Annotated in this window: 58 protein-coding genes and 1 other RNA gene (1 of these 59 running past the window's edge); 21 read left to right on the forward strand and 38 right to left on the reverse strand. The window is 38.0% G+C overall.

The annotated features are described in order from the left end of the window. Positions 1–243 precede the first annotated feature (243 nt). The 9 genes from IW492_RS02345 to IW492_RS02385 all read right to left on the reverse strand — a co-directional run bounded on the left by IW492_RS02345 (position 244) and on the right by IW492_RS02385 (position 13,118). Positions 244–1,728 carry a response regulator transcription factor gene (locus IW492_RS02345; protein ID WP_236671758.1) on the reverse strand — a complete coding sequence of 495 codons (1,485 nt, stop codon included), beginning with the start codon at positions 1,726–1,728 and terminating at the stop codon, positions 244–246. After that, on the reverse strand, positions 1,728–3,464 hold the full coding sequence (locus IW492_RS02350) for a sensor histidine kinase (RefSeq protein WP_202064746.1): 1,737 nt from the start codon (positions 3,462–3,464) through the stop codon (positions 1,728–1,730). Before IW492_RS02350 ends, IW492_RS02345 begins: the two co-directional genes overlap by 1 nt. Then, complete coding sequence (locus tag IW492_RS02355) at positions 3,454–4,068, reverse strand: YesL family protein (RefSeq protein WP_202064748.1); 615 nt, start codon at positions 4,066–4,068, stop codon at positions 3,454–3,456. Before IW492_RS02355 ends, IW492_RS02350 begins: the two co-directional genes overlap by 11 nt. A 152-nt stretch (positions 4,069–4,220) precedes the next feature. Then, positions 4,221–5,681, reverse strand: coding sequence for an ABC transporter substrate-binding protein (locus IW492_RS02360; RefSeq protein WP_202064752.1), 1,461 nt, complete (start codon positions 5,679–5,681; stop codon positions 4,221–4,223). 21 nt (positions 5,682–5,702) lie between these two features. Then, on the reverse strand, positions 5,703–6,626 hold the full coding sequence (locus IW492_RS02365) for a carbohydrate ABC transporter permease (RefSeq protein WP_202064753.1): 924 nt from the start codon (positions 6,624–6,626) through the stop codon (positions 5,703–5,705). Between the two features lie 13 nt (positions 6,627–6,639). Continuing rightward, a complete protein-coding gene (locus tag IW492_RS02370) occupies positions 6,640–7,599 on the reverse strand; it encodes an ABC transporter permease (RefSeq protein WP_202065048.1) in 960 nt (319 codons plus the stop codon). 662 nt (positions 7,600–8,261) lie between these two features. Beyond that, positions 8,262–9,119 carry an ROK family protein gene (locus IW492_RS02375; RefSeq protein ID WP_202064754.1) on the reverse strand — a complete coding sequence of 286 codons (858 nt, stop codon included), beginning with the start codon at positions 9,117–9,119 and terminating at the stop codon, positions 8,262–8,264. After that, on the reverse strand, positions 9,119–11,800 hold the full coding sequence (locus tag IW492_RS02380) for an alpha-mannosidase (protein WP_202064755.1): 2,682 nt from the start codon (positions 11,798–11,800) through the stop codon (positions 9,119–9,121). Before IW492_RS02380 ends, IW492_RS02375 begins: the two co-directional genes overlap by 1 nt. 28 nt (positions 11,801–11,828) lie before the next feature. Then, positions 11,829–13,118, reverse strand: coding sequence for a glycoside hydrolase family 125 protein (locus IW492_RS02385; RefSeq protein ID WP_202064757.1), 1,290 nt, complete (start codon positions 13,116–13,118; stop codon positions 11,829–11,831). Positions 13,119–13,280: 162 nt separating this feature from the next. Between IW492_RS02385 and IW492_RS02390 the strand changes: the two genes are divergently transcribed. The 4 genes from IW492_RS02390 to IW492_RS02405 all read left to right on the forward strand — a co-directional run bounded on the left by IW492_RS02390 (position 13,281) and on the right by IW492_RS02405 (position 17,474). Next, on the forward strand, positions 13,281–14,309 hold the full coding sequence (locus IW492_RS02390; protein WP_202064766.1) for a LacI family DNA-binding transcriptional regulator: 1,029 nt from the start codon (positions 13,281–13,283) through the stop codon (positions 14,307–14,309). Between the two features lie 15 nt (positions 14,310–14,324). After that, the gene (locus tag IW492_RS02395) at positions 14,325–16,463 is read left to right on the forward strand and encodes a GH92 family glycosyl hydrolase (protein WP_202064776.1); all 2,139 of its coding nucleotides are present in this window, start codon (positions 14,325–14,327) and stop codon (positions 16,461–16,463) included. A gap of 378 nt (positions 16,464–16,841) precedes the next feature. Continuing rightward, positions 16,842–17,015 carry a type II toxin-antitoxin system HicA family toxin gene (locus IW492_RS02400; RefSeq protein ID WP_202064777.1) on the forward strand — a complete coding sequence of 58 codons (174 nt, stop codon included), beginning with the start codon at positions 16,842–16,844 and terminating at the stop codon, positions 17,013–17,015. 57 nt (positions 17,016–17,072) lie between these two features. After that, positions 17,073–17,474, forward strand: a complete 402-nt coding sequence (locus tag IW492_RS02405; protein WP_202064778.1) for a type II toxin-antitoxin system HicB family antitoxin — start codon at positions 17,073–17,075, stop codon at positions 17,472–17,474. A gap of 471 nt (positions 17,475–17,945) precedes the next feature. Here IW492_RS02405 and IW492_RS02410 read toward each other — a convergent pair whose 3' ends face one another. The 3 genes from IW492_RS02410 to groES form a co-directional block, all read right to left on the reverse strand. Then, positions 17,946–18,806, reverse strand: coding sequence for a hypothetical protein (locus tag IW492_RS02410; protein ID WP_202064779.1), 861 nt, complete (start codon positions 18,804–18,806; stop codon positions 17,946–17,948). Between the two features lie 382 nt (positions 18,807–19,188). Further along, positions 19,189–20,817, reverse strand: a complete 1,629-nt coding sequence (groL, locus tag IW492_RS02415) for a chaperonin GroEL (RefSeq protein ID WP_202064780.1) — start codon at positions 20,815–20,817, stop codon at positions 19,189–19,191. A gap of 50 nt (positions 20,818–20,867) precedes the next feature. Then, on the reverse strand, positions 20,868–21,152 hold the full coding sequence (groES, locus tag IW492_RS02420) for a co-chaperone GroES (protein WP_202064781.1): 285 nt from the start codon (positions 21,150–21,152) through the stop codon (positions 20,868–20,870). Positions 21,153–21,392: 240 nt separating this feature from the next. On the opposite strand from groES, the gene IW492_RS02425 reads away from it, so the two are divergent. Together IW492_RS02425 and IW492_RS02430 are read left to right on the forward strand one after the other, a co-directional pair. Continuing rightward, positions 21,393–21,569, forward strand: a complete 177-nt coding sequence (locus IW492_RS02425; protein ID WP_202064783.1) for a hypothetical protein — start codon at positions 21,393–21,395, stop codon at positions 21,567–21,569. Positions 21,570–21,640: 71 nt separating this feature from the next. After that, positions 21,641–22,306 carry a CPBP family intramembrane glutamic endopeptidase gene (locus IW492_RS02430; RefSeq protein ID WP_202064785.1) on the forward strand — a complete coding sequence of 222 codons (666 nt, stop codon included), beginning with the start codon at positions 21,641–21,643 and terminating at the stop codon, positions 22,304–22,306. Positions 22,307–22,432: 126 nt separating this feature from the next. Here IW492_RS02430 and IW492_RS02435 read toward each other — a convergent pair whose 3' ends face one another. Next, on the reverse strand, positions 22,433–23,089 hold the full coding sequence (locus tag IW492_RS02435; RefSeq protein ID WP_202064787.1) for a redox-sensing transcriptional repressor Rex: 657 nt from the start codon (positions 23,087–23,089) through the stop codon (positions 22,433–22,435). A 199-nt stretch (positions 23,090–23,288) separates the two neighbouring features. Between IW492_RS02435 and IW492_RS02440 the strand changes: the two genes are divergently transcribed. Then, positions 23,289–25,223 (forward strand): ABC-F family ATP-binding cassette domain-containing protein, encoded by a 1,935-nt coding sequence (locus tag IW492_RS02440; RefSeq protein WP_202064789.1) that lies wholly within the window; start codon positions 23,289–23,291, stop codon positions 25,221–25,223. Positions 25,224–25,329: 106 nt separating this feature from the next. Here IW492_RS02440 and IW492_RS02445 read toward each other — a convergent pair whose 3' ends face one another. The 8 genes from IW492_RS02445 to IW492_RS02480 form a co-directional block, all read right to left on the reverse strand. Continuing rightward, positions 25,330–27,129: a choline/carnitine O-acyltransferase gene (locus IW492_RS02445; RefSeq protein ID WP_202064791.1), complete on the reverse strand. Its 1,800-nt coding sequence runs from the start codon at positions 27,127–27,129 to the stop codon at positions 25,330–25,332. A gap of 415 nt (positions 27,130–27,544) precedes the next feature. Beyond that, a complete protein-coding gene (gene dtd, locus IW492_RS02450; protein ID WP_202064793.1) occupies positions 27,545–27,991 on the reverse strand; it encodes a D-aminoacyl-tRNA deacylase in 447 nt (148 codons plus the stop codon). Between the two features lie 11 nt (positions 27,992–28,002). After that, positions 28,003–30,216 (reverse strand): RelA/SpoT family protein, encoded by a 2,214-nt coding sequence (locus IW492_RS02455; RefSeq protein ID WP_202064795.1) that lies wholly within the window; start codon positions 30,214–30,216, stop codon positions 28,003–28,005. Between the two features lie 488 nt (positions 30,217–30,704). Then, the gene (locus IW492_RS02460) at positions 30,705–31,346 is read right to left on the reverse strand and encodes a deoxyribose-phosphate aldolase (RefSeq protein WP_202064796.1); all 642 of its coding nucleotides are present in this window, start codon (positions 31,344–31,346) and stop codon (positions 30,705–30,707) included. Positions 31,347–31,356: 10 nt separating this feature from the next. Beyond that, the gene (locus IW492_RS02465; protein WP_202064797.1) at positions 31,357–32,109 is read right to left on the reverse strand and encodes a 16S rRNA (uracil(1498)-N(3))-methyltransferase; all 753 of its coding nucleotides are present in this window, start codon (positions 32,107–32,109) and stop codon (positions 31,357–31,359) included. 1 nt (position 32,110) lies between these two features. Continuing rightward, positions 32,111–33,058 (reverse strand): 50S ribosomal protein L11 methyltransferase, encoded by a 948-nt coding sequence (gene prmA / locus IW492_RS02470; RefSeq protein WP_202064798.1) that lies wholly within the window; start codon positions 33,056–33,058, stop codon positions 32,111–32,113. Between the two features lie 12 nt (positions 33,059–33,070). Continuing rightward, on the reverse strand, positions 33,071–33,559 hold the full coding sequence (locus IW492_RS02475) for a DUF3013 family protein (protein WP_202064799.1): 489 nt from the start codon (positions 33,557–33,559) through the stop codon (positions 33,071–33,073). Between the two features lie 4 nt (positions 33,560–33,563). After that, positions 33,564–34,196 carry a DNA-3-methyladenine glycosylase gene (locus IW492_RS02480; protein WP_420705923.1) on the reverse strand — a complete coding sequence of 211 codons (633 nt, stop codon included), beginning with the start codon at positions 34,194–34,196 and terminating at the stop codon, positions 33,564–33,566. A 607-nt stretch (positions 34,197–34,803) separates the two neighbouring features. On the opposite strand from IW492_RS02480, the gene IW492_RS02485 reads away from it, so the two are divergent. The 4 genes from IW492_RS02485 (at position 34,804) to IW492_RS02500 (ending at position 37,243) form a co-directional block, all read left to right on the forward strand. Then, positions 34,804–36,081, forward strand: coding sequence for a replication-associated recombination protein A (locus tag IW492_RS02485; protein WP_202064801.1), 1,278 nt, complete (start codon positions 34,804–34,806; stop codon positions 36,079–36,081). A gap of 54 nt (positions 36,082–36,135) precedes the next feature. After that, a non-coding RNA gene (gene ssrS / locus IW492_RS02490) (6S RNA) lies at positions 36,136–36,328 on the forward strand. Positions 36,329–36,401: 73 nt separating this feature from the next. Then, positions 36,402–36,671 carry a hypothetical protein gene (locus tag IW492_RS02495; RefSeq protein WP_202064802.1) on the forward strand — a complete coding sequence of 90 codons (270 nt, stop codon included), beginning with the start codon at positions 36,402–36,404 and terminating at the stop codon, positions 36,669–36,671. A gap of 95 nt (positions 36,672–36,766) precedes the next feature. Next, positions 36,767–37,243, forward strand: coding sequence for a universal stress protein (locus IW492_RS02500; protein ID WP_202064803.1), 477 nt, complete (start codon positions 36,767–36,769; stop codon positions 37,241–37,243). 124 nt (positions 37,244–37,367) lie between these two features. Here the strand turns inward: IW492_RS02500 and IW492_RS02505 are convergent, their stop codons facing one another. The 7 genes from IW492_RS02505 to comGC all read right to left on the reverse strand — a co-directional run bounded on the left by IW492_RS02505 (position 37,368) and on the right by comGC (position 41,534). Beyond that, the gene (locus tag IW492_RS02505) at positions 37,368–38,555 is read right to left on the reverse strand and encodes an acetate/propionate family kinase (protein ID WP_202064805.1); all 1,188 of its coding nucleotides are present in this window, start codon (positions 38,553–38,555) and stop codon (positions 37,368–37,370) included. Positions 38,556–38,588: 33 nt separating this feature from the next. Continuing rightward, positions 38,589–39,599, reverse strand: coding sequence for a class I SAM-dependent methyltransferase (locus IW492_RS02510; RefSeq protein ID WP_202064806.1), 1,011 nt, complete (start codon positions 39,597–39,599; stop codon positions 38,589–38,591). A gap of 209 nt (positions 39,600–39,808) precedes the next feature. Next, positions 39,809–40,150, reverse strand: coding sequence for a competence type IV pilus minor pilin ComGG (gene comGG / locus IW492_RS02515; RefSeq protein WP_202064807.1), 342 nt, complete (start codon positions 40,148–40,150; stop codon positions 39,809–39,811). Positions 40,151–40,160: 10 nt separating this feature from the next. Beyond that, positions 40,161–40,592 carry a competence type IV pilus minor pilin ComGF gene (comGF, locus tag IW492_RS02520; protein WP_202064808.1) on the reverse strand — a complete coding sequence of 144 codons (432 nt, stop codon included), beginning with the start codon at positions 40,590–40,592 and terminating at the stop codon, positions 40,161–40,163. Beyond that, positions 40,579–40,902, reverse strand: a complete 324-nt coding sequence (locus tag IW492_RS02525) for a hypothetical protein (protein ID WP_202064809.1) — start codon at positions 40,900–40,902, stop codon at positions 40,579–40,581. Before IW492_RS02525 ends, comGF begins: the two co-directional genes overlap by 14 nt. Next, the gene (gene comGD / locus IW492_RS02530) at positions 40,877–41,329 is read right to left on the reverse strand and encodes a competence type IV pilus minor pilin ComGD (RefSeq protein WP_202064810.1); all 453 of its coding nucleotides are present in this window, start codon (positions 41,327–41,329) and stop codon (positions 40,877–40,879) included. The genes IW492_RS02525 and comGD overlap by 26 nt, the downstream gene beginning before the upstream one ends. Beyond that, positions 41,304–41,534 carry a competence type IV pilus major pilin ComGC gene (gene comGC, locus IW492_RS02535; RefSeq protein WP_202064811.1) on the reverse strand — a complete coding sequence of 77 codons (231 nt, stop codon included), beginning with the start codon at positions 41,532–41,534 and terminating at the stop codon, positions 41,304–41,306. The genes comGD and comGC overlap by 26 nt, the downstream gene beginning before the upstream one ends. 138 nt (positions 41,535–41,672) lie before the next feature. Between comGC and IW492_RS02540 the strand changes: the two genes are divergently transcribed. Next, a complete protein-coding gene (locus IW492_RS02540; RefSeq protein WP_202064813.1) occupies positions 41,673–41,957 on the forward strand; it encodes a hypothetical protein in 285 nt (94 codons plus the stop codon). A gap of 34 nt (positions 41,958–41,991) precedes the next feature. Here IW492_RS02540 and IW492_RS02545 read toward each other — a convergent pair whose 3' ends face one another. From IW492_RS02545 to IW492_RS02555, 3 genes are all read right to left on the reverse strand, one after another. Continuing rightward, complete coding sequence (locus IW492_RS02545) at positions 41,992–42,378, reverse strand: hypothetical protein (RefSeq protein WP_202064815.1); 387 nt, start codon at positions 42,376–42,378, stop codon at positions 41,992–41,994. Further along, positions 42,378–42,929: a hypothetical protein gene (locus IW492_RS02550; protein ID WP_202064816.1), complete on the reverse strand. Its 552-nt coding sequence runs from the start codon at positions 42,927–42,929 to the stop codon at positions 42,378–42,380. The genes IW492_RS02545 and IW492_RS02550 overlap by 1 nt, the downstream gene beginning before the upstream one ends. A 197-nt stretch (positions 42,930–43,126) precedes the next feature. Further along, the gene (locus IW492_RS02555) at positions 43,127–43,312 is read right to left on the reverse strand and encodes a hypothetical protein (protein WP_236671747.1); all 186 of its coding nucleotides are present in this window, start codon (positions 43,310–43,312) and stop codon (positions 43,127–43,129) included. Between the two features lie 402 nt (positions 43,313–43,714). On the opposite strand from IW492_RS02555, the gene IW492_RS02560 reads away from it, so the two are divergent. The 9 genes from IW492_RS02560 (at position 43,715) to IW492_RS02600 (ending at position 49,515) form a co-directional block, all read left to right on the forward strand. Further along, positions 43,715–44,245, forward strand: a complete 531-nt coding sequence (locus IW492_RS02560) for a hypothetical protein (RefSeq protein WP_202064817.1) — start codon at positions 43,715–43,717, stop codon at positions 44,243–44,245. Positions 44,246–44,284: 39 nt separating this feature from the next. After that, positions 44,285–44,593, forward strand: a complete 309-nt coding sequence (locus IW492_RS02565) for a hypothetical protein (RefSeq protein WP_202064818.1) — start codon at positions 44,285–44,287, stop codon at positions 44,591–44,593. A 64-nt stretch (positions 44,594–44,657) separates the two neighbouring features. Further along, on the forward strand, positions 44,658–44,804 hold the full coding sequence (locus IW492_RS02570) for a hypothetical protein (protein WP_202064819.1): 147 nt from the start codon (positions 44,658–44,660) through the stop codon (positions 44,802–44,804). Between the two features lie 18 nt (positions 44,805–44,822). Further along, the gene (locus tag IW492_RS02575) at positions 44,823–46,136 is read left to right on the forward strand and encodes a DUF3440 domain-containing protein (RefSeq protein ID WP_236671748.1); all 1,314 of its coding nucleotides are present in this window, start codon (positions 44,823–44,825) and stop codon (positions 46,134–46,136) included. Further along, complete coding sequence (locus IW492_RS02580) at positions 46,120–46,530, forward strand: hypothetical protein (protein ID WP_202064820.1); 411 nt, start codon at positions 46,120–46,122, stop codon at positions 46,528–46,530. The genes IW492_RS02575 and IW492_RS02580 overlap by 17 nt, the downstream gene beginning before the upstream one ends. Beyond that, positions 46,523–47,056, forward strand: coding sequence for an IbrB-like domain-containing protein (locus IW492_RS02585; RefSeq protein ID WP_202064822.1), 534 nt, complete (start codon positions 46,523–46,525; stop codon positions 47,054–47,056). Before IW492_RS02580 ends, IW492_RS02585 begins: the two co-directional genes overlap by 8 nt. Next, entirely contained in the window at positions 47,053–47,559 is a 507-nt protein-coding gene (locus IW492_RS02590; protein WP_202064824.1) for a hypothetical protein, read from the forward strand. Before IW492_RS02585 ends, IW492_RS02590 begins: the two co-directional genes overlap by 4 nt. Then, positions 47,546–48,952 carry a DEAD/DEAH box helicase gene (locus IW492_RS18495; protein WP_330927512.1) on the forward strand — a complete coding sequence of 469 codons (1,407 nt, stop codon included), beginning with the start codon at positions 47,546–47,548 and terminating at the stop codon, positions 48,950–48,952. The genes IW492_RS02590 and IW492_RS18495 overlap by 14 nt, the downstream gene beginning before the upstream one ends. 20 nt (positions 48,953–48,972) lie before the next feature. Then, complete coding sequence (locus IW492_RS02600) at positions 48,973–49,515, forward strand: hypothetical protein (RefSeq protein WP_202064827.1); 543 nt, start codon at positions 48,973–48,975, stop codon at positions 49,513–49,515. A 40-nt stretch (positions 49,516–49,555) separates the two neighbouring features. Here the strand turns inward: IW492_RS02600 and IW492_RS02605 are convergent, their stop codons facing one another. The 7 genes in view from IW492_RS02605 to IW492_RS17935 are tightly spaced (at most 24 nt apart) and all read right to left on the reverse strand, a layout consistent with a single transcriptional unit that may run on beyond the window. Beyond that, positions 49,556–50,380, reverse strand: coding sequence for a peptidoglycan amidohydrolase family protein (locus IW492_RS02605; RefSeq protein ID WP_202064829.1), 825 nt, complete (start codon positions 50,378–50,380; stop codon positions 49,556–49,558). Further along, positions 50,367–50,615, reverse strand: a complete 249-nt coding sequence (locus IW492_RS02610) for a phage holin (RefSeq protein WP_202064830.1) — start codon at positions 50,613–50,615, stop codon at positions 50,367–50,369. The genes IW492_RS02605 and IW492_RS02610 overlap by 14 nt, the downstream gene beginning before the upstream one ends. Beyond that, a complete protein-coding gene (locus tag IW492_RS02615; RefSeq protein ID WP_202064832.1) occupies positions 50,612–50,908 on the reverse strand; it encodes a hypothetical protein in 297 nt (98 codons plus the stop codon). Before IW492_RS02615 ends, IW492_RS02610 begins: the two co-directional genes overlap by 4 nt. 24 nt (positions 50,909–50,932) lie before the next feature. Then, a complete protein-coding gene (locus tag IW492_RS02620; protein WP_202064834.1) occupies positions 50,933–52,345 on the reverse strand; it encodes a hypothetical protein in 1,413 nt (470 codons plus the stop codon). Then, positions 52,342–54,156 (reverse strand): hypothetical protein, encoded by a 1,815-nt coding sequence (locus tag IW492_RS02625; RefSeq protein ID WP_202064836.1) that lies wholly within the window; start codon positions 54,154–54,156, stop codon positions 52,342–52,344. The genes IW492_RS02620 and IW492_RS02625 overlap by 4 nt, the downstream gene beginning before the upstream one ends. A gap of 12 nt (positions 54,157–54,168) precedes the next feature. Further along, positions 54,169–54,522, reverse strand: coding sequence for a DUF6711 family protein (locus tag IW492_RS02630; protein WP_202064838.1), 354 nt, complete (start codon positions 54,520–54,522; stop codon positions 54,169–54,171). A gap of 18 nt (positions 54,523–54,540) precedes the next feature. Beyond that, positions 54,541–57,671: the 3' portion of a phage tail protein gene (locus IW492_RS17935; RefSeq protein WP_236671749.1), read on the reverse strand. 556 nt of this gene lie beyond the right edge of the window; 3,131 of the gene's 3,687 nt are visible here — the last part of the coding sequence; its start codon lies off the right edge, out of view; its stop codon occupies positions 54,541–54,543.

Raw genomic sequence — 57,671 nt, forward strand, 5'->3', positions numbered from 1 at the left:
TTATGCGACGAGTAATCGCAGGAGCAAGCTTTTTATGCGACGAGTAATCGCAGGAGCAAGCTTTTTATGCGACGAGTAATCGCAGGAGCAAGCTTTTTATGCGACGAGTAATCGCAGGAGCAAATAAGTAGCACGATCTAGTTTTGTCCCTCAAGGTTAACTTTGAGAAGAACCTCAATAAGCGATCGACCTACAAGCTCTTCTGTCCTCTTTAATTTGACAAATCAGATAATCAAAATAAACTTATAAAGAATCATACTCTTCTCTGTACTTATCCCGAAATTCTTTGGGCGTAAGTCCATTCAGTTTTTTGAACAATTTTGAAAAATAATTCGTATTATTGTAGCCGATGGATTCAGAAATTTCATTAATCGTCTGCTGCGTGTGGAGCAACAAGTGTTGAGCTCTTTTAATACGAACCAAATTCAAATACTGGTTAAAGCTCAGCTCCGTTTCCTTTTTGAACAGCTGACCTAAATAAACTACACTTAGATGGAGGGTCTCTGCAGCAGATTTCAATGAGAGCTCCTTTGTATACAACTCATTAATGATCTCAATCGCGTGTTGAACTGTTTCTGAGTAGCGTTTACGGCTTTTTTGATCTCTTGTTTTAATTAAAATCGTATCAAAAAGCTGGCGCAGATCCATTATCGTATTACCTGTTCTAATTTCAGCAATTACCTGTTCGTAGTCATCGGATGAGAGAGCCGGCGATTGTCGATAAATATCTGTAAACAGCAGAAAAGAAATGTACTTTACCTGCTCCGGATCTGCTTGAGCCGACAACAGCTGCTCAAAAATCTTATCCAGCTCCTGGTGTATCGTTTTACGATCTCCAATCGTCAATGCTTCATTAAATGAAAGAAAAGGCAGCTCTGCTTCTTTATTTAATGTATCCGCTTTTAAAACTTTTTTATGTGGAAGAAGGTCAGGATAAAATGCCTGCAGAGATTGAATCTGTTTAATTTTTTCAAAGCTTTTATACAGGTTTTCCCAAGCTTCGATTGTTTCACTGATAATCATCTGCCAATTTGCTCCAGTAAATTGCTGTTCAATCATTCGAACACTCAACAGCAGCTTTTGACGACTTCCATTGTAGATTACAATTAGCTGATCCTCGTTAAATCTGCCATAAATGGTCATTGGCTGCCCAATATCCATAAAGTAGTCAGCCACTGCTTTGAGTACATCTGCCGGACCATTAAACAAGAGTATTGTATAAGGCGGTTCAACAGTACTTGGGAACTGCCTAAGCAATCCTTGAAATTCCCCCTCATTTAATTCATCATTCAGCCAAAGAATTAACCCTGTTTCCCGGTACAGCTCCTTTTGTTCCTTCTGCAGTTGTCGGTTCTCCAATTCTGAACGAATCTCAAGAACACTCTTCTTCAACTCTTCTTTATTTACAGGTTTCACCAGATAATTCTTTACCCCAAGCTGCATCCCTTTTTTAACAAAATCAAATTCCTCATATCCGGATAAAATAATTGTAAAAAAATCCTTTGTTTTTAACTGTGTTTGTTTGACAAGTTCAATGCCGCTCATATCCGGCATATTGATATCTGTAATCAGCAGATCAATTTCGTGATCTTTTAAATAATTCAATGCTTCATCAGAGCTTTTAGCGGTCTTAACTACTTCAAATCCAAGTTCCGACCAATTGAGAATCATCTTTAGCCCTTCAAGAATCATATATTCATCATCCACAAACATCAGCTTATACTTCATCACGTTTCCAATACCTCCCTATCTAACACAATACTTATTTTAACCCCTTCCCAAGGTACGGAATCAATCTGTATCTGATACTTTTCACCATAGAAACCTCTCAATCGCTCATGAACATTCTTCAACCCAATAGAATTTTGAAGATCTACTTCCTGATCTGTCATTCTTTCTAAAATCATGCTCAATTCTTCATTGTCAATTCCTTTTCCATTATCAGCTATCTGTATATAAATTTTCCCCTTCATAGAAAATGCTTTAATACTGATTGCATTATCATTTCTGCTGTAATCGATGCCATGGACAAAATAATTTTCAACAAGCGGCTGAATAACAAACTTAGGAATTTTCAAAGTCTTAAGATTTTCTTCGATCGTCACAACATAAGCAATTTTATCTGGATAACGCATCTGATACAAATAAACATATTTTTCACAGAAGTCCAATTCATTCTGCAATGTTGTCGTTTTTTCTTGTGTCGTGTTGTTCCGCAGCAAGGCTGAAAACGCATAAACAACATCAGCCAGCTCCTCTTGTTGGCGACTAAGAGCATACATCCGAATATATTCCAGCGTATTATACAGAAAATGAGGATTAATTTGAGACTGTAACGCACGCATATGTGCATCCCGCTGTTTAATTTCCAATGTGTAGATATCTTCAATGTAGTCATTAATACTCACAGTCATCTGATTGATTGCTTCCGCAATTTCTTTAAGTTCCTGTTGGACTTCTGTTGTGTCAATTTGTTCTTTAAAATTCCCCTGACTGACTTTTTTCGTAGCTTCCACAATATTTCGTACTTGAGAGGAATAACGTTTAAATGTGCGGTTTAACACTAAAAGCAATAAGGCAATAATCAGAATACCAAAAAAGAAAATCATTCCAGCAAAAGCGAAAATCTCCTTCCATATTCTTTGTTTGCTTAAAAGTATTAAAATCGTCCGGTCCTCCCTGCTGCTGACTGCCTTCACATAGTAATTCTTTTTCAAAAAATTCAGCGGTACTCTCCTGCCCTGCTGCATCTGCTCGTCGAGTGCAGTCAGCTGCTGTTCATTCATTTGTGTATTATTCTCGTATAGACGCTGCCCGCTGCTTGAATAGATGAAGCTGCTGATTCCTCTCTGTCGATTCTCCTCACTCTGACTGCCCAGAACCATCGAATCATCGAATGCAATAAACAGCTGACCAACAACCTGAGTCAGATTGCCGGGATTATAAATGGATCGAATCAGATACAGACTTTCATCCATAATTATTTGATTCCCCTGAAATTCTGTTCCCTGAGGCCGTTCCCTGTCAGCTTTTAGATAATATTCACTTTCTTCAAGCCGAATGGCAAGCTCGCTGATTTCCCCATAAGTATTAAATATTCTGGAAAGGGTATTGGGAATATAAATATTTTCTCCTGTTGTCCGATAGATTTCATTTGTATAGTCAAAATATTCAGCTGGGGTTAAATTCAAATAGTTTCTCACTGATTCAAACTGCCGATCTGAATTCGTAAATTCACCAAGTACTTCTGTCATCAACCGACTTTTTTCCTGCGTATAGCTATCCAGCTGCAGTCCCGTATTCTCAACTGACTGCCAGCTACTGTGGAATTGTTCAATTCCAGTATACAAGCTGAGTGTCAGCATAATAAAGATAGAAACAAGAATCAGCAAAATACTATAGAGCTGCATCAACTGATTAATCAGGAAATCCTTTTTAAAAAAATCAGCAATTTTAGTTTTCATATGTTAACTTTCCATCGATCCATTCACGATTTTTTTTACTGGCAAATGACATCCATAGAATAATAAGACTAAAACTCCCAAATAATATAAGTCCTTTCATACTCAATGTAAACAGAATAATCCCTGTAAGCCCGACAATAATTTTTAAAAAGACAGTGAAATTTAAAAAAATACTGATAAAAGACAGCTTGAAAAGATTGATAAAACTCAGCTCATAGGTTGACTCATTCATTAATACATATAGATAACCTACAGTCAGCAAAAGAACTGCAAACAGCAAAATAAAGTCAATTATCATCCAAATCAGTCCTTGCAGGCTGCTGGAGAGATAAAGGTTATAAAAAATAACTATCTGTATACTGAAAAACAAGTAAAAATATAGATTACCTTTGATAAAATTCACTTTCCAGCGCTCAAATGCAAGTTTCCAGGTTGTCTCCCTATAGCCCAGTTCATTTATCTGAACCAAATCACTGATTGTTTGAAAAGCAGGACCAATACCTAAAAAAAGCCCGCCAAGAAGTGTAAATGTAATAAAAATAAAATTAAGTTTCACAATAGCCCAAATCATTGAAAAGCCTTTTTCCAGTCCTGAACTGACCATGTAATTCCGCCCTTTCCTCGTTTCCCTTTGTTATTATAACGATACTGAAGCAAGGAACATTGCTCCTGTTTATGTAAGTGAACACAGGATAAATCACTCATACCTCATAGATTTATCCTGCGTTCGATATTCATTTAAAAAAATAGATGGAGCTATTTATTTGTTTTACGAAATTCATCAAATTGCTGCTGCATTTCTTCACAAACTTTGTCCCAGCCAGCTGTTTTCAAGTCCTCTAAAAGCTTTGGTATATTCACTTCCGGATCAATTGTACCAGTCGCCAAGCTGGATTTGTAGCGATTCATTACATTGGCAATATTTGTAATTTCTGTTTTCACAGCATCTGTCTTGAAATTGAAGCCCAGAATTGGTGAAGATTCTGAATCAGCTATATTTTCATCGCGCTCTTTGATCATTTCATCTGTAATAGTATCCTGTGTATAAAGAATCAGGTTATTTCCAGTGTTCCAGGCTGCCATATGGTTATTGGGCTGATAGCCGTCCAGCAGTTTGATTTTGTTGTCTTCTCCTTCAATTTTCTCCCAAGCTTCTCCCTCAACTCCGTAAACCAGTCCATTTAAAAGTTCTGGATCGCTATTTAACAGCCCAAGAAATTCCATTGCTTTTTCTTTATTTTTAGAGACATTGGAAATGACAAAATTCGCCATTTGAGCCTGTGCTGTTGATTTTAACGAAATTGTAATTGGTCGTGAAACCAACTCCTGTCCTGCTGCATTCGTTAATATTGTATCACCGTAATCCATCGGTCCTTGTGTTTCCTCACGCATAAACCATGTATTTCCTTCCAAAGGAAAGCCGGTTGTATTAGTCGCCGCATCTGCAGGGATCAACCCATCTGTGTACCATTGATGCATCAATTTAAAGTTTTCCATCTGTTCCTTATCTGCGTACTGATTAACAATTTTCGTTGTATCGCCATCAAGTTTTACTGCAAATGGATATTCTTTTCCAATAATATAATCGAAGTTTCCAGATAGTTCAAATGTTTGACCAATCGCAAAGGCAGGAATTCCCGGTTCATTTTTATGGAAGATTTTCAATACTTCCTCAGCATCTGCATACGAATGAACGGAGCTGATATCAATGTCGTATTTATCCAAATATTGTTTGTTAAATGTCAGCATTTGCTGTGCATAGATGTTCCCGTTAACTGGAAAAGCATACAATTTTCCATCTATTGAATTTCCTTTAATATAGGCTTCATCCAATTGTTCATAAGCTTCTTTTGCATATTCAGGCGCCAATTCTGTTAAATCAGTATACGCACCTTTTTGAGCGTTAGCTACATAATCAGAGGCAAAAGAAAGATCATAATTTTCACCTGAAGCGATAATTGTACTCATTTTCTGATTCCAATCTCCCCAGCTGATATATTGCAAATCAATCTTCGCACTAATTTTCTCCTCGATACGCTTATTTGCAATCTCCATCAGCTGATCATAGTTATCGGGTTTATCCCCCACCTGATACATCAGCAAAGTTGTCACACCATCTGCTTCTCCTGAAGCGTTATCATTTGAACCACAAGCTGCCAGCCCTACTGTTAAAGCTGTTGCTCCTGCAATTACAGCTGCTTTTTTCCACTTATTCATTTCTATTCCTCCTATATATTTTTATTCCTTCACACCGCCGATTGTTAAGCCGCCGACAAAATATCGCTGAAAGAACGGATAGGTAACTGCAATCGGTAATGTTGAAACAACAACAATGGCCATCCTGGCCGATTCACTTGGCAGAGCTGCCAGCCCTCCCTGAACCTGAGCAGCCATTCCTGTGCTTTTTGCCAGATAATCAAGATTATTTTGAATGCGCATTAACAACGCCTGTAAAGGAATCAGAGAATCCTTTTGAACATACAGCAAAGCATTAAACCAATCATTCCAATAGCCCAAGGCAGCAAACAAACTAATCGTTGCAATACCAGGTACAGCTAGCGGCAAAACAATAGAAACAAAAATTTTTATTTCACTTGCGCCATCAATCCTTGCCGATTCAATAATACTGTCCGGTACTGTTTTTTTAAAGAAGGTCCTCATTACAAGAATATTAAAAGGACCTAAAGCCAGCGGCAGAATCAGTGCCCATATCGTATCCTTCAATTGCAGAAGATTTGTCATAACCAAATAATTCGCTACCATTCCCGGTGAAAACAACATCGTAATTAATGCAACCAATGTGAAAAAACGTCGAAATGGAAAATTTGACCTTGAAATGGCATAGGCATACAACGAAGTCATTGTTGCATTAACGAATGTTCCAAAAACTGTTACGAAAACGGTTACACCGAAAGCCTGAAAGATCTTACTGCTCATCTGCCCACTGAACAGGTAAGTATAGGCTGCTGTAGAAAATTCTCCTGGCCAGAAGCGGTATCCATTTTCTGCCAATGAAGTTTCACTTGTCAACGAAATAACAATAACAAAGAAAAACGGCAGAATACAGGAAATTGCAAAAAGCGCAATGACTATGCTGAAAATCAAGTTGACCGTTGAATTAAAGGAACGAACTTCAACTTGTTGTACTTTTTTTTTCTTCATATTAAAGTCCCCCTTAAAATAAGGCTGAATCCGGTTCAAGTTTTCGAACAACAAAATTCGCTGCCAGCAACAGACAGGCACCTACCACAGATTGATATAAACCAGCAGCAGCAGTCATCCCAAGGTCCCCTGTAGCAGTCAGTCCGTTAAAGATGTACGTATCCAAAACAGCAGTCACCTGATACAAAGCACCGGAGTTTTTCGGTACTTGAAAGAACAGACCAAAATCTGCTCGAAAGATTCCTCCAATATTCATAATCAGCAGAACAGATATCATTGGAATTAGTTGAGGAATCGTCACATTTTTAATTTGCTGCCATTTGCTGGCACCGTCCACCATTGCTGCTTCATAATAGGTCGGATCAATTCCCATGACAGAAGCGTAGTAAATAATACTGTTATAGCCAAGACTTTTCCAGACATTCAGTACGACGAAAATCAGCGGCCACCACTTTGGATCAGCATACCAGTTAATTCCGTCTCCACCTGCATTTGTAATCCATTGATTTAAAATTCCTTTATCAGGACTCAAAAATGCATAGACAAAGTATGAAATGACAACCCAAGAGAGAAAGTACGGCAATAAAGACATAGTATGATAGACTTTCACTGCTTTCTTATTTCGGAGTTCACTCATAATAATCGCAAATGCAATCGCAAAAAACAGATTGAATGCCAAAAACACAATATTGTAAAGCAGTGTATTCCTTGTAATCAGCCAGGCATCACTGGATGCAAATAAGAATTTGAAATTTTCAAATCCAACCCACGGACTATTTCTCAAACTTGCAAGAAAACCATCCGGCGAAATATGGAAATCTTTAAATGCTACAATATTTGCGAGCACTGGTATGTAGAAAAAGAATATAAACCAGATGAAACCCGGCAAAGCCATTAAAATAAGTGCTTTAAATTGCCAGATTTGCTGCCAGATGCTCTTTTTTCTTTTATTCATTTCTTTCGCTCCTTTCATTAGTAAGGATAACGCTTTCAACAAAAGAACTTAAGAAACAAACTATAGGTCTTTCGAAACAAATTAAAGATGTTGTTCAAACTTATCTGCCGAACTATTTAGTAGTATAAGTCATCTAGTAAGAGAGTACGTGAAGCTCTGATGGGATAAATTGTCAGAATTTATTCCATATACAAGGAGACAACTGAATGTAAAACAACTGAGAATAGGACAGAAATAAAGTTCTGAACTCTCCTCGTATCTCCCCCCAATAAACGGCGGGACAAAAGGAGCTCCTTCGGAATTAAGCCAAACAATCAGAGCTCCAGATCCTTCACCGAGTAGGTGACAGGACTTCATCTACTCTGCTAAAACAATCCTAGTGAAGCCTGTCAACTCTCGTATGTTTCATACGTAGAAGTTGATGTGATCGCAGCGAAGTGTATCCATTCACAGCTATTCATTCTATGAATAGTGTTCCTTAACAATTTTCGGATATTCCTTCTTAATTCTCGGAGCTGATCGCTTTTGTCACAACCTCAACTAAATACAGAGGCATACAAAGTCTGGACCATCGTTTATTCAGTTTTAAGGAATAAGACTTACTAATATCACACTCCCAGCCATCTTCTAAAAATACAAGTAAAAAAGCTTTATATATATTTCTGCTGCCTGCCTATTTTCTAAACTGCTTCCTTTGCCAGAAGCAGACAGCCGATAATCCCACTCTCGTTAGCAAGCTGCCAGCGAACAATATATTCATTTACTTCAGGAGTATCCATATATCCTGCCATCTGTTCAATGAACTGTCTACGTATCTTGTGAAGCAAATGCCCCTGATTCATGACGCCTCCGCCTAAAATGATTTTCTCTGGCGCCAGTGTTAACGTGTAATTCATCAATGCCTGTGCAATATAGTAGGCCTGAAGTTCCCATGCCGGATGTGCTTCCGGCAGATTTTCGCCTTTCGTCCCTGTTCTGGTTTCAAGAGAAGGACCTGCCGCCAATCCCTCCAAACAATCCCGATGGTACGGACAAGTGCCTTCATAACGGTCTGAGTCAGCACGCCTGATTCTGATATGCCCCATTTCCGGATGTCCAAGCCCTTGAAAGATCGTTTCGTCAATCACAACACCGGCTCCAATACCTGTTCCTACAGTCAGATAGATACAGCTCTTTTTACCTTTGGCTGCTCCTCTTTTCATTTCCCCGTAAGCAGCAGCATTCACATCTGTTGTCCAGGCAAAAGGAATGGAATAGCGACTCTTTAAATTCCCTAAAAGATCAAAGGCTGTCCAACCTTTTTTTGGAGTTGCCAGAATATAACCATAATTATCTTTATCCGGATTAATACCGATTGGACCAAATGAGCCTACTCCCATAGAGCACAAAGAATACTGATCAAAAAAGGCATAAATCCGTTCCAACGTTTCTTCCGGAAGGGTCGTAGGAATCTCCAAGCGGTCAATAATCGTCAATGCTTCATCTCCAACGGCACAAACCATTTTAGTTCCTCCGGCTTCAATTGCTCCATAATACATTAGTCAGCCTCCCCAAAGCCAATCGTACGAATTTCACAGGGCTTCAATTGATTAGAATATTTCTGTTTCTGGTCTTCTTCCAGCAGATTCAACAGAAAAAGCTGTTCTTTATCTTTTTTGATTGTCAAATCAGCATGTTTATCAGATAGATTATACCCTCGAAGAACTAGCCGATTCTTTTCTTTACTGCGTTTTAAAGCTGTTACTGCAAACGTATCTCCTTCAACTATCAGATATTGATTGCAGCCAGGCAAGCTTCCTATTTGTCTGGGAAGCTGTTTTGTACTGAAAGGAATCTGCAGACTGTGAGCATGTCGATAGGTCTGGTAACGCTGATCAGGTCTTCCATGAAATTCAATTGCATAAGTAAATGTATGCTGCCCTATACATTGTGCTTCCGGAGTTGGAAACCAGCCCCAGTCGCCCAGCTCTCCTGTACATCGAAGCAGTGTCAGCGCAATAGTATCTTCAATAATTTCATATTCATTCAAACCGATATTGGATACGGTTACACCAAAATATGAATCGTGAAGGTTTACAAATGCATGCTGATGCTGAGGGTTCGCAGGGTTTTCCCAATGGCTGGATACCTTGTTGGGTCGTACAACTGCTTCATAAATACTGTCAGCTTCATGTGTTTCAGCTTTTATCCCTGTCGGAAAAAGAACACGCAGACGATGATCTTTCGCTTGATTGTCAATCGTTGTTTCGAATCCTACATGTTTATTTACACGATCAATTGTAATCAGCGTCTCAATAGTAAATGGCACCATCTCCTTTGAACGTTGTGCCTTTCGGTATCGAAAATCAACAACAGCTTTCTGTTCCTCTTCCAATAATTCATCTGCTGATTTGGGAATTCTCAATGTTTGAGTCAGACAAATTTTTCCGCAGATATCAGAATTTTCCATTATTTTAATGTTATGAGTAAAATTTGTTGAAAGAATTGCCTGATCTCCTTCAGGCTGCTTAAAAATATACTCATTGGCAATATCTCCCACATCTTCAAAGACCAGCAGGTTTTCCACTGTTTTTCCTGTTCCTTTATCAGTGATTGCTATACTGCCGTCTGCAGCAACTTCAACCTTTACCTGTTCGTTTTCCAATATCCTGCCATTTGCATGAACCAGTTTTACTTTTTCATTTTCTTTTTTTCCTTCTACAAGTGCCAATGTTTCCCATGAAAATTCTGCCATCTCAGAGGTCTCGACACTCACTGTCACAAAACGTTTCATAAAAGGGATACGAAACGCATCTTTTGGAAGTTCATAATCAAATAGAACTTCTTCAGTGGTAATGGAGGCATTCACTGTGTCGCCAAATTGATTTATCACATAGTAGTCTCTGGAAGGCTGATTTTTTAACATGCTGTATAACTGTACCGGCAAACCTTCTTTAAATGTTTTTCGCTCCAGCTCAATTTCCACCACCGCAATCCCTGCTCTTTTCTGACCAGATGTATTGAAAATAACAAAGGGTCTGCTGTTTTCCGGAAATCCAGAGGTATCCATTGCTTCTACCAAACTGGCTGCTGCTTCCTCTGCGAGATACTTTCCAACCTCATTCGCTTTTTGAAATCTCATCATCATTTCACGGTGCACCTCATCAAGAGAACAGCCGCAGATACTATCATGAGGATGATTCTGCATTAGTGTCTTCCATGCATAATCCAAAGTATCATGATCGTATTTCCCGGTCAGCTCATATGCCATAGCAGCTAAAGGCTCACTAATATTTTCGAGTTGTCTTGATACTTGTGTATTCCATTGCTTGAGATAAACTCTGGAAGAAGCTGTATTCGCCAACGTAAACCAGCCATCTGTCTCCTGACTTGTCAATTCCCCAGTGACAGTTCCCAAGTCTTCTGGCAACTCTTTTTGTACTTCTTTCAAATATTCTGTAAAACCAGCATGAATAAATTCATAATCCGGAAAAAGTCTGTTCGCTGTGTGAATTGCTTTTGTAATATCCTTTTGAACAGGCTGATGATCAACTCCATTCATCATAAGATAATGTCTGGTTGAGCCGAATCTTTCAACTTCTGCCAGCTTTTGCTCCCAAAAAATTTTTGCTTCTTCTTCATTCACTGGTATTTCATTACCGTTTGAATACCAGTTGGCAAATAATAAACCAAAGATTCTGCTTCCATCCGGTCCTTCCCAAAACATTTCAGAGTACTGAGATGTAAAATGATCATCTGACAAAACCTCATTATCAAACCCGATTGGCTTTACGCCTCGACCAAAAGCCGCACTTTTCAGCCCAGCCTGAAGCATCATCTGCGGCGTCTGTCCCATATTTCCAAAAGTGTCTGGAAAATAGCCCAAAGCAACTGGTGTACCCCACTTTTTACTTTCTTCCATGCCAATCAGCATATTTCTGGTATTCGATTCAGAACTAATTAAAAAGTCATCCTGAAGAATATAAAAAGGACCAATCTGTAGTTTTCCTTCAGCAATTGCCCGCTGAACGGCTGCCCTTTTTTCCGGACGTACCTGCAGATAATCATCCAAAATAATTGTTTGACCATCCAAATGAAAACTTTTAAACTCAGGATCTGTTTCAAACAGCTCCAGCAAATCATCCATCAGCTCAATTAAACGCATGTGGTGCTGCTCGTATGGCAGATACCATTCCCGGTCCCAGTGACTGTGTGATACAATATATACTTTTTTCTTCATTCCCATCTTTCCTTCCAAAGGTTATCCATTATTTTTCAACTCGGATATCAAAATAATCCATCACTAACTCACAAAACATCATATTTGCCCAAGAAAACCATTCTCTTGTATACTGATTCGGATCATTCACATCAAAGCCTTCATGCATGAGGTGCGTTCCGGCATCGGTTGCTGTCAACAAATTAAGGATACGCTCCTTTTCCTTTTTATCCGAAACAGTCATACCTTCCATTGCCAGCGCAATAGGCCAGACATAATTTTCCGGTGTATGAGAGCTGCCAATTCCTTTGGCAAAAGCTCCTTCATAGTAATAAGGATTTTCTTTACTTAACAATGTTCGACGAGTCGCCTGGTAAGCCTCATCTTCCTCAGAAAGATACCCCAAATAAGGAGCAGCAATCAGATTAGGAACATTACTGTCATCCATAACTGTCGCATTTCCTTTTCCATCCACCTCATAGGCAAAAACCTTTTCTCCTGCCTGATTCCTTGTGATTCCGTAAATAGTAATTCCCCGCTGAATCTCCTCTTTCAATATTTTTGCCTGTTCAACAACTTTTTTATCCTTCAGTACCGAGCTGAATAGTTCTTCCAGATACCCCAAAATAACCACTGCAAACATATTGGAAGGTACCAGATAGCCGTACTTGCAAGCATCATCACTTGGTCTGAAACCGGACCAGGTCATACCTGTTGGAAAAATCTCTGCACCTCTGCCGCTATTGATCAGCGTATCTTCAGTTCTTGACGTGTCACGTGTAAAGCGATAAGGGGAATTTGCATGATTTTGTTCGGTACGAAATACATGCAGGATTTTTTTAATTCCTTCGACAAATTCTTGATTAAATTGATCTGTACGTCCGGTATTTTTAAAAAGCAGGTATGCCAGCTGAACCGGATAGCAAAGTGAATCAATTTCATATTTACGCTCCCATACCCAGTCATTCATCTCCGTATGGTCAGTTTGATGGCCGGCACCATCTGCACTTTCATTAAAAGCATTTGCATAAGGATCAATATTGATACATTGAAACTGTTTTTTTACTAAACCGCTAATCATATCTGCTAACTCTTCATCTTCTTTCGCAATCACTAGATAAGGTCTTACTTGTGCAGTAGAATCACGCAGCCACATCGCCGGAATATCTCCTGTTAATAAAAAGGTCGTACCATCTTCATGTCTCTTTACGGTAGTTAAAAGTGTATCGGCAAATGCAGCATTAAAATTTTCTGCCCAATCCTTATGCTCTTCTCCGCATTTTTCTGTAATCTCCTTCATGAATTTCTCCACCGAACTTGGTATGCTTTTATATACCATTTACTATTCACTCCTCGTTTATTGATATATCATTTAGATGTACTCAGTATAGCCGTATTTTCTATGTATGTCTATCTTTTTTTTAATTAAAAAGGTTTTCAATTATCCAGTGATATGTTATCATCAAAATATGATATATCAAATCAAGAGGTGTAATCGATTATGAAACAACCCTTATACAAACTTATTTATGGAGATCTCCGAAAATTGATTGAAACCGGAAGTCTGGCTCCGGAAAGTAAGGTTCCTACCGAAATGGAACTTTCTGAAAAATATCAGGTAAGCCGTATTACATCAAAACGAGCGTTAACAGAGCTTGAAAACGAAGGATACATTTATCGGGAGCAAGGACGAGGCAGCTTTGTAAAAAATCGGAAAAGTAAAACAGAACAAACAGGAAAAATTCTTTTTATTTTGCCTTTTGCCAACGATCTGTCTTTAGGTAATTTCAATGAAGGCATTTATCCAGTTATCCAAAAGCATGGCTTCGAATTACTGATGACGCCTTCTGATTATTTGGAACAACACACTGCGCAAATGATTATTAAGGAATTTGACGGACTGATTTACTACGCAGTCAATACTGAAACACAGCTCGACCTCCTTTTTGAGCTGTCTGTACTAGAGTTTCCAGTTGTTACATTAGACAAGAAACTATACGACTTTTCATTCCCAGCGGTACTGTCAGATAATTTTCAAGGCGGGCAATTGGCTGCTGGTCATTTAATCGAAAGTGGTCATCAAAGAATTGGCTATATTTTTGGAGAAATACATCATCCTCAAACTGTCCGACAACGCTATTTAGGTTATGTTGATGCATTAAACAAAAAGGATCTGACTTTTCGAACAAAGTTAAATGACACTGAAGCGGCGATCTCAACTGCGGTAGAGTACATTCGTTCCAATCAGCTGACTGCAGCTGTCTGTGAAAATGATTTAATCGCTATTGAACTCATGAGGCAGCTTAAGCAGGCGGACTATCAAATTCCGGCAGATTTTTCTGTTATTGGCTTTGATGATATTCAGGCAGCTTCTCTAGTTGAACCGCCGCTAACAACTGTGGCACAGGATTTCGCTGAATTGGGTCAGCTGGCCGGTTCTAAAATTGTTGCTCTTATACAGAATCAAACAACTCCTGATGAGAAGGTTCCAGTAAAGCTTATTTTACGGCAATCCACTATTAACGAATAAGGAGCTTAGTACAGCATGAAAATTTCAACAATCGATACAAGGCATGGAACAGACAATCAATACAGCTTTTCTCACGGTAATTGCCTGCCCTATACAGGTGTTCCTTTTGGTATGAATTTTTTCGCACCACAGACAACTGACCAAAAAGGGAGCTGGTGGTTTCATCCAGATGACCGTATTTTTCAAGGATTCCGTATTACCCATCAGCCCAGTCCCTGGATGGGCGATTTCAGCCATCTGATTCTGCTCCCCATAAGTGGTGAGCTTAGTGAAAATAATCTATTCCATGCTCAAAGCTCTTATCGTCCGGAAGACAGCACATTCAATCCTGCTTGTTTGGAAATCACAAGCAGCCGTTATCAGATTCATTCTCAGCTGATTCCCAGCATGTATGGCGCATTGCTCTCTTTATCCGGCATCCAAGAGCATGGCGGACTAGCTCTTTCTCTGCCTGGCCGTTATAAAATAAAAAAAATAGATAAAACGACTGTTTCCGGAGAAATCATTAATTTTTCCGGATGTGAAGATAAGAATTTCACTTTTTACTTTATCCTCCGCTTTGAAGATGACCTGACGATAATTGAAGGTCCGACTGAGGGTAAAGACGGCTTCGTTATTCTTAGATTTGGTGATGCCGCTGAGCAAACAATCCAACTCGCCGCCTCTTTTATTTCTGCGGAGCAGGCTCAACTGAATTTATCACGAGAAGAAGACTTGTCAAAAGTAGATTTCCTTTCCCGAGCCCAATCTGCATGGGAAGATTACTTAAATAGGATAGAAATTACTCATCATGACCAGAAACAGGTATCTGCTTTTTATCATGCGCTGTATCGAACATTTCTATTCCCCCAAACCTTTTATGAATTAAATGAAAAAGAACTGCCTGTCCACTATGACACATTTAATCAAACCATTCGAGAAGGTGTCTTTTATACAAATAATGGATTTTGGGATACGTTTCGAACCGTGTATCCTTTATATTCCTTAATTGCTTCAGACAAGTACGGTGAAATGCTGGAAGGCTTTTTAAACAGCTATAAAGAAACAGGTTTTCTGCCTAAATGGCTTTCTCCTGATGAGCGCGGAATGATGCCGGGCACACTGATTGATGCAGTCATTGCTGATGCAGCGATTAAAGGAATTCGTCCGGATTTGATGCCTGCCTTTTTGCAGGCAATGAAAAAAGCAGCGACAGATCAAAGTAATCACGAAAACTATGGTCGTCACGGGACAAACGATTATTTATCCTATGGCTATGTTCCAAGCACGTATCACGAATCTGTTAATCACACACTGGATTATTGCTACAGTGATTTTTGTATACATCAAGTGGCCTCCCTACTTGGAGATCCAGATGCTGCAGATTATAGAAAACAGGCAAAAAATTATACTCATTTATTTGATAGTGAAACTGGATTTATGCGTGCAAAAGATGTAGACGGTCAATTTCGTGAAGCTTTTGACTCTCATTGTTGGGGAACAGACTACGCTGAAGGGAGTGCCTGGCAAAATAGCTTTGCTGTTTATCATGATTTTGCGGGTTTAATCGATAAATATGGCGGTAAAGAACACTTTGAGAAGAAGCTGATTGCGCTTTGTAATCAAAAGCCTTTGTATAAAACAGGAGGCTACGGCTTCGAAATTCATGAAATGAGTGAGATGGCGGCAATAGAGTTCGGACAGGTAGCACTATCAAATCAGCCAAGCTTCCACCTTCCTTATTTATTCAATTACCTGGGCAAGCCTGAAATGGCACAGCCTATGATCAAACAACTAATGAGCCAATGCTTCAGCAGCACTGCTCAGGGGTATCCAGGAGATGAGGATAATGGCAGCATGTCTTGCTGGTTCATCTTCAGTTCTCTAGGCTTCTATCCTGTTACTGCCGGCAGTGGAGAATATGTCATCGGTATCCCTTTATTTGATAAAGCTGAAATCCAACTATCAAGCGGCAATACACTTACTATTACAAGTACTCCTAATCAGATTCAGCAGCAGTTTGTTCATGAAGTGAAACGAAATAATGTCAGCCACCCTTCACTGTTCTTTGTACACAGTGATTTAGAAAAGGGCGGTTCTATCGATTATCATTTGGGTATCGTGCCTAATCCAAAAAAATATACAGAAGAACAATTACCTTTTAGCCTTGGATAAATACAGAAACAGCTGGGAAAGAAAAGTTTCCCAGCTGTTTCTGTATTTCAATTTATGATTCTAAAAAAGACTACGGACAAGCACCCCTTCCAGGTCCCAGTCCGTAATCTTCCACTCATACTGCATTGTATTTTCTATTTCAGCCTATTACATCATGCCGCTCATCAGTCCGAGCTTAATATGACAGGGGTCACTAGCTTAAAAGACCATGAAATAAGGGATTCTAGCTATTAAATTTCATTTTAAGAATCCCGCTGGTAGGGACTAGCAGAAAAGTTTTGCCCTATAAATGATCAAAATAAGTTCAAGATGATTCATAAAACCCATTGAATGACACGTGTTTATCACGTATAATAATATGTACAAAGGAGGCTTGGAATGAAAACTAGGGACCTAGTAAAGCTATTCAAGAATAACGGTTGGTGGTTCTTGAGACACGGAAGCAATCATGACATCTACACCAACGGTAAAAAAACAGAAGAAATTGTTCGACATCGTGAAACAAATGAAAGACTGGCAAAAGCATTAATCAGGAAGTACGGACTCAAATAAGCCCCTCTGCTTCATTGTAAATTATACAATAATAAACAAAAGAAAGGAAAATATATTATGACAAATAAATTTGTATATCCAGTTATATTAAACTATGAAAAAGATAAATCCGGTTATGATTATTTTGTATCTATTCCAGATTTTGAAGGGTTCACACAAGGCAAAGATGTGGCCGATGCTATTTCTATGGCACGGGACTATATCGGAAATATGTTAATCGAATTTGAAAAAGAAGGGAAACCATTCCCTGAATCAAATGCTACTAAATATGACTTAAAAGAAAACGATATGGAAACCTTAGTGGATATTGATTTGACTCGTTTCAAAGCTCAATCTAAAAACGTTGTAGTGAAAAAAACTCTTTCTATTCCAAAATATTTGAATGAATTAGGCAACGAAGCTGGAATAAATTTCTCCGCAACTCTTACTGAAGCATTGAAAGAAAAACTAGGCGTATAAAAAAAGGAAGGTCCGGCATCACGCTGGTCCTTCTTTTTATTTTTTACAACCAAGTACATACAATGCTAACACACTTTACCTTTTTCGAAAAATATGTAAATAAAAAGACCATCTCAGACAAGATGATCAAATAAAAAGAAACGTTACTCAAATAAGCAACAATGAAAAAATAAAAAGTTATTGGTTAACTTCATATATACTTGACTGCCGTTCCGGAATTGAACAGAACCTAGGAATAGTTGCAGGTTTAATTACAAATAATCTTTACATTTACTTAAAACAAAAGTTTTCATAAGTCTGGCTCTCCTTTTCCCATGCACAAATAAATAACAGCACAAAAAGCACTCCATCCACGAAATTTCCCAGACACAGCGCTAAAATATTGCTTATTCAATTTATTCCCACATACGATTTTAGTTGTCTCACTTAATATTTAGAGCCCCAAGTAGGCAATGGGCTAGTTAATTAAAATTAGTTTTCTTGCTCATTTTTACTTTTGATTTCTTTAATAATAAATCTAAGGAAATTTTTTGCATTGTTTTCAGTCTTTTGCTTTAAATACATGTTTAGAACAATCAAACCTACTATAACAGCTGTAGAAAGAACAAAAATAATAATTATTATCCCCACATTTTTTGTCTCTTCATTAACATAATAATCAATTCCATTTTTTAAAGCAGCTAAAATAGAAGCGATAAAAGTAACACTTAAAATACTCTCAATTATTTTTTCTTTGTATATTTTACTTGAGTTTTCAAATTTTATAAATCTGTCAATCGAAACTAAGTACTCTTTAGTCGCTTCGTCAAGCAAATCTACAATTTCAATCACAGAACCAAGAAAATATTTTTCAACACTAGGTACTTTAAACTTTTTGCTATCTGATCTGCTCTCTTCTATAATTATACCCCCAGTCTCTTTAAAATACTCTTTCACTTTCTCATTTTGAGATAGTGATTTTACTACCAAGGTCGCACTCCCCACATCGTTATTGCTGACCCATTTAAATAACCCTGAATACATGTTGGTTAATTTGGTAATAGAATTCTCTGCAGAAATATCTACTATTATTATAATTATAGAAATAGCTAAAAGAATTGCTGACAAAAACATAAGAATTCCAAAAACCAGGATAAATTTTGTTGCAAACATTTTTTTGTCGATACCGTAAATAAGAGCACTAAAAAATAATGCATTGAAACAAAAAAGAATTACTCCAAAAGCTAACCTAAAAGCTCTAAAGTTAAAAATCCACCTAATTAGCTTAGAAATCAACCTTATAATCTTACCTATAATAGGTATCAATAAAATTTTGTCCCATACTTGCCTCATATATTACTCCTTTATTTCTTACTTTATATGAATGATACACCATGTCTTACCTATCATAAACAAGAAATCACTTTTAGGTTGATAGAATATTAATTTTTTTGCTTTTCAATCGCTTCCTGTAAGTATCTTTTTTTGAAAATATCTATCCAGTTATCATAATATGTATTTTTCCTTTTAGATCATCTAATCGAGTAATCCCACCTTTGGCTGCTAAAGCATCCATGGTTCTTTTAGCCGATTGTTGTAATTCCGGATTGGTTAACCTTATTTCCCGCTTACATAATCTTTTTTAGAAAGTTTTGCCCCTTTTCTGCCCCTTTTAGTTAAAAATAGCTAATTCTGAAAAAAAGAACCCTGATTTCTCAAGGTTCTTAGAGGTTGCTTACATCATGCCGCCCATTCCCATTGAAGGGTCCATAGCCGGTGCTGCTGCTCCGGCAGGTTCAGGCTTGTCTGCAACAACTGCTTCAGTTGTCAGCAGTAATGCTGCTACAGAAGCTGCGTTTTGCAATGCAGAACGAGTTACTTTTGTTGGATCAACGATTCCGGCTTCCACCATGTTTACCCATTCACCATTTGCTGCATTGAATCCTGTTCCCAATTCGATATTTTTCAGTTTGTCTACAATAACAGAACCTTCATAACCAGCATTTTCTGCAATTTGGCGAATTGGTTCTTCCAATGCACGAATAACGATTTTCACACCTGTTGCTATGTCACCTTCAACTTCTACTTCAGAAACTTTTCCGATCACATTCACCAGTGCAGTACCACCACCTGATACCATACCTTCTTCAACAGCTGCACGAGTTGCATTCAATGCGTCTTCGATTCGCAATTTCAATTCTTTCAATTCTGTTTCAGTAGCAGCGCCGACTTTAACAACAGCTACACCACCGGCTAATTTAGCTAAACGTTCTTGTAGTTTTTCACGATCAAAATCAGAAGTAGTATCACCGATTTGGTTTTTAATCAATTGAACGCGTGCTTCAATCGCTTCTTTCCCTCCGGCACCTTCTACGATAGTTGTATTGTCTTTATCAACAACGACTTTACTTGCATTACCAAGATTTTCAATGGTTGTATCTTTTAATTCAAGTCCCAGTTCTTCTGTGATCACTGTTCCGCCAGTTAATACTGCAATATCTTCAAGCATTGCTTTACGACGATCGCCAAAGCCTGGTGCTTTTACTGCAACAACATTAAATGTTCCGCGAATTTTGTTCAATACCAATGTTGGCAATGCTTCGCCATCCACATCGTCAGCAATAATCAGCAACGGACGAGATTGCTGTAAAATTTGTTCCAGCAATGGCAGAATATCCTGAATATTGGAGATTTTCTTGTCAGTAATCAGAATGTAAGGATTTTCCAAAACAGCTTCCATCTTGTCGTTGTCAGTTACCATGTATTGAGATAAATAGCCGCGATCAAACTGCATTCCTTCAACAACGTCCAGCTCTGTTTCAATTCCTTTTGATTCTTCAATTGTGATAACTCCGTCGTTGCCGACTTTTTCCATTGCATCAGCAATCAGCTGACCCACTTTTTCATCACCTGAAGAAACCGCAGCAACCTGTGCAATTGCTTCTTTTGAATCAACCACCGTTGAAATATTGTGCAGTTCTTCTACTGCAGTTTTTGTTGCCAACTCAATACCGCGGCGAATCCCTAAAGGATTAGCTCCCGCAGTTACATTTTTCAACCCTTCACGAACAATTGCCTGAGTTAATACTGTGGCAGTTGTTGTTCCGTCACCAGCAATATCATTTGTTTTAGAAGCAACTTCTGAAACCAGCTTTGCTCCCATGTTTTCAAAATGATCTTCCAGCTCGATTTCTTTTGCAATCGTCACACCATCATTTGTGATCAGTGGAGAACCGAAAGATTTTTCCAAAACTACATTACGACCTTTAGGCCCTAAAGTCACTTTCACTGTATCTGCTAAAATATCAACACCGCGAAGCATTGCCGCACGGGCATCTTCTGAAAATTTAATTTCTTTTGCCATGATTTTCCCACCTTATTTTATTTTTTTAATACTATCTTCTACTTAAAAATTTACTCTACAACTGCGATAATATCTTTTCCGGAAACGATTAAATACTCTTTTCCTTCATATTTAACTTCTGTTCCAGAATACTTTTCAAACATTACGGTATCGCCTTCTTTAACTTCTGCAGGAACTTTTGTACCGTTATCAAGAATACGGCCTTCACCAACTGCGATAACAGTTCCAGTCTGTGGCTTTTCTTTTGCAGCTGAAGCTAAAACGATGCCTCCCACTGTTTTTTCTTCTTCTTCCGCGACTTCAAGAATGACGCGATCGCCTAATGGTTTTAACACAATAAATCCCTCCATAATAATAATTTTACATACATTAGCACTCTTGATAATCGAGTGCTAACTCACACTATTTATAATACTCATTTCTCTTCTGCTTTGCAAGTCTTTTGAACAGAAAATTTTACCTTTCTTATCTAATTATCTCTTTTGTTATCTTTCAATTAAACTTTTCAGCAGCTTCATGATAAACTAGAAGAAGAAAAGTATCCTTAATAAAATAAAGAAAAAGGAGTTCATGCTATGAGACAGCGTATAATACAAACTGCTCTTTTAACAATTATTTATCTACTCGTTGCAAATATCGGAAACATTTTCTTTAGAGTAGACAGAACCATCAATTGGACGACCACTTTATGGGAAGCTTTATTTTTTGCGATATTCATTTTTCTATTTCTTGGCTATCGTGACAAAAAATAGAAGAACCTCTTTACCAAAGATTACTTTTGTATGATATACTCTTACTAATTGTTAAATAAGGGAGGATCTTCATGGCTAAAAAGAAAACCAGTATCACTATCACTTTGCTCTATTTCGTTATTTTTCTCTCACCGCTGGCATTGGCTGGTGCTTCTCAGCAAATCGTCATTTTATGGTCGACATTTGCGTATGTTCTGGGCGCTGCTGCAATGATTTTTCTTTATTTTAGAAATCATTCAAAAATAGAAATTGAGCAGGAAGGGAAATTAACTTCACCCGTATTTATTTTACTTCTGGGAATTAGCGGAATATTTATTGCATTAATTCTTCAAGCACTCATTATGGGGATACAAATGGCAATCACAAACACTCAGCCCAGCTCGGAAAATACAGAAAGCATCATCTCTGTTATTGTAGAAAATAAACTGTTTATCCTTGCTACGGCCATTGGCGGTCCTATTATGGAAGAATTTGTCTTTCGCCGTTCATTGATTGACTTGTTTACATTTCCTAAAACAGGATTTTGGCTTGCTGCTGTGATCAGCTCTATACTGTTTTCCGTGATTCATATGGATGGAAATTATTTTGTTTATTTCTTCCTTGGTTTATTTTTTACCATCCTTTATAAAATGACCGGAAAAATTTGGACTTCCGTTATTGCACATTGCGGAATGAATACATTAGTCATTATTCTACAGCTCATTGTTCATTATGGATTGCTGGACCTCCCACAATGATTTGAGAGCTGTTTTGTTATCTAAAAAGAAAAAGCAAACACCAAAAAAGGAATCTTTTCCAGAACATTTTTCAGTTCGGGCAACGACTCCTTTTTGTTTGCTTCATATTTGCTTTTGCAACACTAATTATTCTGATTCTTCCACATCAATTAATTTCTCATCATTATGCAGGAAATAAATCAATGTCTGCAGCTCATTGGTTAAATCAACATTTTGAATCAATACGTGTGACGGAGCTGCCAGGCGGGCGATAGTAAAGTTTAGTATCCCTTTGATTCCGGCTTCTGCCAACTGATTTACTATATCCTGAGCTTTACGTGCAGGCAGTGTTAAAATTGCAACTTCAATCTGCTGCATTTTAATTTGCTCCAGCATATCTTCAATCGGGTAAACAGGTACACCATCCACAATTCTTCCGACAATATCCTCATTAATGTCAAACGCACAGCTCACTCTAATGCTGTTGCTTTGATGAAATTTATATTTCAGAAGTGCGCTGCCCAAATTCCCCACACCAATCAGTGCGACATTTGTCAGTTCATCATCATTCAGTGTTTTACCAAAAAAATTCATCAAATTTTCGACATCATATCCGTAACCTCTTTTGCCCAGTTCTCCAAAATAGGAAAAATCACGGCGAATGGTTGCACTGTCGACTTGGACTGCTTCACTCAGCTCAGTTGAAGAAACCTTGTTCTTTCCTGCATCATACAAAATTCTTAAGTACCGATAATATAAAGGAAGCCTGCGTGCAGTGGCTCTTGGAATCGTTTGATCTTTCACATTCATACCTCCAACTATTTAAATCTCCTCTAATAGTAATAATAGCAGTTACTCTGAACAAAAAGCAATGTTACTGCTCATAATTATTTTTTATTTCATACTATAATAAAAAAAATACGAAACAGCTGTTTCATCAAACTGAATTTTTCGTTATTTTATGCTACACTGATAGGGATTACTACGAAATGAGGACAGCATAATGATTTTATTACAAGCAAATCAGATTGCCCGCTATTTTGGTGCTGAGACTTTGTTTGAAAACATACAGATGGAAGTGGCGGACAACAGCCGAATTGCTTTAGTTGGACGGAACGGAGCCGGCAAGTCCACACTGCTGAAAATAATCGCCGGCACAGAAACTCCTGATGCCGGAACAATTTCCAAAAGCAAAACCTCAACCTTGGGATATTTGGCCCAAGATACAGGACTTGATTCTGAAAAGAGCGTTTGGGCTGAAATGCTGCTGACATTTGCAGCAATAACTGCAATGGAAAAAAGAATGCACGAGTTAGAGCAAATAATCAGTGAAACAGATCCCGAGAGTTCAGACTATCCGCCTATCCTAAAAGAATATGATCGTCTGCAGCAGGAATTTGCTGATCAAAATGGCTATGGCATAGAAAATGAAATTCGTTCTGTCCTCCATGGATTTGGATTTGACAGCAGTTTTTATGATCGCTCCATCAATTCTCTTTCTGGCGGACAGAAGACACGTCTGGCGTTGGCGAGAATGCTGCTGCAAAAACCTGATCTTCTAATTTTGGACGAACCAACCAACCATCTGGACATCGAAACCCTGTCCTGGCTGGAAAACTATCTGCCGAACTATTCCGGTGCTTTACTGATCGTTTCCCATGACCGTTATTTTCTGGATAAAGTTGTAACTGAAATTTATGAATTAAGCAGAAGAAAGATGCACCACTACAAAGGTAATTATTCAACCTATTTAAAACTGAAGGCTGAAAAGCTGGCGAGTGAGTGGAAAGCATTTGAAAAACAGCAAACTGAAATTAACAAGCTGGAAGATTTTGTTGCCCGTAATCTTGTCAGAGCCTCTACAACCAAGCGTGCACAAAGTCGACGTAAAGTTCTTGAAAAAATGGACCGTTTAGATCGACCTCAAGGTGATGAGAAATCAGCGCACTTTCTTTTTGATATCGAAAAAACTTCCGGCAATGTTGTCCTTCAATTGGAAAATGGAGCGATTGGTTATGCTGAAAAGATACTTTCTGCCCCAATTAACATGGATATTCGCAGACAGGAAGCTATTGCTTTAGTTGGACCTAACGGGATTGGCAAATCCACGCTGCTGAAATCAATTATCGGTGAGCTTCCGTTTATTAAAGGCTCTGTTTCTCTGGGAACAAATGTCTCAATCGGCTACTACGATCAGGAGCAGGCGAATCTTCATGGAAACAAAACGGTTCTTGCAGAATTATGGGATGAGCATCCGACAACACCTGAGAAAGATATCCGTAATGTACTTGGAAGCTTTCTGTTCAGCGGAAATGATGTGGATAAAACCATTCCTTTACTCAGCGGTGGAGAAAAAGCCCGAGTCGCTCTGGCAAAACTGTCAATGAATAAAGAAAACTTTTTGATTCTTGATGAGCCGACCAACCATTTGGATATTGACAACAAGGAAGTACTCGAAAATGCACTGATTGATTATGAAGGAACCTTGCTTTTCGTTTCTCATGACCGCTATTTTATTAACCGGATTGCAACGAAGGTAATTGAACTGTCAGAAAAAGGCAGCAAGCTGTACCTTGGTGACTATGATTATTATCTGGAAAAGAAAAAAGAGGAAGAAGAGCTCGCTGCTTTGGTAGCTGTCAAAGACCAAAAAGGGGTAACCATTCCGACGAATAAATCAGATTTTTATCAAAATAAAGAGTCTCAGAAACTCTTAAGGACTCTGAAGAGAAAAATTATTCAGATTGAAGAGATGACGGCTGAAGTGGATAAAACAATTCATATACTTGAAACAGAGATGAGTCAGCCTGATTCAACTGAAGATCATGTCCTTTTAATAAAACTAAATACACAGCTGGAAGAGGCACAAGCGAAACAAGAAGAGCTCCTTAATACTTGGGAAGAGTTGAGCCTTGAGCTGGAGGAAATGGAGTCTTGATTCCACTCTGAAACATACTAAAAATACTGAGGTTTAAGCAACAGCTGTCGAGCAGTTGTATCCAGAAACTTCAGTATTTTTCTATAGCTATTTTCTTTTCAGCAGATTAAAAATTAACAGCTGTGTTTATTTTCTGATCAGCCGCCAAGTCAAGCAGCTCCGTTATTGCCTGATCGATCGCATCCAGCAGCTGCATCGCTTTTTCTGTCAGCTCTTTTCTAGATGAAATGGTCAGGGCAATACGATTTTCAAGAATACCGTAATACAAGCCAAAACCATCCTGTTCTACTGGTCCAAAACTAAACGATTCCAGTAAGTCAGAAGGAATTCCTGTTGTAGAAATAAAATTTTGACTGATTTTTTGAATACCGTCAGAAGAGAAAAAATACTCCGCTTCCACCTTTGCATCAGTCATTTTCTGCAGTCCGAAAAGATGTCGTTCTACCCCCAGCCCTTCTTGGCACCTGCTGATACGCTTGGAATGAGCTTCTATACCACTCATAAACAGCTTATATAAACTCAAATTATCCTGAGCTGATTCCTTCTTCCTGTTGACAAATGCTTCAGCAAACTTCTTTTTTTCCAAACTGACAGAACGGGCACACTCGGTCCTTCCCTGATAAAATTCTCTCATAGCAACAGGCTCATATACAGATTTCAACTCATCGAATACTCTCTGCTGAGCAACTGCCAATGCCATGTGAAAAAGAGCATCCGGACTGATTTTAAATGCCTTTATTTGTTCTTTTCCAACGTAGTCCAAAACTAGTCGTTGAATACTGCAGGAATTATTTTCAGCTTCTGTCAATTCCTTACATTTTACCAGCTCTGCGCTGATTTCATCAGTCAAATGCCAGTTCAATCTTACTGGTATATTTTGTTCAGCGAGCTTTTGGTCAGCAGCAGCTTTACTGAAATCAATAGAATTTAACTGCTTAAATACTTGGGTCAGCAAATTCATCGCCGGAACACCATCAACCGCTGTATGCTCCATATTAAAACCAATCCCGCCATTCTCTGTAATGATTGCCTGGATAGTTTTCGTATAAAACTGATCTTTTCCATCCAGCAGCATAGTTGAAATCCGCCCATTTTCCGTCATATCATCACCGGCATTAAAAGACAGCATAAATAAAGAATGTTCAATCATTGCCAGATTCTCAGCATTTTCCGGATATTTTTTTAACAGCCGATAGACATGACCCGCCTCGTTTCTTTTAACCCCTGTAGAGTAAGCTAAATTCTTTTCGGCTTCATCTGAATAATTATCCTTAGTCAGAATGAAATGAATCATTGCTAATATTGAATCCTGAGAATGCATCTGGCCGGCATCATTAATGACCTCAAGTTGATAATAGCAGCCGTCATTTACAACTATAACATGTCTAGATGGTTTTGCTGCTTTATAGAAAGAATCACCAAATTCGCCCGGAATCCGGCAGCTGCCATAAAAGTTCCCATAAAATGACATATCCAAATGCTCATTTTTACGAGTATAATCCAGCGGAAAACGCTCTTCATAGTAATCTTGACAATTTTTTACCAGAGAGCAGATGACACCGGCAGCCTTCTCAGCACGTGAAGAAAGATGCTTATGGTATTTCGGATTGATAACTAAAGCAAAATTAGATTGGGTTTGCAAATGTCCCTGCAAAGCCAAATAGTTCTCCTCCCAGAACGGAGCAAGCCAGCTGTCTGTTCCTTTGTCGCAATATTCATTCAAGCGTGCTTGAAGTACCATTCCCTCTGCTTCAGCAAACTGCCGGATAATTTGTCTAAACCCATCCATCTCTTCATCCGTCAAAAACGGAGCCGCCCATTTGACAGCTTCTTCCAGTGTATCTTCCAACGCAGGAACAGGCAGTTTCTTCAATAGAGGACGCAACTCTTCTTTATATCGTTTCATTTATTCAGCTCCTTCTTTTGTAAGTATTCATTCAACTATTTATTATACCAGTGAATCCTCTATTCATGACAGTCACAGTAAAAAAGAATCACATCAAAAGTACAAAACCGTCTGTTCTTCATTACGCAGGCTCTTGTTCATTTTTTTAAACTACAAAAAATGGACAACCCAAATATTAAAAACACTGTGTATCTGGATTGCTTCTTCCTTAAAGAAAAAATCAGCCTGCTGGGAGCCTCTTGTTATTTATCGCGTTGTTTCCACTGGATGACTCCCTTTTCACTTCATCCTTACTTGACAGGAGGAGTTTTTTACTTTGCTTCAATTCTTTTCATTTGTATTTTTTCATGCGTTTGTCATGAAAAAGAGTCATTTCCATTTCTGAAAAATCTTCCAGAAACAGAAATGACTCTTTTTATTTTTCCCGTGTATCAATAACGATTGTGACTGGTCCGTCATTGATTAGAGAAATATCCATGTTACCGCCAAATTCCCCGGTTTCAACAATAATACCAGCGTCTCTCAGCTGCTGATTAAATGCTTCATAGAGAGGAACAGCCTGCTCAGGTCTGGCAGCCTGAATAAAGCTCGGGCGGTTTCCTTTTTTTGTCTCTGCATACAACGTAAATTGAGAAACACTTAAAATACTTCCCCCTATTGCCTGAATATCCAGATTCATTTTTCCTTCTTCGTCCTCAAAGACACGAAGCTTGCTGATTTTACGTACCAGATACGCCACATCTTCCATAGTATCCTCTACATGAATCCCTAAAAGGATCATAAATCCATGATCAATTTTCCCGATAATAGTACCTGTCAGTTCGACATGAGCTTTTGAAACTCTTTGAATAACAGCCTTCACATTGTCTCCTCCTACCCATTGGTCCGACGAACACTATAAACATCCGGAACATTTTTGATTTTGTCTACTATTGTTTTTAAATGAGACAGGTTCTGAATTTTCACCGTAAGATGAATCATTGCCATTTTATCCTTAGTTGGCTTCGCTTCTACGCTAACCAAATTTTTGGTCATGGAACTGATCGCTTGTAAAACATCATTCAAGAGACCGCTGCGATTATAGCCATAGATCTCTAAATCTGCATTATATTCCTTATTCAGATTCTCAGTATCTTCCCACTCCACCTCGATCATACGTTCAGGGAGCTCCTCCTGATGCTGAACATTCGGACAGTCGGCACGGTGAATAGACACCCCACGCCCTTTGGTGATATAGCCGACAATTTTATCTCCCGGTACAGGATTACAGCAGCGGCTTAGGCGGATCAGAAGATTATCAATCCCCTGAATAACAATTCCGCCTTCGTGTCGAACTTTCATCTTATCAGACTCTTTTTTCACAGGCTGAGTCAGCAGTTCTTCTGCTTCCTGCTTCTGCCGTTCCTTTTCCTGCTCTTTTCGTTCTTTTTCAGTCAGACGATTGGAAACCACTTGCGCACTGATTTCACCATAGCCCACAGCAGCATACAAATCATCTTCCGACTGATAATTGAATCGCTCAACTGCTTCGGAAATTTTAGCTTTGCTCATAAATTCTTTTGGTGTAAAGCCATGCTCTGTCAAGAATTTGCTGATCAAGTCATGCCCTTTAATAATATTTACTTCCCGATCCTGAACCTTGAAAAATCGTTTAATTTTATTTCTGGCTTTACTGGTTTTTACCATTTTCAGCCAGTCACGACTGGGACCAAATGAATTAGGTGAAGTCAGAACCTCAATAATATCCCCGTTTTTCAGCGTATAGTCCAGTTGAACCATTTTGCCATTTACTTTGGCACCAGTTGTTTTATTCCCAATCTCAGTATGTACACTGTAGGCAAAATCAAGAGGTCCGGAACCTTTCGGCAGTTCAGTTACATCACCTGTCGGGGTGAAAACATAGACTTTGTCACTAAAAATATCGCCTTTGACACTTTCCATAAAATCAGAAGCATCATAACTTTCGTCTTGAAGCTCCAAAATTTCATGGAACCAGCTAAGTTGTTTGCTTTCTTCATCTTCTTCGACTTTATCTGTTTTTCCTTCTTTATATGCCCAGTGAGCGGCTACCCCAAATTCTGCAATCTGATGCATCTCATGCGTCCGTATTTGAACTTCTATAGGATTTCCTTTTGGACCGATAACTGTCGTATGGATAGACTGATACATATTGGCTTTTGGCATAGCAATGTAATCTTTAAAACGTCCCGGCATTGGTGTCCATTTTGTATGAATCGCTCCCAGCACAGCATAGCAGTCTTTAATGGAATCAACGATGACACGTATAGCCAGTAAATCATAAATTTCCGTAAACTGCTTCTTTTGATCTTTCATCTTCCGATAAATAGAGTAAATGTGCTTCGGTCTTCCATAAATCTCTGCGTAAATTTCTAAATCTTCTGTAGCTTTTTTAATATCTTCTACAGCCTCAGTAATATATTCTTCTCGTTCTTCTCTTTTGGTCTGCATTAAATGTACAATCCGGTAATACTGTTTGGGATTGATATAGCGCAAGGCTGTATCTTCAAGTTCCCATTTAATACGGCTCATCCCTAAACGATGAGCCAGCGGTGCATAAATCTCCAGCGTTTCCTGAGCAATTCGTCTCTGTTTGTCATCCCTCAGATGTTTCAGTGTGCGCATATTATGAAGTCTGTCAGCCAGCTTAACCATAATAACCCGTAAATCCTGCGCCATAGCCAGCAGCATTTTTCGGTGGTTTTCCGCCAACTGTTCCTCATGGGACTTATACTTGATTTTACCAAGCTTTGTCACCCCGTCAACCAGCATAGCGACATCTTCGCCAAATTCATTTTTTAAATCTTCCAAAGTTACGTCAGTATCCTCAACGACATCGTGAAGGAACCCCGTTGCAACGGTATGAGGGTCCATATGTAATTCAGCAAGAATGCCCGCCACCTGTATGGGGTGAATAATATAAGGCTCTCCTGATTTTCTCACCTGTCCTTCATGCGCACTTTCAGCGTATTTGTAGGCTTTCTCAACAAAAGCAGTGTGCTGGTCTGACATATATTTTGACACAGTGCTTATTACTTGCGGACCGGTTACGATTTCTTCCTTTGACATCGCCCTCACCCTTTCTCTGTATTTATTTTCAACAGACTGCTGCTGCAGTAGTCTGGACAATACAGTCATTGTCTATTGTCAGTTTATATTTTTATAGTTTAACATTAATCAGAGTAAAAAAAAGCCCGAGAAACAATAAATTTTTGATCTGAGCTGAGATTTTTAAAAGAAAGCAGATTAAAGAATGAAAAAATGAATAGACATACGCCCCTATTTTATTCATCCTTTCGCAGCACATTCAATTCCAAAATAACTTTCTATAAAAAATCGACTCAATCCATCAAGAATAGAAATTCGGAAAAACAGTTATTTCTTACAATATGAATATTTATCGTTCAAATCATTCATCTTCAAAAAAACAAACAGCAATTTATCAAAAATTTGTTGAACAATTTTCGTAAACTCCTGCCTGCTTCTCATAACTGACTACTGTCCTTGCTTCTTAAGCAGTAATCATTATACTTAAAATTCTCAATTTTGTCCGCTGCTCACTTCTTTTTCAGCAGCGGCAGAACCTCTCTGGCGTTGTTGATTCCAATCACATCTGCACCTGATTGAAGTAAAATTTCTATCTCCAGTAATGTAGGTGAATTCACATTTACCTGAACTCTCAGCTGGCGTTCCCTTGCGGTACGGAAAATACCCAGATGAAATAATGCATCTTCAACAGATATGCCTGTTCCCAGCAAAATTTCCTTAACATTGACACGTCCAATCTGAAAAGCGATTCTGCTGCGATCCTCCTCTGGCATCTCATCGATATCAATGAAAAATCCTAACTGTCCTTTTCCAAAAGAAAGCGGCTCAAGCATTTGAAAAGTTTGCTTGCTTATCGGCAGATTTTCCAGTGTTGCTGTAATATAGACTTCAGCTGCGCCGTTTCTGTATATTTCACCCGTTTCAAACGCTTGTTTACCCAAGGTTCCAGCGCCCAATGGATAATCTGCAATACTCCCGACCTGTATTGTTGTTCCTTCCAAAAGCTGCTTTGTTCTGGTTATCTGACAGGGCAGCACGATAACAGCTTTGATGCCAAACTCCCTGATAAACAAAATATCTTCCTTCAACTGCTGATCAGTCATAGATGAATCCAACAGCAGTACAGATAATTGTTTTAAATCAATGCCCATAACAACCCCCCTACACCAGTAATTCAAATTGATAGCTGACAGCACTCAGTGCATAAAGCGGTGCAGTTTCAGCTCTTAAAATCCGAGGACCTAATCCGCAGAGAACCCCTCCATTTTGTTCAAATAGATTGATTTCCTCCGGTGAAAAGCCGCCTTCCGGACCAAAAACAATTAAAAGTTTTTCTCCTGGTTTCATTTTTGTCAATGTTTGTGCCAGCGTGCTTCGTTCTCCTTGCTTCGCTGACTCTTCATAGGCAACCAATACTTTCTCATAGATAGAAAATTGATCAATCAATTCTTGTTCTTTTTCAACTAAAGTGATCTCGGGAATCCACTGTCGGTGAGACTGCTCTGCTGCTTCCTGTGCAATTTTTTCCAGTCGTTTTGCTTTATTGCCTTTTTTCTTATGGTCCCATTTTACAATAGAATTTTTAGCTGGAAATCCGATAAAATGATACGCCCCAAGCTCAGTCCCTTTTTGAACAATCCACTCAAGCTTGTCGCCTTTAGGAAATCCGCAGGCGATCGTTACTTTTATTGGAAGCTCCTTAACCGCTTCTTCTTTGGAAATTTCGCTGATCTGGACTTCCGAATCACTGATCTCTGTTATTTCTCCCAGAATGACAATACCGTCTTCAAAAACAAGAAAAAGTTGATCTTCCGGCTTCATGCGCATCACTCGAACAATGTGATGATAATTTTCTCCGTTAACTGAAAACAAGTTTTTCTCTTCATAGGTCTCGTTTATAAAATAACGCTGCATATTATTCTTCCTCTGATTTTTTCAAAATAATCGCATACCAGTCGCCCTGTTGAAATATCTGGTCCGCAATAAACCCTGCTTCACTCATCTGTTCTAGTACCATAGCCTTTTTCTCGTGGATAATTCCTGAAACAATAAACGTTCCGTTTGGCTGCAGCAGACGATATGCATCCTTAATCATCAATACAATGATATCCGCCAAAATATTGGCAACTATTACATCCGCTTCAACACTGATATCCGTCAGTAAATTATTCGCCGAAACATGAACATTTTCTGCAATTGGATTCAACCCCATATTTTCTTTTGCAGAAGTAACCGCCACATCATCTAAATCATATGCATACACAGATTCTGCCCCCAGATATCTGGAAGCAATACTCAGCACCCCTGATCCTGTTCCCACATCTAAAAGGGTTTCTCCTCCTCGAAGAACAGTTTCCAGCGCCTGAAGAGTGAGTCTGGTTGTCGGATGCGTTCCGGTTCCAAATGCCATCCCTGGATCTAAAGTGATGATTTTCTCGCTGTCATCTTTGGGCTCGTATTTCTCCCAGCTTGGAACAATTGTTAAATAGCGGGTAACACGAACAGGATGATAATACTTTTTCCAAGCAGTTGCCCAATCACTTTCAGCTACTTCACTGACAGTTAGTTCATTTTTCCCAATTGCCAACCCAAAATCGGGCAGACGCATGATATTTTCTTTGATAAACGGAACAACTTCAGGTAAAAAAGTAGTTTCCGGAAAATAAGCCATCACCAGAGCACCTTCTTTAATATGAGTAAAGTGTTTTTTATCCAATATTTCACCAAACAAATCACTCTCAAAGTTTTCCACATCAAGCGCATCCTCAATCGCTACTCCGCTGGCTCCTGCTTCCATCATAATATTTGAGACTGCTTCAACCGCTTCACTGGCAGTTTCAACTTTTACTTCTGTCCATTTCATCGCTGCCCCTCCTTAATAGCTTGGATAAGGCAGATAGATTTCCAAATCGGTTCCTGCCTGTTTCAAAACATTCTTATATTCTTCTTCATCCCAGATCAGTTCAAAGAATTCTTTATCCGGATTATTTAAAAACTCAAGCAAATCATCCAGCCCATCTGTCAATACATCATTTAAATAGACCAATACACTGTCTATTACTGCTTTGCTGATCCCTTTCTTTCCATCAAATGGGATAACCGCTAAGAAATCTTCAGGGTTTGGCTCCTGCTTCCCTTTTTCAGTATTAAAAAACAATATCCCATCTTCAAACTCAATGATTTCTTCTTGTGATGAAATTCCTTCTGAATCGTCAATCGTTTCACCCGCATTATTTTCCGCAAACAGGCGTACCATCAGTTCAATGGTATGATTTCGTGTATCCCAATCAATTGCTGTGTCAAATTCACTGAGCTGCTTATCTATCTGTTTATCCAGATAATCCAACATCGTTTCTTTTTTCATCTGTCTATTCTTCCTTCCAACCTAATGTCGTTAAATCAACTGCATCTTTTCTCTGTAATGAAATATAGGGGTTTCCTGCCACTGCAAAACGTAATGGGCTGTCTGTCCAGATTCCTTTGTTCGGAATACCAATACGTGGTAAAGCAAGAATTTTTTTCGGATGCTTTCTTTTTTCCGGAACCAGATGGAGAGAACTGTTAAAAATGGATTGACCATATAAGTCTCTTTTAATATCCAATGCCTTTACCAGTTTTCCGGGACCATTCGTCAACTCGACCCCTGTTCTGCCGCCGCGGAGTCTTTCCATTTCCTCCAATCCCTGTGCAGGCTGAATTGCCCGAATCATCACTCCCTGAGGATGACCCTTGTCTCCGGTTACCATATTCAGAATTAAGTGTGTATGCATCGTATACAAATAAATCGTTCCAGGATGATCATACATTGCCTTCAGCCTTGGCGTGTTTCGCATCCCAAAGCTGTGTGCCGCCTCATCTTCAGGGCCCAGATACGCTTCGGCATCCACAATATATCCAGCCAAAAGACCATTTTCTGTCTGATGCTCCAAGTACATTCCTAAAAGATATTGTGCGATCTGTTCTGTTTTATGCGTTTTAAAATAATTCATCGTTTCATTCATAGTTACACCACTTTCCATCATACACAATCCTTGATAAATAAGCTATGAAAACAGCTGCCCAATGGGAGTAAGCCTCCGTTTCTGAAGAGCATTCAACTTTTCATCTGCTTCAAAAGATTTCAAAATTTTAAATCCTTTCAGTTATTCCTCTCTAAAGAATAAGCAATTTTTCTAAAAGATTGTTCATACTCACAACAGTTATTTTATCAAATTTTCTTTAACATTGTATCACAACAAAAATACGAATGTACGTTCTTTACAAAAAACATGATATACTAGGATATGTCTAAAAACTCTAAAGACGAATGTTTTCAAAAAAATAGATCTAGACGAATTCCGTGACAATTTTCGGAGAATACTTCTTATTATCATAAATCACTGCGATTGATTTATCAAAGCAAGTCTTTTCGTGCTTTGAGCAACCACAGGAGCACTTACATGACCTTCTCTGCGACGAGGAGCCGCAGGGAGCACTTGCACAATCTTAACTGCACTGTCCCGAGAACTTTAAAATGAACAACATACCCGGAATCATCACAATGATCCAGATGCATTTATACTAAAAATAGATTTGATAAACTCAGAGCTAAGGAAAGGAAGATGACTCATGCAAAAGCCTCTTGCCTATCGTATGCGTCCCAGAAATACAGCCGAAGTAGTTGGACAGACCCACCTAGTAGGAGAAGGAAAAATTATTCGCCGAATGGTTGAAGCCCGAATGCTTTCATCCATGATTCTTTATGGCCCTCCAGGTACAGGGAAAACTAGTATTGCCAGTGCAATTGCCGGTTCAACAAACTATGCATTCCGCATGCTGAATGCCGCAACAGACACTAAAAAAGATCTGCAGATTGTGGCTGAAGAAGCAAAAATGAGCGGAACTGTCATTCTCCTGCTGGACGAGATCCATCGCTTGGATAAAACGAAGCAGGATTTTCTCCTGCCGCATCTGGAAAGCGGACGAATTATTATGATTGGAGCAACAACAGAAAATCCATATATCACCATCAACCCTGCGATTCGAAGCAGAACACAAATTTTTGAAGTAAAACCACTAAATGAAGATGATATAAAAACAGCGATAGAAGCTGCACTAAAAGATAAAGAGCGGGGGCTGGGCGACTATCCTGTGGAGATTACACCGGAAGCTCTGCAGCATCTTTCCAGAGCTACCAATGGAGATTTGAGAAGTGCATTAAATGGACTGGAGCTGGCTGTTCGATCAACGAAAGAAACAAAGAATAAAATTGTTATTACGCTGGCAATTATTGAAGAATGTGTCCAAAGAAAAGCATTAACACATGACAAAAACGGCGATGCACATTATGATGTAATCTCAGCATTTCAAAAATCCATTCGAGGCAGTGATGTAGATGCTGCTCTCCACTATCTCGGCAGACTGGTGGTAGCAGGAGACCTGCCGATTATTTGCCGCAGACTGATGGTTGTTGCCTATGAAGATATCGGGTTAGGCAACCCGGCAGCGGCAGCAAGAGCTGTTACAGCTGTTCAGGCCGCTGAAAAATTAGGCTTTCCTGAAGCAATCATGCCGCTTTCAACAGCAATTGTTGACCTTTGTCTTTCGCCAAAATCAAACTCAGCCAATGCTGCGCTTGGAAAAGCAATAGCAGATATTGAAGCAGGACTGGCAGGAGAGGTTCCTGATCACTTAAGAGACAGCCATTATTCAGGTGCAAAGGAATTAAAACGCGGAATCGGCTACCAGTATCCTCATGCTTTTGAAAATGCATGGGTGGATCAGCAGTATCTTCCTGATAAAATTAAGAATGCTCACTATTATAAGCCTATTGATACTGGAAAATACGAACAAGCACTCCATCAGCAGTACAATAAAATCCAAAGAATGAAAGAAAAAAATTCCTGATTTCAATAGGCAATCTCATTGCCGTATAGATAAAGCTATGCTATTATAAAGATGGTAAATCTGTGATGTGCGCGTTGTCTCTTTTGTGTGTTGACCGAACATTTTTATTGATATCTTGGGATCCGACTAGTATCTAGATGGGTAGCATGCCTTTTCATTTGGTAGCTCAAAATCGCAGATCGTGGAACCCACCTGCTAATTGCGGGCTCAATACTATAAGACAAGTAACGGCATCGACGGATTTTCCTTTTTTAAACAATTGAGGATGCAGCATTTATCTGAGGATTGATGTTGTATCTTTTTTATTTACGGAGGTAATTATGCTCATTCAAATTCTAATTATTGCTGTTGCTCTTATTTCCATTTTCATTGGGATCTATATCAAAAAAAGCTCTGCTGTTCTTTCATCACTTTCACAAAAAGACATCCCCGCTGATTTTTTTCAGCGATACAGTCAGCTTTTTTTTATTTTAGGTGGTGCCGGGATTGTTATTGCTCTGTTTAATAAATTTTATTTTTCTCTTGGTTATATCGTTATCCTGCTGACAGTGTCAGCCGTATTTGGGTTAGCTCTCTCAAAAAAAATCTGAGGGGCTGCCCTTTTTTATTTAATTTTTCTTTGTTTTGTTCTACAATGAAATTGTAAGGATCAAGAATACTATTCAGGATAAAGGGAGTGGTTAACTTGTTACAAAATTATAATAAGATTATGGTTGCTGTTGATGGATCAGCAGAAGCAGAATTGGCTTTTAAAAAAGCAGTCAATGTTGCAGTAAGAAATAAAGCAGAATTGCTGCTGGCTCATGTCATTGATACTCGTGCATTCCAGTCGGTCTCTGCCTTTGACGGAATGCTCGCCGAACAAGCCACTGAAATGGCTAAACAAACATTGGAAGATTATAAGAAACAGGCCGAGCTTCACGGCTGTAAAAAAGTGTCCACTGTCATTGAATACGGATCGCCCAAAGCTATTATTGCAAAACAACTGCCTGAGGACAACGATATTGAATTGGTACTGATTGGTGCAACTGGTCTAAACGCTGTTGAACGATTATTCATCGGCTCCGTTTCAGAGTATGTTATCCGAAATGCTCCTTGTGATGTACTGGTTGTGCGAACAGATTTGGACAATAACATTCCTCAAGAAGAAGAAGCTAAATAGCTAAGGCTTTAAAAGACTGGCTTTACTGGGGACGTTACCAGTAAAATCAGCTTTTTCAAAAGAAAGACATGAAAGCATTTAAAATCAGCTTTCATGTCTTTTTGAAACTTCTGTTAAATTTAAATTAGCCGCGCAAACGTTCCACGTCACGAGCAATCATCAGTTCTTCATCTGTAGGGATCAGCAGTACTTTCACTTTAGAATCCTCTGTTGAAATCACAGCTTCTTTCCCGCGAACATTGTTCTTCTCTGCATCAATTTCACAGCCGAACCAAGTCATTCCCTTAATTACTTCACTGCGGACATGGGAATCATTTTCGCCAATACCCGCTGTAAAGACAATTGCATCGACACCATTCATCACGGTTACATAGCTTCCGATATATTTACGGATACGATCAGTGAATACTGCATAGGCAGTTTGAACTGCTTCTTTATCCAAATTAGCTTCCAAATCACGCATGTCGCTTGAGATACCTGATAAGCCTAGAAGTCCGGATTCTTTATTCAAAATATTGATCATTTCCTTGATATCAGTCAAACCAAGTTTATCCATCAGATAAGGCAGTAAAGACGGGTCAATATCACCTGAGCGGGTTCCCATTGTTACACCTGCAAGTGGAGTGAAGCCCATTGAAGTATCCACAGATACTCCGCCGTCTACAGCAGTAATGGATGCTCCGTTTCCTAAATGACAAGTAATAATCTTCAATTCTTGAATTGGTTTACCCAACACTTCGGCTGCACGCTGAGAAACGTATTTATGGCTTGTTCCATGCGCACCATATTTACGTGCTGCATATTTTTCATAATATTCAGTAGAAATACTGTAAAGGTAATTGTGTTTAGGCATTGTTGTATGGAAAGCTGTATCAAATACCGCTACACTGATAATATCAGGCAGAATTTTTTTGAATGCTCTGATACCCATTGCATTTGCAGGATTATGCAGAGGAGCAAGATCAGCTAATGCTTCAATTTTTGCCAGTGCTTCATCATCAATAACAGCTGAGTCTTTAAAATCTTCACCGCCGGCAACAACACGGTGTCCAACTCCGGTGATCTCATTGTAGTCAGATAAAATATTTAATTCGATCAGTTTATCCAACAACATTTTCACTGCTACATCATGATCGTTGATATCAACGATTTCTTCATATTTTTGGTCTTCACCATACTTGATAGTAAAGATAGAATCATTTAAACCAATACGTTCAACAATTCCTTTGGCGATTACTTCTTCACTGGGCATAACATACAGCTGCCATTTCAAACTTGAACTTCCGGCATTAATTGCAATTGTTTTAGACATGATATTCTCCTCTTTAAAATTAGTTAGATATTATTATAAATATAAATTTGAAGATTTCCAGGCTTCAAATTGTTGAAAAAATTGAGTGATTTTTTGAGAATCTTTTAGCGAAGCCAGCTTAACAAGCAGCACTTCTTTCGCCTGCCTGCTGTTTTCACCTTTATTCTGCACCATGAGAATACTCTTTCTTGACTGCTCAGACTGGAACATTCCATCAGGAAGTTGAATAAATCCCTGCAGATAAACCTGCTCCTGAATCCACTTCTTAAGATGATCACTCTGTTCAGATTCAAACAAATTTGAAGGAACTAAAAAGAGTCCGAAGCCGCCTGGTTTTACATATTTCATTACCTGTTCCATCAGTAAATGATGCGCATAGCTGTGTCCCTCAGAAGTAGAAACTGAAAAGTCCTTTACTTTGTCATCATTTGGATAATAGCCAATCGGTAAATCACTGACAGCCGTATCCACCGGTTCAAGCAGCAAATCCTGAATGCCATCCTGATGAAATAATTGTACCTCTGCGCCTGTAAGACCACTATTTACAGAAGCAACCGAAAGCAGTGTATCGTCAATATCTACACCATATCCAATAGCCTGAGCATTTTCGACTTTCAGATTTAATAAAATTGTTAACAATAGATTTCCCATACCTGATGCAATATCCAAAATCTGCAGCGACTCTCTGTCAGGATACAGTTGTTCTACGAGATAAACAAATAAAAAACCGATACTGTCAGGCGTTAATTGATGATTCGCCTGTATTGGTTCCTCTTTATTTCCCTTCAGCAGCAATAGTTGGCTTAGGCGCCGCAATTCCTCAGGTTCTAATTCAAATTTTGCCAGCTCTTTGTAAATTTTTTCCAGCTTGAGAACCGTTTCTTTTTCAGGTTTTCCATCAAGAATACGTACCTGAAAATTATCCAGAATATTGTCTCCGTTTTCTATATAGGCATCCAAAAAAGAAACATCTAAAGACCCCTTTAATAGCTGAATTGCCTGTTCCATTTGCTCGAAAGCTTTTTCCATCTTCTCAGAAAACAAAAAAACACCTCAACTTTATAAAATATAACAACTTTTGTATCTGTTTCATTTTATCGAAAAAACGCATAATAATCAATCAATTTCACAATAATATTTGGAAATTCGCTTTTATCAGCAAAAACACTGTTAACTTATGACAAATAACCGATTATTTCACTATTCTTTTAAATACTGTATCAGTCATTTTAAGCACCTGTTTGATACACATTTCACAAATCGAGTTCATTGTCTGCTTTATGATAAAACATATAATTTATTCCAGAAACATTCACCGTTATTTCTATCATACCGCTACTGTACTGATAATTAAGATTCCCAGCTGAATAATGAATCGTTTCATCAGTCTTCAAGGTATGGTTATCGCGCACCTCTGCCAAAAACATGCTCGCCATAATTTTTGCTTCGTAAAAACTTTCAGTATGCTGAGAGAAGCTCTTTGTCAGGTGATAATCCTCTATCATTAAAAAGAACAGCAAGCTGAACAAATTCAAAAAGAGCAGCACGGTTATGAAGGTACTTCCTTTATAATATTCTTTTCGGGATTTTTCCATTTCCTCCTCCTCAAATAATGAAACAACCGACTTTATTTTTTCCATTTTCAAACAATATTTCAAGTTCTATCTTTCCCTCCTGCTGTCGGAATTCTGCTTTTTCTATTTTCATCAATAAAGGCTGATAGCCTCCATTTGCTGCCTTAATTATTTTGTTCTGTTTAAATTCAACGATAACTGGATAATCCGCTTCTTGATGATGAAAATATATCTGCTCCTTCGTTACAGAAATCAGTTCAAGGTTGCTCATTTCATTTTCCAATTGGATTAAAAAGATATGCCATTCCTTTTCCGAGGTATTATTTATTCTGTCCGTCAGTACCTGAGCATTTTTCAAATAGCCTGAACTTACCAGACAGATAAATGAAAAGAAAAAGAGTGCCAAAAGACACTCAAATAGCGTAAATCCTGCATACTGTTCCCAATTTCTACTGTCTTTCAATAGTAAAAACATCCTTTCCATTTTCCACTGTTGCAGCTTTTATTTCTCCGTCCTGCTCAATAATTGTTACGAAGTATTCCTTTTTCTCCCTTAACACTTTTCGAACAGCAGAACCTCCATAATGCTCGTATTCTTTCATTTCTTCATACAAAACTCGTTTCATTGCCAAGCGTTCTTCATAAGGTTTCGCTTTACTGAACAGAACAGTGTGAACAGATAGATACCCGCCGATAACTACGGTAAGGATCGTTAATGATACCAAACTTTCAATGAAAAAGTACCCACTAAAATTCAGAAATTTTTTTAACATATTTTCCACTACCCATCTGAAACTGAAATTCAATCAGCTGATTCTTTCTGCTATATTTAAAACTGTATTTTGAAAGGTTGCCATTGTTTCCCGTTCCTTTTTTAAATATAATTTTCGCAGGACCTGTTGCTGCCAGTGCCTCCGGCAATAAAAGGGCTTCTTCTTTACTTCCGGTAACAAAACGAAACTGCTGTTCTTCCAATGAAAAGTACACCTCTGTGTCGACAGCGCCCACCACCGCCATTTGTTGTGTATACAAAAGCTGCTTTTCAAAGCTGGAAAAAAATTGAGCTGTAGAGAAGTTGCTTATATTCTTTTCTACCAATAGACTGGACAGGCTGATCAAGGAGACAGCAACAACAAATACCAGCAGTGTTTCTATTAATGTAAACCCCGAGCAGTTATTTATTCGCCTGGTATCTGTCATACTGCTCCTGTGTAATATACCCTTCCGATAACAATGCTTCTACTGTCGGAGACTGATCATTTTCCAGCCGGTAAACATCCATTTGAGTCTCGACAACTTTTACAATTGCAGCATTGCCTTTCTTGTCGATACTGTCTTTTTGCTTTGAAAGATTGGGTGCAAAAAGAAGAATCAGCACAGAAATAATTAATAGAACAATGAGCATTTCAATGTATGATAGTAAATATATCTATAATTTATTCGCTTATTGCCAAACATCTCACACTAGACAAAACGAACGTTCGTTCGTATAATAGTTTTTATAAAATAGAAATAGCAACGAAAGAAAGCGAGGAGTTCAAAGATGAATAGAAGCTGCATAGGTACTGCGGATAAAATTAGACTTGTTTCAGCGTTTCCAGATATGCTAGTTAGATTTACTCTGCATGCTAAAAATGAGGATATAAATTGTCTGGTGGCAAAAAAGGATCTGGCTAACTTAATCATGTTTTTGGAAGATAACACTTTTGAACTCTCTGTGTTTGGTCATTACAATTCCAGAAAGCAGCTGGTTGTTGAGAAGTTTGTTGTAAGGAATCCTGATTCTTTTATCCGGGAGTTTGTTTTAAAACCTATGAAAAGTGCATAAAAAAACACCTGTCCAGTGAAATGGACAGGTGTTTTTATGCAATACATTGGTCTTCTAATATATCGGCATACTCTTGTCTTACAGTTCTGGACTTAAATAACCTCGAAACTAAAGACTCTTTGTTTTCATATTCTCTTTTGTTCTCTTTGGTAGCTATTCCATCTTTAGCAACTTCTATCAGGAGTATCAACGGAATATCATATCTTAATATAAATTGTTTTAACACAAAGACTACAAATTTAAAATCTACTTTTCGTTCCCATATAATTCTTAAGTGAACTTTAAAAATAAACATTAGCATTACAAAACTGGTGAAATAAGAAATGGAGAGACCTTCTTTTTTAAATGTCAAAACTGTTTTCCGGGAAAGGACAACTAGGTAAGATACGATTGAAGCTATTACAATAAGCAAAATCTCCATCATACTTTTCTCCCTTCTTTTATTCTTTTTCTGTCTGTTTCTTCAATAAACTCTTTTGTTTCTCTATTCATTTTAACATCTTTATTGCGTTTAGAATATAGCTTTTTTTGTTTATCTTCAGCAAGTTTTTTTCTGGCAAATTTTTTGGCTTCATTTACTTCTTTCGGTTTGTATTCATCATCATCTTTAATTGCACAATATGGAGCTATTAAAGATGTAGTTATAATTATTGTTTTCATTATAAAAAACATAATAGCTTGAACTACAGTATATTGTAAATTATTGAAAACTATAAAACAAACAAAAAGACTTGCGCCGATCATCATATATGTATTTAATATTTTTGCTCTTCTCATTATTCCTTTTTTACTCTTAGGATTTACAGAGTAGAAAGTAAGAGCATTTGACAAATAATATGTAGCAGAGCTTGTCAATAATGCATTGATACTTGTTGCATTAATTGCAGTGAATATCATGGAAATAAAAGAAAAAATAGTAATGATTATCTTTGCATTACTTACACTCAATTCATCATACTTAAATTTGCCCAATTGCTACACCCTTCTCACCATCGTTTCGATTTTCATAATATCAATACGGTATACATAAGTCAACGTTTTTTTCACTTTTAGATAAACAGTTTTTATTAAAATAAAAATCCCACACCATGTATCAGTTGAGTAAATACAATTATACATGTAAGTAGTGTCCGGAATTCCGCATTTTTTCCGCAAATAAAAAGAGCCTCTCAGCTCTCTTTTTCATATCTATAAATCACATGTCCGCCGTGTGCAGCCTCACCAATGATTTGCTTTCGGTCTCCCCTTCTCAACCATGCATCACGAAAAAGAAAGAAGTTATCATTCTTTACCTCTAACTCTTCCAGCTCTCCTGAAGCTAACTTTTCAAGCAATTCATCGTATTGATTAATCAATCTTATCACTCTCTTTCTAATGTGATAATAGCACAGAAAAAAAGTTTGGTGTAGTTTCAAAAAACTTTCAATTTGTACTTGAACTAGTACGAAGTTCGTAGTATAATAAGTATAAGAAAGGAGGGTACAAACTATGGAATTGCTAGACAACATAATAAAATGGCTAACAGCCATAACACTGCTAGCCACAGCAATCATCAATCTCTTAACAGCCTCCAAGCAAACTAAGAGAAAAAAGAAGCGCAAAAAGTGAAACTATTGGTAGAGGGGATAACCCCTCTCTACCTCCATATTATAGCATGATAAGGAGGAAAAAGAAAATGATGGTATTTTATATCATAGTGGCTATACTAGCTCTTGCAGGGCTTGTCATGGCAATAAAAAACTATAAGGACTGATAGCATGAATTGGCTAGAAAAGTATAAAATTGATTTTGAATTCAAATCCTATTATGAGATTTCTCAAGCAACAGGAATAAGTAAAAGCTCTATTTCATCAATGAAGAAAGCAAACGATTGGAAGAAAACTCAATACGAGAACATGACTTTACTTGCAAAAGCTGTCGGATTGTCGCTCAAGGAATTTGATCAATACTTAAGAGAGAAGGAAAATAAAATGAATACACAAGAACTTTTAGAAACGATTAAAACAAAAGAAGTACAATTCGCTATAAAAAACGAAAAAGGTCAAGTTTTAGCGAATAGAGGCACAGATAATCTTCAAAGCATCTTTGGCTTGAAAGATACGAAACACAATCATTTTTACGGTGTATATGGCGATTCGATTAGAACAGCAGATGGACAAGTGGACAGCAGAGAAAAAACGGATGAAGAAATTTTGAAAAGCATTGAGCGTTTATTAGCACTCGGAATACCAGTAGACCGCAACACACTACAGGACGTTGAATATTTTTACGAACAATATGAAGCGTAAATTCGAACGGAAGAGAGACTTAAAACAGTGTGGGATGAAGTGTTCATTAACATTCAAAATATTGAAAAAACAACCCATAAGGCCGCATTGATAAAAATGCCTAACGATTCGTTGTTTAAAGGGTTGACATTCTGGCATCCATTAAGCCTCATCAGAGAAGAAGGTGGAAACAGCTATTTCCTTTCAATCTCCTTTACTGAGGATTTTGAATTTGAACTTTTTAAAACAAACAAACACTATAAAAAAACTAGAATTGAACATATATCCGCAGATGAAATGATTCAAGCTTTTGAAAAAGCAAGTAAAAGTATAAAAGAAAGTATTCAGCAATCAAGAAAAGATAGTTGATTATTAAAAAGTTGGAAATATCAAAAGAATAAAAGTTCATCGGAAAAGAAGAGGGTGCAGTGTAATGAGTGAAATTTTTTGGAAAATGATTGCGACAGCCATTCTCAAAAACAACCACGATTTATATAATTTGAATGTAAAAGATGTCCCAAAAAGAAAAAAAGTGGTCGAAAAAATGAAAAACAAATATCGTGATCTGGAAAATACGTAATCAGAAAGGAGCGTTATAATGAGCAAACTTTACACTGATATAGATGTTCTAACTGCAGCTTTCGAGAGACTTGACTACATTTTCGAAGAGTTTGAACATATTTATTTTAGCGTCAGCGGTGGTAAAGATAGCGGTGTTATGGTCCAGTTAGCCAATATTGTTGCTAAACAAAAAAATAGAACATTTGACATTTTTAACTTGGATATCGAAGCGCATTATGATGCCACTGCCAAATTCATCAAACAGATGGAGTGTTTAAGTCAAGTGGATCAAGTGTATCACTTTTGTTTACCTTTTTACGAAGATAATAATACCTCTGTGCTTCAAACACAGTGGATCATGTGGAATGAAGAAGAACGAGATAAATGGGTCCAACCGCTCCCTTCAAACGCAATCACCTTAGAGAATTTAGACGGAGAATTGAAAAAATGCTATGACAACTCTCATGGTAATCCAGATAAATTCATGCAACAGTTTCCGAAGTGGTACAAAAAAATGAAAGGAACAGATAAAATAGCTTGCGGCGTAGGCATTCGAACAGACGAGAGTTTTAATCGGTTTCGAGCAATTGCGCTCGGAAAGAACTTATACAAAGATAAAAAATATACGACTGAAATTTCAAAAGGTGTCTTTAATTTCTACCCTATTTACGATTTTTCAGTCGAAGATATCTGGGGAGCTACCTCTCAGCTTGATTTTGAAATGAATGAGGTTTACGAATTGATGTATAAGAACGGCGTTCCGTTAGCCGAACAGCGAATCTGTCAGCCTTACGGCTTCCAACAACGGCGAGGCTTGGATCAATTCGCTGCCTTAGAACCAGACACATGGCGGCGTGTGGTCAACCGAGTTTCAGGTGCTAACCTAGGTAACCTCTATGCTAAAACTTCCCTGTTAGGTCACAACGGAACTGAAAAACCTAAAAATATGACCTGGCAAGAATACACAATCTTCTTATTAGAATCATTAGGACTATACACTCCTGAACTAAGAGATCATTATTATCGTAAGATTAAAATACTTATGAAGTATTATAAAGACAATTTTGGAATGGAAGTTACAGACATGCCAGATGATTCTCCACCAAAAAAAGAACAGGATGAAGATGAACGTAAATGGCATAATTGGAAAGGGATAGGCAGAGCAATAGAAAAGAATGACTTCGCCCTCTCCTCTCGTGATTATGGTCTTACTAAAAAAGATGAAGAAGAATTGTATGACCTTCATAAAAAATTCGGTAAAATACTTGGAACAAACGAACTGAAGCAAAAGACGTATAAAAAAGTGGTAGATAAAATTTCGGAGGTAGAAAAAAATGCTGAAGGTATTTAAACCCAATTTGTATTCAAAAAGCGAATTTTATAAGTACATGGGCATCTTTTTTGGAGAAAAAGAATATAAAAAAGAACTACCCTATCTCATTAACACAAAAGACACAACTTGGTTCGTTCATCTGAAAAAGGATAAAGTGCTAGGTTTTTCAAGCTACGATATCACTAACAGAGGAATAGAATTAGGAGAAACCTATACTATTGATAATAGTTTTGAGCTGTGGGAAAGTTTAGCATCTGCATCCTTAAATGATGCCCTCGAACTTAATCCAAAATTTGTCTACCTAGCTGTTACACACAAGAAAGAATGCTCTTGGTATTTAAGCAGAGATTTCGAACTGGCAAAGACGACAACAAACTATTACTTTTTAGAAAGGAGACAACTAGATGAGTAATATCACCTTTCCGGTTATGGAGCCTAAGATGATTCCTATTAACAAGGTTGTGGCAAATGATTACAACCCAAATAAAGTAGCTCCGCCAGAATTCGATCTGCTTGTGACATCTATAAAAGAAGATGGGATGACACAGCCTATTGTTACCTACTATGATCAAGAAAATGACATTTATATAGTTATTGATGGATTCCATAGATATAAAGCTTGTAAAGAAGTTTTTAAATTGAAGAAGGTCCCTGTTGTTACAATCAATAAAAGTTTATCAAACAGAATGGCATCTACTGTTCGTCATAACAGAGCGAGAGGGACACATCAGATTAAATCAATGGCGGATCTAGTTCTCTCTCTCTCTCAAGACGGTTGGTCTGACGAAAGTATTTGCAAGCACTTAGGAATGAGTATCGAAGAGGTTATAAAATTAAAACAAGCTACAGGGCTTCGGGAAGCATTCGCAAGCCATACATTCAGCAAATCGTGGGATGATTTTGAGAAAAAGTACTATTCTGGAGAGAAAGGCAAATGAACTTAGATTATACTCTGCTTTCTGATGAAGATTTAATCAAAATAATTGAACGATCATCTAAAGAATTGCAACGCAGAAAAGATAAACTAAATAAGCAACTACAACTCGCCAAACAACACGAACGATCATCAGGAAAGTACACGCATTTCTTCTGTGCGACTAATACGTACGGATATAAGCCCTATGCAGCAAGAATATTTTCCAAAGGTGGAAAATTCGAGAGAGAATTCTTTGAGCTATTTCAATCCAGTAACAGTAGTCAAAAAACTATCTCTGGTAACCTTCATTTTGCCGAAGGTGATATATTAGAATTGAGAGAGGAAATCACTAGATACTTTATAGCTCACGAAGGTCAACTCGTTGAACTTTGTTACAAAAAAGAGACAGTAAAAACTGCTATGATATACGCATTCTTAGAAGATATAATTTCTCTTGAAGAGTTATTTCAATATTGTATTGAAGACAAAGAAATAATCGAGGTGATCGACGATCTTAAAGACTAAACTACTAAAGAAACAAGTAGAAGGCTTTGAGAAACTAAAAAACATAAAAGTCGGTGCTATCCATTCTGATATGGGAACTGGAAAAACAAGGATAATGCTTGAGTTGATCGAAAAACGATTAAATGAGAATAAAACAAGTAAAGTTTTGTGGATCACACCCGTTTCAGTTAAAAAGAATTTGATTGATGATATAAAAAAACATAGCGATTATTCTATTGCAGAAATCGAAAATTACAATGACGAATTCGTTTGCGTTGTTGGGTGTGAGTCGTTATCTCAATCGGATAGAATCTATAAAAAAGTGTATGATTTCATTGAAGAACATGGAATATTGATTCAGCTAGTCATCGATGAAGCACACAAATTCAAAAACCCCCAATCAAAAAGGGTGAAGCGATTACTGCCACTGACTCAAAAAATCATCTATAAAAATGAGCTGACTGGAACTCCAGTCACGCAAGGTTTATGGGATATTTATACACAAATGTATATGCTTGATCCTAGAATACTTAAATATCCGAATTTTCGTTCGTTTGAAAAAACTCATCTAGTGTACGAAGATTCTAAGATTCCAAGAATTTCATACATGAAAGAACAGAATTTGATTATCAGAAGAATGGAACCTTATATTTTCAAAGCGAACAAAGCTGATTTTGCAGACTTGCCGCCAAAAACATATAAAAAATATTATTACGATCCATTCACGGACAGCGAATTCGAATCAATTTATAATGACGTCAAGAATATTTTTATTGATATGCTTGATTTCGACGCTGACAACAGTCTCATAATTTTTAAAATGCTAAATTTCCTACACCAGATAGCTTCAGGTAGTTTCAGGAAATTCATAAAGATTCAAGATAAATTTGAACTGTTCGAATACCAAAGCAACCAACGTCCCTTGCTATTAAAAGACATCTTGCAAGAAATTGATTTATTAAACAATAAAGTTATTATTTTTCATCGGTATATATCCGATTTCGAAAAAATCAAAAATGTTCTACCTGAAAAATACTCAAAACTACACGGCAGAATGAAGCAGTCCGAAAAGAATGAAGAGCGTAAAAAGTTTGAGGAAAGTAACAACATCCTAGTCTCAACGTTACAATGCGGATCAACAGGCTTGAATCTGCAAAATGCAAACTACATCATTTATTATAATCAATCATTTGATTATGGGATTCGGATGCAGAGCGAAGATCGCATTCATCGAATCGGTCAAACAAAAAATTGTCACATCATTGATATTTTAGCCGATGACACAATTGATTTGAAAGTGATGCGATCCATCAACAGAAAATCCTCCCTTGTGGACGATATCAAAAGAGAATTGAAAAAAATAAGCGCAGATAGAGAGCGTTTTGAAATTGAAAAAAGAAAAATAATTTATTGATTTCCAGAGGGGGAAACGGAATGAGTAAAAATATCGAAGAATTGGGAACCACCGCAAAAAGTATATACCAAGCTATCAAAGGCAGACAGATGCATCTGATACATGCTATAGTTTCAAGAAAAATAGATACAGTTGATTTAGATTCAGAAAGAACTTTTTATAAAAATATATTAGCGATTCCTGCATGTGCTAATAACTTAAAGAATACAGGAACTAAATTCAGCAAATCAGAAGATTTCGAAATGACTTTTATTGAATTTGCGACTGTCACTCTTGAATCAATTATTAAAGCTATCGAATGGGAGTTAAAAGGCGAACCGAAGTTCAGCAATATTTCATTTGCCGGAATCGATAAAAAAGGCGAGCTATCGATCGGTTTAATCAGATTTGAAGTGGAAGCATTGAGGAAAATGAAAGATCTAGATTATAACATTAACTTTCTTTCGTCCCCTATTTTAGTTCAAAATAGAGAACTCATAGAGGGGTTAAATTTCTTCGGTAAAAATAATGTTGCTCCTGATTTTGTAAAAGGTAATTTAGTAAGAGCTGAAGATATTAAATAAGAAAAGCCCTGTCTCTCCATATTTGAGACAGGGCTTTATTTTATCCTTTTATCAAACGTTTCTTATCCCAAGCACTCAGCCAAACTTGACCGCCGTTCCGGAATTGAACAGATATCCAGTGATAGTTCCCACTGCCTTTTTGTGCCTGACTTACGATGTTCACATTGCTTTCAGGAATAACGAAATAGCTTCCTTTTTTTGTCACTTGATCCGCAAGAACTTTTCCGTTCTTATCTGTCAGCGTGATATCTGCACACGCTATGCCATTCTGGGTCCAATCAAATTCAACAGGACACAAATAGTCACAACGAACTTGCCAAATACCATTTACAAATTTTAATTCATCAACTTGATAAACTTTGTTCCCAGATTTCTGACCAGTCCCTGTTGTAGTATTTGTTTCTCCCTCAGGAATGACTGCTTCTCCAGATCCGCTATATCTGTAAATCGTGACATAAGGTTTTCCATTGTAGCTCCAAATAGTATCGTGATCATTGACTGTTATGCCGTTATAACCAAAATTGCAGTGAATCATTTGATCGTTAGAAGCTATGAATATTCCTGTATGACCTGCAACACCACCGCTGGCACCACGTACACCCCAGATAAAGATATCACCGCGTTTCACAACATAATAACCTTTTGGATTTACAGCTACTTTCTTCCATCTTGCCGCTTCCAGATGTCCGAAAAGAGAGTCTGTATTACCCATAACGCCGTCAGGAAGAAAACCACCAGCTCTCAATGCAAAATAAACCGCTGAACTGCAGTCGTAGCTATCTGGTCCTAAACGTCTGTTCATGGAATAAGTTACTTTTCCTTTCCGGTCATCCATCCATTTGATCATTGCCTCAAGATTCGCCATCTTTTTTCAGCTCCTTTAAAGCTTCGTCTGCTTCGATCGCAACTTTGGTGAAACTATTGTTCTTCCACCAAGCTGCAGCAGTCGAACCGATAGTAAATATTAAAGACACAACTTGATAAACGTCATCCTCAACGATATTAAGCGTGCCTTTCCCCGCAACTGCTAAAATTTGATTCAATAAAGCTAAAATCAATACAACTGTTCGTGCGATTGTGCTTGCTGATACGTTTTTCATATGTCGTTCCCTCTTTCTATTCTTCTTGCAATCTCTGCAATGTTTTTAAATGCTGTCTTAAACTGTTCATCAACTGAAGTTTTTTGCTTCGTAAAATCAAGTCTCAGCCTGTTTAATTCTTGATGTAGAATTTTTCTATCGCTTTTACTTTCATCAAAGTTGGCATTCAAATCTTTTAACTGTTTTAAAATTGACTGCAGTGTTGAATACAACTTTGCGAAACTAAAAAATAGACCTGAGATAAATCCGACTAGTGCAATCCACTCAGTGACTGTAAAAAAACCTATTGTCATAACTTCACCTGCTTTCTGCTTTTATTAACTACTGATTTTTGTTACTGTATAGATTATTTTCATTGTTTGAGAAGGTGACTTTGTAATTGGACTAATATTATTAATAGTTGCCAGATAAGATTTCAGAATGGACGGCTGATAAATCGGCGAAGTATTTGAAATTGGTCTGCGCCATAAATATGGAATTGGTGTATTGTTTGAAAACACCCCAGGTTTAGCCGAAGTCGCATTAGTAGTAGTGCCATGAACGGACATGATTCCTCGATCTTCTGGATCAATAATCATTGAAAGATACTCTGCTCCGGACGAAAATCCGTACAGCTTATTATCAAAATTAAAGCCACTGCCATACGAAGACGCAGGTGAAATATCAGCTCTTTGTGACTCTACCTCAAGAATTTTGGTTTCACCAGAAGAAATTGAAACTTTACATACTCGATAAGCTGGACTCGCTGATGAAGTATATAAAATCATGTAAATATAATCATCTTTCAAAAAGAATGGAAAGCCTGAACGGGAATTATGATTTAGCCCATTTGCTTCAATAACTTTGGTTTCCAAAATTTCCGCATTTTCTAAGTCAATGATTGCGTAATGGAAAACATCAGTAGAAGCACAATGGAGAGAATGTGCCTTTCCATCTCCAGCGCAATACCACCTTCTTGCCGTTTGTAAGGTAACATCACTATCATTGATTAATGATTTCTGTGCCACTAGTGTATTGCTTGCGTTTGTCAATGTTGTTCTTATTAGTGTGTCAGTCACGCCAATTTCTTCTGTTTTGTTATCATACTGATAAATATCAACTGCCCCACCCGGTACAGTAGTCCCGTTATTCGGTCCTTTCGCTGCATAAATTTTATCTCCTACTTCCAGAATTTCAAGCTCCGAGCTCGATAAATGTCCTCCATAAATTTGATTTGTATACAGTCGAAAAGGGCTACCAATTAATTCATTCGTTGCTAAAAATCTTGATGTATCTCCTATTCCAAAATCACCGCCAGGAACCGAAGTAAGGCAAACACTCGAAATCGTGCCATTCGCTTGGTTTGTCGAAAAGTCCCACACAAATTTATAGCCATTTGTAACAGCTTCGCTTTCTGAAGCATTGAAAGTTCCACGTTTCAGATTTTCCTCCGCATACTCCCCACCAGCGTGTCCTGTCAACCCTATTTGAGACAAAGGAGCTATTACATTATCGACATTCTCTTCTAATGCATCCTCGAATAACAACACTCCACCTAGTCCGCCAGAAACGAGAGGATTTATCCATTCAGATAAAATTGAAGTGGTTGTATCGATATCTTTAAAAAGTCCCATCGGTACATTCAGTAAATTTGGAATAGCATTCGTAAACATGTTCTTGCTACTGTATGAGTCCACCATTCTTCCTTCTTTATCAAATAACTGAATCTCACATTTTCCATCTAATCTCATTGATCTGTTCCTCCTTCTATATCTTCATTTAATTCTGCTAATCGCAACGGATTTGATTGCAGGCTAAAATCATACTCTGAATAAATATAATGCGTATCCTGTATCAGTAGTCGTTCTTCCTGTCTACTCAACTGCAAAGCTTTTGTTTCTAAATTAAAACTTTGATATTCGTCATTAAGATCGATTTGAACAGGAGATTGTATATCCATGCTTATCTCTGCATCCAATTCAGACAATTTAAATCCTAGGCTCTCAAGTTTAAATCCTGAATGGAAATCACTCACTGTAATAATGCCATCCCAATCAGCTTTTTCAGCATACAAACCTTGACCATTAATTGTAGCTTGAATCTCTTGAGACAAAATTTTTCCAGAACAATTCGATTTCATAACTGTTGTAAACAAGTAACTTCTATTTTCAAATACTTGAATCGGCAAATATAAATGAACGATATGTCGTCCCTTAGTCACAGATTGTTTTGGATAGATAAACAAGACTTCTACATTGTTCACGTAGTAGGTGAATTCCAATATCGCTTCCGGATTGTCTTCGAATATTTCTACATTTACTGTTGCATGGAAAAAGGCAAATGTATCGACAGAAGAACTAAAAAGAATCGTAATGACTTCTTCTTTAAAATCATTTCCAAACAGAATATCAGTCAAATTCTCATAGTTATAATAATAGTTTGTCAGTTGGATTACCTGACTTGGTGACAGTGTTGTATTATCATTACTGCCAGCTTTGACTGCAGGATTTTTACCTACTGACTTCAACTCATGATAACCACGATATTTCCACGTCGAATGAGTAAGCATTCCGCCAATCGGTTGGCTGGCTACCCCGTTTGTATATTCAATCCAGTCACCTGGCTGCAATGCCGGATCTCCTACAAAGCTGACATCAGAAGGAATATAGCGAACTTGAGAAATTTCGTTTAAAATGTTGTCTAATCGCTGCTGCTGAAAAGCTTCAGTTCCTTGGACAAATAAAGGATTCTCTAGGATTAAATTATTTCCTAAAATACCGCTTTTCTCGCTAGTCAACACTCGCTCATCAATCTGAATTTGAACAGAAGAAATGCCCGTTTCATAATCGGATATCTTTGTACTAATCCGACTATCCGTGTCAATTCGCTTCACAATTTCCTGAAAGGGTATTTTGATTAATCTCAAACGACCGTCACGCTCAAATAAAGCAAAGCAGCTTAATAGTTGCGCTAAATAGCCGACCAGATCCCGATAACTTGTCAATGCTTCAAAGGAAGATGGTACCATCACGATATCTGATGAATTAACGAAGGTCTGGAGTTCCACCGCTGTATTGGCTAACTCCAGACCTGTTTCATCACATATATTTTTAAGCAACTCATAAACCGTTCCCGAAGTCGCTCTGTCCTCTCTGATTCCATTCAACGCTAACATGTTGTCATAACAGACAAGACTTGTCGTAGCATACATTTTTTCAGGCTCTACTACATGGAAAACACCTAAAGGCACATCTTCCCATTCATCCGTGTCCTCATTAATCAACAAAGAAAAAATTGGTAAAATTTTTGCTTGATCAAATTGAATAGAATCTGAAAAAGTACTGTTAATAAAAGTAATCTTGAACTCACTCATATATACATTTCCAATTTCAATATCCAGACCAGAAACAGCCTGCTCTGACAGACTGACACTCCCCGTCAGTACGTTTGAATCGTCAAAAGTGATTCGTGTACCACTTGCAAGAATAATCTCTCCAGAAAGCTGTACGGTACGAGTATGAGCATTTATCGCTTTTTTATAGTCTTCACTTACTGCATACATCTACTCAGCCCCCTAATACTCAACTAATGAAAAAGAAACATCCCAAAGTGGTGCTGAGAGTGTTCGCCTATGCTGAACAATTGCCATCTTCCTATCGCCTGCATACATCGTTGCCACCCTATCACTTCCAGTCTGAGGATCTAAAAAAGTAACTGAGACTGCTGCCGGAGAGACTGCTGCAAGAATGGCACGAGCGTTCTGTTCGTTCACCCGCCAACCAATAGAAATTTTCCGAGTTCCTGCCCGGATGCGGTCACGATGCAACACGCCGGACTCGCTTCGAGTTGTATTTTCTGAGTCAATATCTGCCTCACTAACTTCGTACGTCCGGGGAGTTGCCATAGTGACTCCATTTATTTTTATCACGTTTCCGACACCTTCTTTCTATTTATTGCTCCTTAGTCGTCTCCGGTCCTCTGTTGTTAATAGAATCTGTTCCAATGGGTCAGTGCCGATGCTAACCGGAATAATAATATCCCCAGTTGTATCTTGAATATTCGCTTCCTGGAAACCTAGAAGAATAGCCTCAACAATGGACGATTTTAGACTTTCTATAGAAAAGGTTTGATCTGAAACAGTCCCGGCAAAGCTCGGCATTGGACTACTCAAAGCATCCGGCATAATGATTTCTGAGAAGCTGCCCATGGTGCTTGCGATTCCAGCACCGATTCCACCCAAGACTTGAGCATTCAACGGAAGAACCGCCTCAGGTCCTGCTTCTCCACCGACAAGATTTTCATTGCCGTTTTTTCCAAATAAAGTAGCACGAGTTAGAATACCACCTTTAGCCAAATACTTCACTTTCGGAATGTCAAATCCAAATTTCTTTCCACCGAAACCTGGTACCCATTTAGGTATATCAATGTTAATACTATTTAATGCATCGACCATTATGTTGATTAAGTTGATAATTGCGTTTATTGGCGCTTTGGCTAAAGCAACTAACCCATCAAAAATCCCTCCGAATATATCAGAAACACCTTGCCAGACTCGTTGCCAGTCTCCTGTAAATACACCAGCAACAAAATTAATGATTCCCTCGAATATTCGTTTTATACTATTCCAGATATTTTCAACGTTACGGAAAAAGGCGTTCAGTATATTACCAAACACTCCAAACGATTTGGTCCAATCAGTTGCAAAAATTCCAGTAAGAAACTGAGTGAATTTGCTAAAAACATCTTGAATATTAGACCAAATGCCTGAGGCTATTCGTTGCAATCTCTCCCATAAATCTGAGAGAAACTCCGAAATACTATTCCAGATTTCTTCTGTTTTCGCTTTCACATCTTCCCATTTTTCACCGATCCACTTCCCAAGTTCTTCTGCCTTCTCTTTTACAGAATCCCAATTTCTAGCAAGCAAAACTCCTGCTGCAATAATTAAACCTATGGCAGCAATAGCAATTCCAATAGGAGACGTTAAGAATGCAATCGCTCCAGTTAATAAGGTACTGACTCCTGTTGCAATTCCCGCTACGGCATTCCATATAGAAACAGCGGCAGAAACCAATCCCCAAGCAGTTGCAAATGAGCCCAAAATAATCACGAATGCCTCAACAATTGCTTGATGCTCTCTAATCCAATTACCAATAGATTCTAAGGATTTCGAGAGTGTTTCAAGTACACTGATGATTACCCCGCCGGTCCACTCAGCAAGAGGTTGTAAGAAACTATCCCACAGCCATGAAAACAAAGGCTGTAAAGTCTCAATAGTGTCATTAAGCACACCCAGAACACTGCTTAAAAGATCCAGAAAAGCAGGGATAAAATCTTCTATGGTGTAACTTGTTAATGGCAACAACACATTTTCGTAGAACCAAACCAAGCCATCTCCAATTTTTTGTGTCAATGGCTGAATGGCTTTCAAAAGTTTATCAATTGATTTCAGTAATGGAGTAAAATCTAACTCTTTTGCCCAATCTGCAGTTGCTTTTGTGATTTTGTTCAATGTACCTAGAATGGTTTCAATAATTCCTAGAATGCCAGACATGATACTTGTTCCGACATCACCCTCTTCCCATGCCTTTGCAAATTGACCTGCCAGATTCCTGATAACATTAAAAATATTTGTAAAAATATCTAGCAAATGAGCTGCTATTCGTTCGCCTGTTCCGTCATTCCACGCGTCACGAAAAGAAATTGTAATTTTTTCTAGTAAGTCTAAAATACTGATAAACATTTCGAAAATAGAACGAATCAAGTCCGTTCCACGTCCATCATCTACCCAGGCATTTTTGAAAGCTCCTGCTACATCGCCTATTACACCTAAAAGTTCTGCAAATAAGGAAAGAAGTTTTTCAATCAATAATTGTCCAGTTCCATCTGTCCAAACTTCCATAAAACTTCTGCCGATCTCTTTATTCAAACCTATTATTTCACGTAGACTATATTTAAAAGCATTCATCACTTTCTTACCTTGTTTATCCCAAGCCTTGCGGATAGGATCGAACAACTGAGACATGATCTCCTTGAATTTATTCGCAAAATCGGTTAACCAAGCAGGTGTTTCAGGCTCTTCTACATCCCAATCTAAACCACCAGTTCCGGCTTGATCATCATCACTGTTGAAAGATAACGTGTTAATTTCATCAAATCCAGCCAGCTGTTGTTGCAATTTCTTCGCAGTATTTTTTGCATCATCCATATCGTCAATCGCATTCTGCAGATCTTCTGCGCCTTTTTTTGCAAATGAATAGGTTGTCCCGAAAAGTGTTGCGATAAATGAAGCAATATAGCCAGTTACTTTAACCAGCGTGCTCATTAGCGCATTAATGGCTGGTAGTACAGCACTGTATATTGGATAGAACGCAGTCGCCATATTGACCTTAAGTTGATTCAGACTCGCTGCAAACTGTTCGTTTGTTTTCAATGCTTTAGTTAGGTAACTGCCAAATGTGGTGATACTTTTATAGATCAGACCAAAAACAATTAAACGTCGAGTAATGCTTTTAAGAGCTGAATTGATCGTGCCCATGCTTTTGCTTGATTTCTTTGACCCTTTATCCACACTTCTGAAAAATCGATTAGAAGAGTGGATCGCTTGCCCGAATCCTCTCCTGACCCGCCTGATGCCATGTGCAATGACATTAGAAGTTCGATTCCAGATGGCACCCCATCTACTCACTTTTGCGGTATCATTGTTGACGTTATCGCCTAAAGACTGAACCCCTAGTCGTGCGTTTCCGGTTTGTATTGAGGATTCGTTAAGATTTGTATTAAGAGAGCCTAATGCTTCTCTTAACGCTGCCGTGCGGTCCTCTGTTTGCGCCTGTGCTCGTTGCAATGCATCACTTTCAGAAATGAGGCTTTGCATTTGAACTTCTACTTTTTTCAGTTCATCCCTAGTTTTCAAAGATGCAGGTGAATCCCCAAGTTGGAAGCCTGTATCAAAAGAACCTGATACCGGAACCAATTGTTCTTTGTATGTTTCGTTCAATTGGTTTAACTTTGCTCTAAACTGCTCGATTTTAGCCTCATTTTTATCCATTTTCTTCGCTATATTCTCCAAGGCTT

The organism is Enterococcus sp. BWB1-3 (genome assembly GCF_016745275.1).
In the GTDB taxonomy this organism is placed as follows: domain Bacteria; phylum Bacillota; class Bacilli; order Lactobacillales; family Enterococcaceae; genus Enterococcus_L.

Bases quoted from the DNA above. Each gene is read 5' to 3' on its own strand.
- IW492_RS02345 (WP_236671758.1), bottom strand. From the start codon at position 1,728: ATGAAGTATAAGCTGATGTTTGTGGATGATGAATATATGATTCTTGAA.
- IW492_RS02350 (WP_202064746.1), bottom strand. From the start codon at position 3,464: ATGAAAACTAAAATTGCTGATTTTTTTAAAAAGGATTTCCTGATTAAT.
- IW492_RS02355 (WP_202064748.1), bottom strand. From the start codon at position 4,068: ATGGTCAGTTCAGGACTGGAAAAAGGCTTTTCAATGATTTGGGCTATT.
- IW492_RS02360 (WP_202064752.1), bottom strand. From the start codon at position 5,681: ATGAATAAGTGGAAAAAAGCAGCTGTAATTGCAGGAGCAACAGCTTTA.
- IW492_RS02365 (WP_202064753.1), bottom strand. From the start codon at position 6,626: ATGAAGAAAAAAAAAGTACAACAAGTTGAAGTTCGTTCCTTTAATTCA.
- IW492_RS02370 (WP_202065048.1), bottom strand. From the start codon at position 7,599: ATGAAAGGAGCGAAAGAAATGAATAAAAGAAAAAAGAGCATCTGGCAG.
- IW492_RS02375 (WP_202064754.1), bottom strand. From the start codon at position 9,119: ATGTATTATGGAGCAATTGAAGCCGGAGGAACTAAAATGGTTTGTGCC.
- IW492_RS02380 (WP_202064755.1), bottom strand. From the start codon at position 11,800: ATGAAGAAAAAAGTATATATTGTATCACACAGTCACTGGGACCGGGAA.
- IW492_RS02385 (WP_202064757.1), bottom strand. From the start codon at position 13,118: ATGGTATATAAAAGCATACCAAGTTCGGTGGAGAAATTCATGAAGGAG.
- IW492_RS02390 (WP_202064766.1), top strand. From the start codon at position 13,281: ATGAAACAACCCTTATACAAACTTATTTATGGAGATCTCCGAAAATTG.
- IW492_RS02395 (WP_202064776.1), top strand. From the start codon at position 14,325: ATGAAAATTTCAACAATCGATACAAGGCATGGAACAGACAATCAATAC.
- IW492_RS02400 (WP_202064777.1), top strand. From the start codon at position 16,842: ATGAAAACTAGGGACCTAGTAAAGCTATTCAAGAATAACGGTTGGTGG.
- IW492_RS02405 (WP_202064778.1), top strand. From the start codon at position 17,073: ATGACAAATAAATTTGTATATCCAGTTATATTAAACTATGAAAAAGAT.
- IW492_RS02410 (WP_202064779.1), bottom strand. From the start codon at position 18,806: ATGAGGCAAGTATGGGACAAAATTTTATTGATACCTATTATAGGTAAG.
- groL (WP_202064780.1), bottom strand. From the start codon at position 20,817: ATGGCAAAAGAAATTAAATTTTCAGAAGATGCCCGTGCGGCAATGCTT.
- IW492_RS02425 (WP_202064783.1), top strand. From the start codon at position 21,393: ATGAGACAGCGTATAATACAAACTGCTCTTTTAACAATTATTTATCTA.
- IW492_RS02430 (WP_202064785.1), top strand. From the start codon at position 21,641: ATGGCTAAAAAGAAAACCAGTATCACTATCACTTTGCTCTATTTCGTT.
- IW492_RS02440 (WP_202064789.1), top strand. From the start codon at position 23,289: ATGATTTTATTACAAGCAAATCAGATTGCCCGCTATTTTGGTGCTGAG.
- IW492_RS02445 (WP_202064791.1), bottom strand. From the start codon at position 27,129: ATGAAACGATATAAAGAAGAGTTGCGTCCTCTATTGAAGAAACTGCCT.
- IW492_RS02455 (WP_202064795.1), bottom strand. From the start codon at position 30,216: ATGTCAAAGGAAGAAATCGTAACCGGTCCGCAAGTAATAAGCACTGTG.
- IW492_RS02460 (WP_202064796.1), bottom strand. From the start codon at position 31,346: ATGGGCATTGATTTAAAACAATTATCTGTACTGCTGTTGGATTCATCT.
- IW492_RS02465 (WP_202064797.1), bottom strand. From the start codon at position 32,109: ATGCAGCGTTATTTTATAAACGAGACCTATGAAGAGAAAAACTTGTTT.
- prmA (WP_202064798.1), bottom strand. From the start codon at position 33,058: ATGAAATGGACAGAAGTAAAAGTTGAAACTGCCAGTGAAGCGGTTGAA.
- IW492_RS02475 (WP_202064799.1), bottom strand. From the start codon at position 33,559: ATGAAAAAAGAAACGATGTTGGATTATCTGGATAAACAGATAGATAAG.
- IW492_RS02480 (WP_420705923.1), bottom strand. From the start codon at position 34,196: ATGAATGAAACGATGAATTATTTTAAAACGCATAAAACAGAACAGATC.
- IW492_RS02485 (WP_202064801.1), top strand. From the start codon at position 34,804: ATGCAAAAGCCTCTTGCCTATCGTATGCGTCCCAGAAATACAGCCGAA.
- IW492_RS02495 (WP_202064802.1), top strand. From the start codon at position 36,402: ATGCTCATTCAAATTCTAATTATTGCTGTTGCTCTTATTTCCATTTTC.
- IW492_RS02505 (WP_202064805.1), bottom strand. From the start codon at position 38,555: ATGTCTAAAACAATTGCAATTAATGCCGGAAGTTCAAGTTTGAAATGG.
- comGG (WP_202064807.1), bottom strand. From the start codon at position 40,150: ATGGAAAAATCCCGAAAAGAATATTATAAAGGAAGTACCTTCATAACC.
- IW492_RS02525 (WP_202064809.1), bottom strand. From the start codon at position 40,902: ATGTTAAAAAAATTTCTGAATTTTAGTGGGTACTTTTTCATTGAAAGT.
- comGD (WP_202064810.1), bottom strand. From the start codon at position 41,329: ATGACAGATACCAGGCGAATAAATAACTGCTCGGGGTTTACATTAATA.
- comGC (WP_202064811.1), bottom strand. From the start codon at position 41,534: ATGCTCATTGTTCTATTAATTATTTCTGTGCTGATTCTTCTTTTTGCA.
- IW492_RS02540 (WP_202064813.1), top strand. From the start codon at position 41,673: ATGAATAGAAGCTGCATAGGTACTGCGGATAAAATTAGACTTGTTTCA.
- IW492_RS02545 (WP_202064815.1), bottom strand. From the start codon at position 42,378: ATGGAGATTTTGCTTATTGTAATAGCTTCAATCGTATCTTACCTAGTT.
- IW492_RS02560 (WP_202064817.1), top strand. From the start codon at position 43,715: ATGAATTGGCTAGAAAAGTATAAAATTGATTTTGAATTCAAATCCTAT.
- IW492_RS02570 (WP_202064819.1), top strand. From the start codon at position 44,658: ATGAGTGAAATTTTTTGGAAAATGATTGCGACAGCCATTCTCAAAAAC.
- IW492_RS02575 (WP_236671748.1), top strand. From the start codon at position 44,823: ATGAGCAAACTTTACACTGATATAGATGTTCTAACTGCAGCTTTCGAG.
- IW492_RS02580 (WP_202064820.1), top strand. From the start codon at position 46,120: ATGCTGAAGGTATTTAAACCCAATTTGTATTCAAAAAGCGAATTTTAT.
- IW492_RS02585 (WP_202064822.1), top strand. From the start codon at position 46,523: ATGAGTAATATCACCTTTCCGGTTATGGAGCCTAAGATGATTCCTATT.
- IW492_RS02590 (WP_202064824.1), top strand. From the start codon at position 47,053: ATGAACTTAGATTATACTCTGCTTTCTGATGAAGATTTAATCAAAATA.
- IW492_RS02600 (WP_202064827.1), top strand. From the start codon at position 48,973: ATGAGTAAAAATATCGAAGAATTGGGAACCACCGCAAAAAGTATATAC.
- IW492_RS02605 (WP_202064829.1), bottom strand. From the start codon at position 50,380: ATGGCGAATCTTGAGGCAATGATCAAATGGATGGATGACCGGAAAGGA.
- IW492_RS02610 (WP_202064830.1), bottom strand. From the start codon at position 50,615: ATGAAAAACGTATCAGCAAGCACAATCGCACGAACAGTTGTATTGATT.
- IW492_RS02615 (WP_202064832.1), bottom strand. From the start codon at position 50,908: ATGACAATAGGTTTTTTTACAGTCACTGAGTGGATTGCACTAGTCGGA.
- IW492_RS02620 (WP_202064834.1), bottom strand. From the start codon at position 52,345: ATGAGATTAGATGGAAAATGTGAGATTCAGTTATTTGATAAAGAAGGA.
- IW492_RS02625 (WP_202064836.1), bottom strand. From the start codon at position 54,156: ATGTATGCAGTAAGTGAAGACTATAAAAAAGCGATAAATGCTCATACT.